This is a genomic window from Novosphingobium sp., assembly GCF_036803765.1.
Classification (GTDB): domain Bacteria; phylum Pseudomonadota; class Alphaproteobacteria; order Sphingomonadales; family Sphingomonadaceae; genus Novosphingobium.
On sequence record NZ_DAIRTS010000011.1, the window covers coordinates 57,529 to 113,383 of the forward strand.

Consider the following 55,855-nt stretch of genomic DNA (forward strand, 5'->3'; position numbering starts at 1 on the left):
AATGCCAGGCGCGGTCGCGCGGGCCGCGGCCGACACGGATCGAAAAGTGGTGGGCCAGACCTTTTCGCAGTTCGGCGCGCTGCTTGCGCGGCACCGCCAGAAACTGGGCCTCGTCGTCGGCGGCCAGCGCCATGACGAACCCGGCATGGCTGTCCTGCTTGACGTGCCAGCCGGCACCCTGCGGCATGACACCGCCGCGCAGCTCGATCCCGGGGCTGCGCGTCCTGGCGGCCAACCCTTGCGCGGCCGCCAGCAGCGCGGGCGCGGCATCGGCATTGCCAAGAATGCCGCCCCCCACGGCAAAACCGGTCGAGACCAGCGCCTTGCCAAACAGGACCGAGGACACCGCATGCAGCGGCAAGGCCGCGACGATCACCCCGGCCTGTTCGGCCAGCAGCAGGCGGCTGCGATGCCCGGTAGCGGCGCTGACCGCTTCGATCCATGCCGGTTCGTGGAAGGCGGTCGCATCGCCCTGATTCGCGAGGAAGCGCACGTAGGCGCCGCGATCATCGCGCCCGGCCTCGCGCACCACCGGCGGCGGCAGGCGGAACGGCGCGTTCACGCCGCGATCCGTGCGGGTGCCGGCGCCACGGCGTCGAGCCGGGCCGCCTCGCGCGCCGCGACGGCGTCCATGCGATCCCAGGCGAAGTCGCGTACCAGCCGCTCGAGCTTGCCGGCCATGACCGAGAGGTTGGTGTAGTGGCGCAGGCGCGAGCGCAGCGGGGCATCGGCGCGGCGCGGCTGGTCCGGGTCGATCTCCCACGGGTGGAAATAGAACGCGGCCGGATGCCCGCCGGCGTTGACCTGGCGGATCGCCCAGCGCGATACGGCATAGGGAAACAGGCGAAAGAATCCGCCACCCCCTGCCGCCATGCGCCGGCCGACGACTTCGGCGGTGGTCACCGGAATCTCGAGGATGGCCTGCCCTTCGACCGGGCGGAACGCGAAGCGCGGCGCCTCGCGCCAGCCATAGTGATCGTGGACGATCGGCGCGACGCTGGAGGAATAGGCATAGCCCGCCTCGGCCAGCACGCGATGCGCCCAGGGCGTGCGCGCGTCGATCGAGAAGCTCGGTGCGCGATAGCCCGTCACGGCCTGCCCGCTGGCCTGTTCGAGCGCGTCGCGCGCGCGGGCAAGATCGGCCGCGAAGCGCTGCGCATCGAGCATGAAGACCCGGTCATGCGCCCAGCCGTGGCTCGCGACCTCGTGCCCGGCCTCGGCGATGCGGCGAACCAGCGCCGGGTGGCGGGCCGCGATCCAGCCGAGCGTGAAGAACGTGCCGGTCACGCCGGCACGACCGAACATCTCGAGGATCGCCATGACGTTGCGCTCGACCCGCGATTCGAGGCCGTCCCACTCGGTGGGAGCGATGACCTTCTCGAACGCGCCGACCTGGAACCATTCCTCGACATCGACCGAAAGGCCGTTGCGAACCGGCGCGTTCATGGCGTCCCCCTCCCCCAGCGCTCAGGCCGCGCGCTTCGGGCGGTCGCTTTCGAACCACTCGATCAGCATGGTCAGGACGTGGCGGATCGCCTGCTCCTGCTCGGCCAGCCGCGCCTCGAGCGTGTCGATCCGTCCCAGCGCGTCGTCGAGCGCTTCCTCCATCGCCAGACGGTGCGTCGCCTCGGTTTCGGCAGCCGTCGCGGCTTCGGCATCGTGCGCGCTGCGCATATCGCCCAGCTCGATCACCGCCTGCTGCAGTTCGGCGATCTGCTCGTCGCGCTGTGCCAGCGCGTCCTCGATCACAGAGAAATCGAAGGCTTGTGCCGCGGGCACGTCGGAGGGCGCGGCTGCTGGCACCGTCACTGGCTGGGCCACGGGCTGGGCAAGCGGCTGCGCGGCAGGCGCAGGCGCGGCGCTGTCCTGCGCCATGTCGTCCAGCACCGAGCGCAGCAGGCCGGCATCGATCCGGTTGCGCTGCTCGATCGCCCCGGCCAGCAGCACGCGGCTGAGAATCTGGTTGATCCGGCGCGGCACCCCGCCACTGGCGCGGGCGAGGTCGGCGTAGAAGCGCGGCTCGAACACCGGATTGCCGTTCCACCCGGCGCGCACCATCCGGTGCTCGACATAGGGGCCGACTTCCTCGGCGCCCATCGGCGCCAGATGATGCGTCGCGATCACGCGCTGGCGCAGCTGTTCGAGTTCGGGCGAATGCTGCAGCAGCGTGCGGAATTCAGGCTGGCCGAGCAACAGGATCTGCAGCAGCGGATGTGCACCGAGCTGGAAGTTCGACAGCATGCGCAGCTCTTCGAGCGCGCCGACCGACAGGTTCTGCGCCTCGTCCACCACCAGCAGACAGCGCCGTCCCGCCCGCGCCTCGTCGTGCAGGAACGCCTCGATCCGCGCCAGTGCGCCCGCCTTGTCGTGCCCTGCCACATCGAGGCCGAAGGCGCGCGCGGCCATGTGCACCAGTTCCTGCCCGTCGAGGCGGCTGGTGACGATCTGCGCGGCCGTCAGCTGCTCGGGATCGATGCTGGCCAGCAGGTGCGCGGCCAGCGTCGACTTGCCCGCACCGACCTCGCCGGTGATGACCACGAAGCCCTCACCCTGCGCCAGGCCATAGCCGAGATACGACAGCGCCTTCTTGTGCGTCGCGCTTTCGAAGTAATAGTCCGGGTCGGGCGTCAGCTGGAACGGACGGGCCGAGAGGCGGTAGAATTCATCATACATGGGCGTGCCGCTCCTTCACCGTCACAGCGTATAGCGCAAGGCCAGCTGGCCCGTCACGTTGAGTTGATCCGGGGCCAGGTCGCGGCTGACCCCGTCGATCCCGACCGAGGCGGAACCGGTCAGGCGATCGGCCAGCCGCCGGAAATACGAGGCATAAGCGCCATAGGCGTTGCTGCGCCCCAGCACCTCGGTGCCGCTCTTGTACCAGGCATCGTAGACCGCGACGCTGAAGCTGGCATCGCGCCCGAGCGGGCCGGAAATGCCGGCATCGAGATAGAGGCTCTCGTCCACCGTGCCGTTGGCCTGTGCCAGCACCGTGCCCGGCGCGGCAATGAAGCGGCGGCGGACATAGCCTGCACCGACGCCCAGCCGCAGCCGGCCCATCGCGAAACCATACGTCGCGTTGACCCCGCGCGCGCGGAACACCGAGGACGAGACCGACGACAAGGCGCCGTTGACGCATCCCCCGCCCGTCGCGCCGATGCCGCAGCCCGACAGGCCGCCCCCGCCCAGCGCTGCACCGGCGGTGAAGTCGGTCGGCACCGATTGCAGCGCGCTGGTCACGCTCGACCCAAAGCCCGAGATGCCGTCGTAAACCGAGACGTTGAGCGAGCTGCGCGTGTTGGGCGCATAGGAAAAGCTGCCGAAATAGGTCGTGCTGTCGTAGCGGCGCCCGACGAAGGCCGACAGCGAGGTGCGCCGGCTTGGCCGCCACATCACGCCCACGTCCCAAAACAGCCCATCGCTGTCGTAGGCGATCTGGCGCGGGCGGGTCTTGTCCGTCACATAGCGGCCATCGCCGCCGATCACCGGGTTACCGGCCGTATCCCGCACGGCATCGCGCGACGAGACCTGGACATGCTGCCAGCCGATGTCGCCGACGAGTTCGGCCGAGCGCGTCACCGGCAGGCTGGCCTGCAGGCCGACGTGCTTGTCGTCGATCCGCTGATCGAGGTTGGAAATGTCCTCGCGGTTCCACCCTGCGCTGGCCACGAGACCGACCGGCAGGACCACGCCCGGCTTGACCCCGGCCGAGACCTGCGCCGACTGGCTGACCGAGTGGTCGAACAGGTCGACCCGCGGTTGGCCGGCGAGCGGCTGGTACGCGTTCTTCTGCGTCAGCTTGGTATAACCCGCCAGATAGTTGGCATTGACCGCCAGTTCGCCGACATGCGTGGTCAGCGCTGGTCCTGCATAGACCGAATAGACCTGGCTGACCGAATCGTTGAACGACAGCGGATTGAGCGAGGCCGACCCGTTGGCCTCGACCCGCGTGCGCGCCGCGAGCGCGCCTGCTTCGATGCTCAGCGTGCGCGGTACGAGCTGGTGCGAGACGCGCGCGAGGCCGGCGATCGTATCCGAATCCCCGATCCGGCCCTTCTCGACGAAGCGGCGTTCGTAGCGGACCGAGACCTGGCCCTGCGTGCGGCGCCCGCCCAGCGTCGCATCCACCCCAGCGGCGAGCGTCGTATACGTGACGAGGTCATTGCCGGGCGTAACCTGTGCGAGCAGGTTCTGCGCCACCTCGATATAGGGGCGGATCACGGTGCGAACGCCCGAGGACCCGGCGCGCGCGACATGGCCGCGCGGCTGGACGCCCCCGCCTTCGGACGCGGCAGCACCGTCGTCGTCGGTTGACTGGTACGACAGCGACTGCGCCAGCGCGCCCGGCGCGGCGGCCAGCGACAGGCCGGCCATCACCACCGGCAGGACAATGGAACGAGTTCGTTTCATTCCTTGTATCCATAGTAGGTGCCGAACCGGCGGCCGGTGGGCGAGAAGCGCGTGCCGTTGAGCAGCAGCTTGATATCGGCGCAACCCGACAGGATGCCGACCGCATCGCGCAGCGCCGCTTCGCTGGTGACGTTGGCGCGCACCACCATGACCGCCTGCCCGACATGCATCGCCAGTTCCGACGCCGGCGAGGCGGCGAGCGCGGGTGGGCTGTCGAAAATCACGATGCGATTGGGCGCCTGTTCGGTCAGCCGGTCGAGGATGGCGCGGGTGCGGGCGGACGCCAGGTATTCGGTGTCGGACCCCGTCTGGTTGCCAGCCGGCAGCACCGACAGCCCGGGAATGTCGGTTGGAATGATGCATTCCTCGACCATCACCTCTGGATCCGCCAGCGCGTCCATCAGGCCGGGGCCACCGGGCAGGCCGAGCGTCGACAGCACCGAAGGCTTGGCGAAGTCGGCATCGACCAGCAGCACCTCGTTGTCCTTTTCCGCGGCGATCGACAGCGCGAGATTGACCGCGCAGAAGGTCTTGCCCTCGCCCGGATGGGCCGAGCACACGAGAATGCGTTCGCCATGCCGCGCGGTGCGGCCGGCGCGCGAGTCCGCGGCGGTCAGCAGCAGGTGCCGCTTCACGATGCGGAATTCCTCGAGCAGCGCGCTGACCGGCCCTTCAGGCTCGATCAGGCATTGCTCGCGCAGCAGGCGCCGGTCGATCGGGAGCGCGGGCTTTTTGAACCTCTGGCGCGACGGAATGCCGTCGAGCGGCGCTGTTTCATCTGCCGACGCAGGGACGAACACCTGCGGCGCGGCGGGCGCGAACGGCGCCGGCGTTGCTACCAGGGCTTCCGACGCGGGCGCCGGTTCGACGGCAGGCGTGACCACCGCTGGTTCCACGGGGCTTTGCACCACCGGAGTTGGCGCGGGGGTTGGCGCAGGCGGCGTCGGGCGGGCGGGCACGACGGGCGCGCGCATGTGCTTGCGGAAATCGAACGATCCGGCCGCCCGCTCGATCAGCGATGGCGAGCCGGCGGCCGGCGTGGCCCGGTCTTCGGGCGTACCGTCCGCCGGGGTGTTGTCGGGCGTGTTATGGTCGGTCATGTCCTGTCCCTTCACGCCACCATCCGCCGCTTCATGAATTCCACGGCCATCAGCACCATCAGCACGAGGACGAGCCCCGCCGTGGCGCCGCCGAACAGCCGCAACTGCTTCCACTGCCGCGCCTTTTCAGCCGAAGTCTGGGTGAGCGAGACCGATCCCAGCACCATCATGCCGGTCGCGCGTTCGAGTTGCCCGGTTGTGGCATAGCTGGCGCGCAGCTGGGCCATGGCGAAGGCCCCGCCGCACCCGGCGGCAACGCCGGCGATCAGCACCATCAACAGCAGCAGCGGGCGATCGGGCGCCGACGGGCCGCGCGGCGTCGAGGGCGGATCGATCACCTCGAACTTGACCGAATTGTGCTCGTTCTCGACCTGGCCACGCAGACGCAGCTGTTCGCGATCGCGCAGCAGCTTGTCGTACTGGTCCTTGAGAACGTCGTAGTCACGGTTGATCCGCGCCGCCTCGGCCGCGACCGCCGGCTCGGTATATTGCTGGCCGGTCAGCTGCGCGATCTCGCCCTGCAGAGAACCCTTGCGGGATTGCAGCGAGACGAGGCTGGCCTCGCGATCGGCCTTGATCGACTGGAGCGAGGCGTAGGCCGGATTGGGCGTGCCGGCATGGGCGCCTTCGGCCGCGGCCTGGCGCTGCAGACTGGTGACCTGCGCCTTGGCGGCCAGCACGTCGGGATGGTTGTCGGTCAGCCCGCGCGCCTTCATCGCGGCCAGATCGGCCTGCGCCTGGGCCAGCGCACCACGCGCCCCGCCCGACTGGCCGGGAATGGTGATCGTCGGCGGCGTGCCCGAAAGCTGGCCGTTGATCGAGGCCAGCGCACTCTGCGCCGCGAGCAGGTCGGATTCGACGCCGCGCAGCTCGGTGCGGGCACCCTCGAGGCGCGCGGTCAGCGAACCGGTACCCGGCATCAGGGCGGCGTTCTTGGCCTCGAAGGCCTGGCGCTTCTGCTCGGCGGCTTCGAGGTCCTTCTGCCGGTCGGCCAGCTGCTGGTCCATGAAGGCCAGCGAGTCGGTCATCTCGCCCCGACCGCCGGCCAGGTTCGCCTCGCGGAAGATGTCGATCATCTTCTGGACGATGTCCTGCGCCAGCTTGGCGTTCTGCGCATCGGTGTAGGATCCGCGGCCCGAGGTCGCGCTGATCTCGAACAGGTTGTCCTGCTGGCTCACCACCTTGATCTGGGTGGCAAGGCCAGCAACTGCGGACTCCATCTGCTTGTCGTTGGCGACCTTGTCGCCCAGCCGCGTCGCGCGCACCACCTTGGCGAGGTTGAGCGACGAGGTCAGCGTCTGGCGGACGCGCTCGATATCCTGCTTGGCGTTGCCGTCGATGCCGATCTGGCTCGACAACACGTCGTCCGCCTGGATGAAGATACGCGCCTTGGATTCGTAGGTGTTGGGCACCATGGCCACGACCAGCCAGCCGAGCAGGCAGACCACCCAGGCAATGCCTAGCGCCAGCCAGCGCCGATGCCAGACGCCGTAGAGGGCGATCCGCACTTCATCGAGAAGGTTGCTCATGCCCCTGCCCCGCCGCCGCTCAGAACGCGCTCTCGGGGATGATGATCACGTCGCCGGGGCGCAGCATCACGTTGGCGCGCGTATCGCCCTTGCGCAACAGGTCGGCGATGCGCACCGCATATTCTGTCTGCTTGCCCGTGGTCTTGTCGAAGCGCACCAGCCGGGCCCGGTTGCCCGCGGCATATTCCGACAGCCCGCCTACCGCGATCATCGCGTCGAGCAGTGTCATGTTGGCACGATAGGGAATCGAGGCTGGCTTCTCGGTAGCGCCGACGATGCGCACCTGCTGGCTGAACGTGCCGGCAAACTTGTTGACGATGACCGAGACGATCGGCTCCTGGATATACTGCGACAGCTGCAGCTTGATGTCCTCGGCCAACATCGACGGCGTCTTGCCGACGGCCGGCATGTCGGTGATCAGCGGCGTGGTGATGCGCCCGTCGGGACGGACCTGCACTTGCGCGCCCAGCTCGGGATTGCGCCATACGAAGATCGTCAGCTCGTCCAGCGGCCCGATCACGTACTGGTCGCCCGGCCCTTCCTGCAACGCGACGAACGCCGCGGGCGGCAGCTGCGGGCCACGGCCGGTGCTCGCGCAGCCGGTGAGCGCCAAGGATGCCAGCGCGGTCCCGATGGCAAGGCGCGCCACGCGGCGGCTGCGCGGGCCTAGCGGGGTCGGGGCATGGCCGGAAAGAGGCGGCATCAACAAACGTCCTTTACAAGCGCGTGCGCAAGCTATCCGTATTGTCCCTTAACGGGACCGGAAGGCTCGCGTCCTTCATCCTCGGCTATCGACAAAAAGGGTGAAGATACGGTTAGTCTTGTTCGTCCGCCCCCGCCGGGGCAAGCCGCGCGCGGGCACGGTCCCAAATCAGGACAGGCGCCGCGGCAGAGGTTAAGCGTTCGAATCGACCAGAATTTCGGTCGCCGGACCGTGACCGAGGAAGGCCGACGGGCTCGCGGTGGCGCCATAGGCTCCGGCGCAGAACACCGCCACCAGGTCGCCTTCGTCCGCGCGCGGCAGGCCGGCTTTTTCCGCCAACCGGTCGAGCGGTGTGCACAGGCACCCGACGACGCTCGCCGCCTCGGCAACCGGCTCGGCCATGCGGTCGGCGATCGCGAGGGGATAGTTGCGGCGCACGACGGTGCCAAAATTGCCGCTGGCCGCAAGCTGGTGATGCATCCCGCCGTCGGTGACGAGGAAAACCTCGCCGCGGCTTTCCTTGCGCTCGATCACGCGGGTCAGATAGACCCCGGCCTCGCCCACGAGATAGCGGCCGAGTTCGACGGTCAGGGCGGTCTGCGCCATCACCGGCGGCAAATCCGCCAGACGCTCGGCCAGGGCGGCACCGACTTTGGCCAGATCCAGCGGCATGTCGCCCGGGAAATAGGGGATACCGAACCCGCCGCCGAGATTGAGCGCGGGAAGGTCGACGCCCGCCTCGCCCGCCAGCCGCGCGGCCAGTTCGAGCGTCGCGGCCTGCGTCGCAATGACGGCATCGGCGTCGAGCGCCTGGCTGCCGGCAAAGATGTGAAAGCCGCGCCACTCGGCCTCGCTGTGGGCAATGTGCCGCGCGAGTTCGGGCACGCGTTCGGCATCGAGGCCGAACTGGCGCGCACCGCCGCCCATCTTCATGCCCGAGCCGCGCAGATCGAAATCGGGATTGACCCGGATCGCCAGCCGCGCCCGCTTTCCTGCAGACGGCGCAACCGCCAGCGCGCGCTCGACCTCGCGCGCCGATTCGCAGTGTAGCGTCACGCCGGCCGCAATCGCCGCCGCCAGTTCGGAATCACGCTTCCCAGGGCCCGCAAAGCCCGCGCGCGCCGGGTCGATGCCTTGCGCCGCGATGATAGCCAGCTCGCCTGCCGAGGCGATGTCGAACCCGTCGACCAGTCCGTCGAGCAGGGCCAGCAGCGGCCCGAAGGGGTTGGCCTTGACCGCGTAATGCAGGCGGATCCGCGCCGGGAGTGCTGCGCGCAAGGCCGCCACGCGGGCGCGCACCGCACCGGCATCGTAGACGAACAGCGGCGTACCATGCGCCTCGGCCAGGCTTTGCGCGGTACGGCCGCCGATGAGCAGGTCGTTGCCGGCGCTGGCAAAATGCGGGGGGATCGGTCCAAGCGGTTTCATGTCGCCTGCCTTAGTCGTCTTGCGTCAAGGCAAGGTAAAGCCCGGCGCGATCGAGCTTGCCATTGGCCGACAGCGGCATGGTGTCGCGCCAATGGATCGCGCGGGGCAGCATGAAGGCGGGAAGATCGCGGGCCAGAGCGGCGCGCAAGGCATCGTCGTCCTGCGCCATGCCGGGGCTGGCGCGGCAGACGAGGTGAATCGCCTGCCCCAGCATCGGATCGGGCAGGCCCAGCGCGACGACTTCGGCGACCAGCCCCGTGGCCAGTGCCGCGTCCTCCAGTTCCTGCGGGCTGACCCGGTTTCCCGAGGTCTTGATCATGGCATCGCGCCGACCGACGAAGTGGAGCAGCCCTTGCGTGTCGCGGCGCACCCGGTCGCCCGACCAGACCGCCACGCCGCCGGCATGCACGAAGCCGGGCGCGGGGCGGAACCGCTCAGCGGTGCGCGCGGCGTCGCGCCAATAGCCTTGCGCCACCAGCGGCCCGGCATGGACCAGTTCGCCCTCTTCGTCAGGTCCGGCTTCGTCACCGGCATCGTTGACGACCACGACCTCGGCAAAAGGGATCGCCGTTCCGATCGAGGTGGGGTGCGCATCGACCAGCGCGGGATCGAGGTACGTCGAGCGGAACGCCTCGGTCAGCCCGTACATCGCGAAAAGCCGTGCGTCGGGCGCTATAGCGCGCAGGCGTCGGACAAGATCGGGCGTCAGCGCGCCGCCGCTGTTGGTCATGCGGCGCAGGCTGGCGGCCGCACCCTCGGGCCAGGCCTGCTCCACCAGCTGCAGCCAGAGCGGCGGTACCGCGGCCAGGGTGGTGATTGCCTGGCGCTGCACCGCCTTCACCACGTCGCGCGCCATGAGGTAATCGAGCGGTACCGCGCAGGCCCCGGCATACCAGGCGGACAGCAACTGATTCTGGCCATAGTCGAACGCCAGCGGCAGCACCGCCAGCACGCGATCGTCGTCCGCCAGCCCGAGATAATGCGCCACGCTGACCGCGCCGAGCCACAGGTTCGCCTGGCTCAGCATCACGCCCTTGGGCTTGCCCGTCGATCCGCTGGTGTAGAGAATGGCCGCGAGGCTGTCGGGCGCGGCGCTAGACGGCGGCAGCGGCTGCAGCGCATCGAGCGCGGCAATCACGGCACTGTCGTCGTGCACCGCGGCGTCGGCGGCATCGCCGTCTCCAAGCGTCTCGCGCCGGCCGGCATTGGCGATCAGCAGCACCGCGCCGCTGTCGGCCAGGATATGCGCGGCCTGTGCGCGGCGAAGCACGGGGTTGATCGGCACATGCACCAGACCGGCGCGTACCGCAGCCAGCGGCATGAGGCAGGCGACAAGGCCCTTGCCCAGCCAGGTCGCGACGCGCGCGCCCGACGCCGTGCCGGGCTGTGCGGCCAGCCATGCGGCGAGCTGTCCTACACGCCGATTTAACGTCTCGTGGCTAAGTACCTGATCCTTGAGCACCAGAGCCGGCGCTTCCCGCTTGCCGCGCAGGGCCAGATGGTCCAGCGGATGGACGGTCGGATCGGGCTGGTGGTTGGGTGAAACGGCGATCACGCGGCTCCTCGCGCGGGCTGGATGGACATGACGGGGGAAATGCGCCGCCGATGACAGTGCGGGTCTATCATGCCGAACTGGCCGAAGCGCAAGCCCATCCGCGCCTTGCCGCGCTGATGGGGCGCGGGCGCGCCGCCGGGCCGTTCGACCGGGCCGACTGGCTGGCGCTGCTGGCGCGCGAATGCCTGGCGCCCGCACGGCCGCTGCTGGCCGTGGCCGAAGACGATGAAGCGATCCTGGCGCTTCCACTGCTCGCCAGCCCCGGCGGGCTGTCGGCTTGCTCCAACTGGTACAGCTTCTGGGCGCGGCCGCTGACTGACGCGCCCCACCGCGCCGAGGCGCTGCTCGTGCCCCTGCTGCGCAGCCTTGCCGACCATGGCGCGCTCGATTTCGCGCCGCTGCCGCTGAGCGAGGCCGGCTGGATGGCGCGCGCGCTCGGCCAGGCCGGATGGATCTGTGGGGTGGAGCCGGCGCACGGCAACCGCTTCGTGGCGCTGAACGGACAGGATTTCGCCGGCTGGTGGAAGACCCGCCCCGGCACCCTGCGCGCCACCGTCAAGCGCAAGGGCGCCAAGGGGCTGGTTTACTGCCGCATCGCCACGCGTTTCGACGCCGCCGACTGGGCGGCCTACGAGGCGATCTACGCCGCCAGCTGGAAGCCGACCGAGGCCAGCCCGGCCTTCCTGCGCGCCTTTGCCGAGGCCGAAAGCGAGGCGGGCGCCTATCGCCTCGGCCTTGCGACGATGGGCGGAATGCCGGTCGCCGCGCAGTTCTGGACCGTCGAGGGCGGCACCGCCTTCATCCACAAGCTCGCGCACCGCGAGGACGCGCGCGAGGCATCGCCGGGCACGCTTCTGTCGGCTGAACTGTTCAGGCATGTGATCGACGTGGACCGGGTCACGGCCGTCGACTTCGGCACCGGCGACGATCGCTATAAAGCGGACTGGATGGACGATCTGCGCCAGCGCTGGCGCATCCGGGCGTATTGGCCTGGCGCGGCCCGGCATTGGTCCGGGCTGGCGCGGCTGCTTGTGCAACGGGCGCGGGGGCGCAGCCGGCTTGCCCCGTGGCACGGCGCCGACTAAGGGACTGTCCTCATGACCCTCCACAGCGCTTCCACTGATGCCGACCTGCGCGCCCTGCTGGGCGAGGTGCTCGGCCTGAGCGCGGCGCGTACCGCCGCCTTTACCGACGAGACCCCCCTGTTCGGCGCCCTGCCCGAGCTGGACTCGATGGCCGTGGCCGGCCTGTTCACCGCACTCGAGGATCGCTTCGGCTTCATCCTCGAGGATGACGAGATCGACGGCGACCTGCTGGAAACCTTCGGCGCACTGCGCCGCTTCGTCGCCGCCAAACGGGGCGATGACGGTGGCGACGGCGCCTGACGCGATCCGTCCGGTCCGCTGGCCCTGCCCCGGTGGCGGGGACCAGGGGGACTGGGCATTGGCGGCCGATCGGGGGCGCCCGCATCGCATCCTGATCGTCCCGCCGCTGTTCGACGAGATGAACCGCTGCCGGCACATGCTGGTCGACCTGATGCGCCGGCTCGACGCCGCCGGGATCGACAGCCTGCTGCCTGACCTGCCCGGCTGCGGCGAGAGCCTGCAGGATTTCGCCGACCAGAGCCTTGGCGCATGGCGCGGCGCGATGGCCGCCGCCGCGCGCCACTTCGCCGCAACCCATGCCTTGAGCCTGCGTGGCGGCGCGCTGGTGGTGCCGACCGTGCTGCCGGGCTGGACGCTCGAACCCTCGGGCGGCCATGCCATCCTGCGCACCATGCTGCGCGCCGCCAGCATGGCCGCGCGCGCTGCCGGCCAGCCGCAGACCACGGCACAATTGCTCGAAGCCGGGCGTGAACGCGGGCTGGAACTGGCCGGTTATCCCTGCAGCGCTGCCCTGATCGCCGGCCTTCACGGTGCCGAGCCGGCGAACGAAGGCCATGCCGTGCTGGCGCTGTCCGATCTCGGCCAGCCCGCGCCCTGGCTGCGCAGCGAGCCTGCCCCCGCGCCTGCCCTGGCCGAGGCGCTCGCGCGCACGCTGGCCGATCGGCTGGCGGCATGAACCGGCAGGTCGTGACGTTCCCCTGCGCGGGCGAAACGCTGCTTGGCACGCTCGACATGGATGGCGCCAGCGGCGCGACCGGGCTGCTGATCGTCTCGGGCGGGAACGAGATCCGCGCCGGCACCTGGGGCGGCCAGGCCCGGCTATCCCGCCAACTCGCCGAAGCCGGCGTGCCGGTATTCCGCTACGACCGCCGCGGCGTCGGCGACAGCACGGGCACCAATCAGGGCTTCGACGCCAGCGGGCCGGACATCGCCGCCGCCCTGGCCGCCTTTCGCAGCGCCGCCCCCCATGTGAAGCGGGTGGTGGCCTTCGGCAATTGCGATGCGGCGAGCGCGCTGATCCTCCACGCGACCAGCGGAATCGCATCACCCCCGGATGCGCTGGTGCTCGGCAATCCCTGGACCATCGACCAGGAAGGCGACGGTGGCGACGTGGCCGATGCACCGCCCGTCCATTCCGCCGCGGCCTTGCGCCGCCACTACGCACGTCGGCTGGCCGATCCACGGCAGTGGCTGCGATTGCTGGGCGGCAAGGTCGGCCTTAGCGGCCTGGCCCGCGGCTTGCGCACCGCGGCCTCGGCGCAGGCCCCCTCCACGCTGGCGGAGCGGATGCGGTCGGCGCTTGCCGCCTACACCGGCCCGGTCACGTTTCTGGTCGCCGAAGGGGACCGCACCGCGCAGCTGTTTCGCAGCCATTGGGGCGCGGATGCTCGCATCGTCGCGCATCCGGGTGCGAGCCATTCGTTCAGTGACGCGCGTGAATGGCTATGCGAACAACTCCTTGGCGCCTGCCGCTAAACCACCGCGATCCCGTCGCCCACGCGGATCAGGCCGGGCGCGTCGGGAATGGCATTGACCCCGAAGATCGGCTGACGCTCCCACACGCGGCCCATGGCGCGCAGGGTCCGCAGCGGCTCCGGCCCCAATGCCTCGCCGCTTTGCGGATCCTGCGTGGTCACGACGCAGCGCGTGCAGGGCTTGGCCAGCCGGAACGTGATCGCCCCGATGCGCAGGCGCGTCCAGCCATCTTCGGCAAAGGCCGCCGGCGCACCCCGGATCACAAGGTTGGGCCGAAACCGCGCCATGGTCACCGGCTCGGGCAGGTGCCCGTTCAGCGCATCGAGCGATTCCTCGGTCGTGACAAGCAGCGGAAACCCGTCGGCGAAGCTGACCTCGTCGCCCTGTGCGCCATAGGCGAGGTCGACCGGACGCCGCACGTTGTCGGGCATATGGACGAGCCGGACCGCGCGGCCCAGCCGCTCAGACAACCAGGCGTCCGCCTCGCCCCCAACGGTGGCGGCCGTGACGGGCTGGCGCCAGACCGTGACGTCGCGCCGCGGGCCGTCCTGCAAGGCGACCCCGATCCGCGCCCCGTCGGCATCGCTCAGCACCAGCCCGCCATCGTCGTCGACCCGCGCCTGCAGCCGCGCCATCGCCGGCACTTCGCGGCGAGTGACGAAGCGCCCATCGGGCGAAACCACCATCCAGCGCCGGTCGCCATTTAGCCCGCGCAGCGCGACCGGCGCGGGGTCGAGCGGCTCGCCGCCCAGCGACTTGACCGGATAGCGCATCAGCGCGGCCACCTGCATCGTCATGTCATTCCGCTCTCGTCCAGATCCACGTTCCGCTCAGCGCCATGACGCCCAGCGGGATCAGCACCCAAGGCCATCCTGCGGTCAGCGCGGTGACCGCGACGCTCACTGCCATCGTCGCCAGCGCGGCGATCTTGGCGCGGCGGGGAATGGCGCGACGTTCGCGCCATTCGCGTAAAGGCGGTCCCCATTTCGGGTGCGCCAGCAGTCGCGCCTCCCACGCCGGATTGCCGCGGGCGAAGCAGAACACCGCAAGCAGCAGGAAGGGCACGGTCGGCAGCAGGGGCAGGAACGCGCCCACGGTGCCGAGACCGACGAAGAACAGGCCCGCGCCGGTCCACAGGTGCCGGCGCATTGCCCCTCCTTCAGCCCGCCGCCGCGAGCCGCGCCGCGTGGTCGCGCACCAGCGCGATCATGTTGGGCAGGCCCTGCGTGCGGTTGGACGACAGTTGGTTCTTGAGATTGAACGGGGCGAGCCGTTCGGCAATGTCAGCTTGCGCGACCTCGTCGGCCGGCTGGTCCTGCACCGCGGCGAGCACCAACGCGATGATGCCCTTGGTGATCGCGGCGTTGCTGTCGGCCAGGAAATGCAGGCGGTTGCCCTCGCCTTCGGTGGGATAGACCCACACCGCCGCCGAACAGCCGCGCACCAGCGTGGCATCGGTCTTGAGCGCATCGGGCATGGGTTCGAGTTCGCGGCCGAGTTCGATGAGTAGGCGATACCGCTCGTCGCCATCAAGGAATTCGTACTCGTCGAGAATATCGGTCAAGGTGCGCATGGCCCGGCCTTAAAGCGCCGGACCGGCGCGCTCAACCCTCATGGTTCAACGATCACGCAGCGACTCGATCTCGCGCGCAAGGCCAACGGTTTCGCGGTTGTCGGTCAGGATGCGTTCGAGCACTTCGACGCGGGCCCGCAGCGCGGCGACCTCGCGGGTCAGGGCGGCGGTTTCGGCAGGGTCGGCGCCCGTCATGCCCTCGCCCGAGTGGCCCTGATAGCGCCGGTGGCGCAGGCTCGCCCATGCGAGGATGGCGACGATGGCAACGAGAGTAGCTCCAAAGCTCACGGTCGGGATCTTTCGTGAAAAATGTCGAGGACGGTCAGTGTGCCGGGCAATCGGCGTCGCGGCGCGCGGCGGCCAGCCCTTCGAGCACCCGCACGCGCTGTTCGAGGCGAGCGGTCTGCGCGGCATATTGGGCGGCCTGCTCGATCGTGGCCCTTGCGGTGACCTGCAGTTCGCGGTCGCGCTGGTCCATGCGCCGGCTCCACATCTGCAGGGTCACCGCCATGGTGCCCAGCGTGGTGACGGGCATCGCCAGGCCCACGACCATCAGCGTGCCGTCGGCGATCATTGCAGCGATCCGGGCAACGATCCGGGGACCGGTGCCGAAGCCCTCTGCGCACCGGCGTTCTCGACGCGCGCGGTATCGCGCAGCGCCTCGATCTGCAGCGCGACGTCGTAACCACCATCGGTCACGATCCGCTCCAGCACGCGCACCCGGTCTTCCAGTGCCTGGTTCTGCACCGCGTATTGCGCAGCCTTCTCGGCGGTGGCGCTGGCCTGGATTTCGGCGAGGCGACGACTGTGCCTGGTCCAGATCGCGAGCCCCGCGATCATGAACGGTGCCAGCGGTATCAGCAGTGCCAGAGATTGGTGGTCCATGATGTCATCCCCTTGTTGACGTCAGATCCTGACGTTGGCCTTTGCGGCCCTTCTCCCCTATGCGTTGACTGGGCGCGCCGGGCGGGCGCGCTGCCGGTCAGCGCAGGCTCTCGATTTCCTGGGCGAGGCGCGGATTGTTCGAGACGTAGAAGTGTTCCACTTCGGCGAGGCGACGGTCCATGTCGCGCAGCGAGGCGCGGACTTCGCGGGCCGAACGGGCCGGCGACTGGCGTACGCCTTGCCAGAACTTCTGCTCCTCGCGGTCGGTATAGAGCGCGGCGGGCTTCTTTTCCGACAGGAAGCCGAGCGCGAAGTAGACGATCGGCAGGAAGCCCAGGCCGCACAGCGTGCCGACGACCACGGCTAGGCGCACCCAGAGCACCTCCAGCCCGGTGTAGTCGGCAATTCCGGCGCAGACGCCCATGAACTTGCCGTTGGCCTTGTCGCGATAGAAACGGGTGCGGGCAGTGGTCATTTCACGGTCCCCTTGGTCTTGGCGATCAACCGGTCGAGCTCGGACAGATCGTCGTCGTGTGCGCTACGCTCGGCGGTCAGCGCGGCCGGGCGGAATTGCGGATGTTCGGCCGCGACCAGGCGCTCAACCGTATCCATGCGGTCTTCGAGCCGGCGGGCAACGCGGTAGAGTTCATCGAGCAGCTGCTCATCGCCGCTGGTCAGCGTCGCGGCGGTCTTCCACCGCGTGACGTAGTGCAGGATCACCCAGGGCAGGCCGACGAAAATTGCGCCGATCGCGAAAACGCCTTCGAGATCCATGGCTTCAGCCCTCCTTGCCCATGGCGCGCTTCATCGCGGCCAGTTCCTCGTCGATCTTGTCCTGGCCCGCCAGCGCGGCGATCTCGTCGGACAGGCTCGGCGTGCTGCTCTCAATGCCCAGGGCATCGGCACGGCCTTCGGCATAGTCGACGCGGCGCTCGAGCTGGTCGAAGCGCGACAGCGCCTCGTCGACCCGCTCGCTCGTCATCAGCGCGCGCAGGCGCACGCGGTTCTCGGCGCTTTCGAGGCGGGCGGCGATCGCGGTCTGGCGGCTGCGGGCTTCGCGCAGGCGGTTCTGCAGCTTGTCGATGTCCTGCTCGTACGCACGCATCGAATCGTCCAGCACGCCGATCTCGCTACGCAGCTGGTCGGCCATGTCGCCGGCCTTCTTCTTCTCGACGAGCGCGGCGCGGGCCAGGTCCTCGCGGTCCTTCGACAGCGCCAGGTTGGCCTTGTCGGCCCAGTCGGCCTGCAGGCGATCCAGCTTGGTCACGTGCCGCTGCATTTCCTTCTGGTCGGCGATGGTGCGCGCGGCAGAGGCGCGCACTTCGACCAGCGTTTCCTCCATCTCGAGGATGATCATGCGGATCATCTTCGCAGGATCGTCAGCCTTGTCCAACAGGTCGTTGAAGTTGGCGGCAATGATGTCGCGGGTCCGCGAAAATATGCCCATCAGGTTGGCTCCGTTGAAATAAGGCTTGGGGTCTGCCGCGGGCGCATCGCCAAACGTGCGATCGGCACGGGCGGCGCGCAATGCGGCGCTGAAGCGGGTGGATTCGCCGGCCGGCATGGTGTCGCGCATCGCGTTCATGCGATACCGCCGGTCACGGCCGAGACCGAGGCATTGATACCGGTTGCCGAGGAGGAAACGTGCGACATGCCCGGCAGTTCGGGCACGTGGCGCGCCAGCACCACCAGGTTCATCGCCAGCATCGCGGCAATGCTGACCAGGGCGGCGCGGCCGAGGCGGGTGGTGAAGAAAGGGGCGCTCGTCATCTTGGGTCTCCAGTGGGATTGTTCATAGCACAGCAAGCCGCGTGCCAATTGCCCAAAGTGGCCCAAACGCGACGCTTTTCCGGAAATCGTGGCGGCCCGGATGTAGGGCGCCTTGCCCAAGGTTGGGAAAATATGCCAAGTCTTGGGCATGGAACGCGACGTCCAGTTCATCGGCCAATCCGGCGCCTTTCTCGACGCGGTGGAACGCGCCAGCCGTGCCGCCCCGATGCGCCGCCCCGTGCTGGTGATCGGCGAGCGCGGCACCGGCAAGGAGTTGATCGCCGAACGCCTGCATCGCCTGTCGACGCGCTGGCAGGAACCGCTGGTGACGATGAACTGCGCGGCACTGCCCGAAACGCTGATCGAGGCCGAACTGTTCGGTCACGAGGCCGGCGCCTTCACCGGCGCGACGCGCGTGCGTGCCGGGCGGTTCGAGGAAGCGGACAAGGGCACGCTGTTTCTCGACGAGCTGGGCACGCTGTCGATGGGCGCGCAGGAACGCCTGCTGCGCGCGGTCGAATATGGCGAGGTCACGCGCATCGGCGCCAGCAAGCCGATCCGGGTCGACGTGCGCATCGTCGCGGCGACGAACGAGGACCTGCCGCGCATGGCCGAACAGGGCCGCTTCCGCGCCGACCTGCTCGACCGGCTGAGCTTCGAGGTCATCACCCTTCCCCCCTTGCGCGTCCGCGAGGGTGATATCCCGGTCCTGGCCGACTATTTCGGAAGGCGGATGGCCGCCGAGCTGCAATGGCCATCATGGCCGGGCTGGAGCGCACACTGCGCCGAACAGCTCGAGCGCTATGCCTGGCCCGGCAATGTGCGCGAGTTGCGCAACGTGGTGGAGCGCGCGGTCTATCGCTGGGACGATCCCGACCGCCCGATCGCGCACATCCAGTTCAATCCGTTCGAAAGCCCGTGGAAGCCTGCATCACCCTCGCAGCCGGCGCCGTCAAATACGGGCTCCCCAGCGGGCAACACGTCTGGCGGCGGGGACGTGTGCGCGACCGTGATGGAGCATGCGGCCTCCCCGGCGGCCTTCGATGCCATCGCGGATCTGCGCGCCGCGGTCGAATCGCACGAGCGCGCGATCCTCGAGCATCATCTCGGCCGCAATCGCTACAACCAGCGGCAGACCGCCAAGGCGCTGGGCGTCACTTACGACCAGTTGCGCCATTGCCTGAAAAAGCACGGGCTGCTCGAACGCGGTCAGGTCGAACGCGCCTGACGCGCGTCGAGCCAAGTCAGATCACCTGGCCCCGCGCCGCCAGGGCACGCGCGATCGCCCTGGCCTCGGCATCGCGGCCCGCGCGGCGCCATGACGCGGCCAGCAGACGCATCGCGACAAGGCTGGCGGGGTTCTGCGCCAGGTAGCGCGCGGTCATCGCATCGGCGGCCGCCCCCTGCCCCGTGGCGCGGAGCGCGGCGTCGAGCCGGCGCAGCACCGGCTCGTTGAAGCGGATCGCCGCGCCGCGCTGGTACTGTCCGAGCGCCGCGCGCGGATCGCCCGCCATCATCGCCGCATCACCCGCAAGGAGCCAGGCCTCGCTCGCGCCGGGATTGGCCGCGCGCAGACGATCGGCCACGCCCCGCGCCTCGCCCGGCTGGTTGGCCAGCAGCAGGCCGCGCACATAAGGCACCGCGGTCGCCGCAGAGTTGGGCGCGTCGCGGTAGCGTTGCGCCAGCACGGGCAGCGGCAGATCGGGTGGGATCGTCGCGATCGGCTGCATAGCGCCGGGTCGCGTGCGAAGCGCGGATGCCGTCAGCAGGCTGCGCGCGCGCTCGGGCTGGCCGAGCGTTTGCCATGCCCGCGCGACCGTGACTTGCAGGTAAGGTGGCGCAAACGGTTGGCGGGCGACGCTGTCCCACCGCCACGCCACCTGCCGCCGATCCCCTTCGCGCGCCAGGGCGCGCGCCAGCAATTGCTGGGCCTGAAGGTTGTCGGGCTGCAGCCGCACCAGCCGGTCGAACAGGCCGCTGGCGGCGTGGATGTTGCCGGCGCGAAATTCGAGCACGCCCGACAGCAGCATGGCCGCAGGCATGTCGCGCAGGGCGCTGCCGGTGCGCTGGAGGATCGCGCGCGCGAGGTCGTCCTTGCCCGCGCGCGCCGCGATCACCGCCTGCAGATAGCGCGCACGGATGTTGCCGGGATCGACCTCGACCAGCTTGCGCACGACGACCAGCGTCGCGCGATTGGCGCCGATGTCGCCCAGCGTGGCGGCATATTCCACCAGTAGGTCGGGATCGCCCGGATGGATACGCAGAGCCGCCTCGAACCACGGCAGCGCCGCGCGCAGGCCGAACTGCTCGCGCACCAGGGCACCGCGCAGCGCCAGCGCGCGCGGGTTGCGCGGTGCCAGCGCGACCGCACGATGCGCAGCCACGACCGCCTGCGCCTGTTCCCCGCCGGTAAAGCGCAGCCGCGCGATCGCGACCCACAGCTCGGCATCGTCGGGCGTCTGGCGCAGCGCTTGGTCAAAAGCCTTTCCGGCATCGCCGAGACGGCCGTCAGCCAACGCGAGTTCGCCACGCATGCGCCAGCCGAGCGCGGCGCTGTCGGGCGTGAACCCGCCGTCATCGAGCACAGCATGTGCCTCGCCGCGCGCGCCGCGGGCGAGCAGCGCGGCGCCAAGGTCCGCGCGCAGGGCATCGGCGGGCGCGCCCTGCCGCAAGGCGCTGCGCAAGGCGACTTCGGCACTGATCGGATCGCGCCGCGCCAGGGCCGCCCGCGCTTTGCCGCGCACGGCATCGAGCGCGGGCGCGTCGGCGAGCGCCGGCATGGCCCCTGCCAGCAACGCCAGCACGGCGAACGTAAAGCGGCGGCGGCGTTCAGCCATGCAGGTCGTACTGCTTGAGCAGATCGTACAGCGTCGGCCGGCTGATCCCCAGCAGGCGCGCCGTGTTCGAGATATTGCCTTCGCTGCGCGCCAGCGCGTGGCGGATGGCCTTGCGATCGGCCGCCTCGCGCGCAGCCTTGAGGTTGAGAAGATTGTCTTCCGCCTCCGCCGCGCTGCCCGGCAGGTCGAGGTCGGCGGCCGCGACGAGCCGGTCGTCGGCCATGATGACCGCACGCTTCACCCGGTTTTCCAGCTCGCGCACGTTGCCCGGCCAGGTCCAGCGATCGATCGCCGCCAGCGCATCGGCGGTGAAGCCCTTGACCGCCGGGTTCATCTGCGCGGCGAAGCGGCCGAGGAATGCCTTGGCCAGCAGCGTCGCATCGCCCGGTCGCTCGGCGAGGCCGGGAATGCGGATGACGATCTCGGCGAGGCGATACCACAAGTCCTCGCGAAAGCGGCCGTCGGCGATCATCGCCTCGAGGTTCTGGTGCGTGGCGCAGACGATGCGCGTATCGACCGCGATGGCGCGGCGGCCGCCGATCCGCTCGATCGTGCGCTCCTGCAGGAAGCGCAGCAACTTGACCTGCAATTGCAGCGGGATGTCGCCCACTTCGTCGAGGAACAGCGTGCCGCCGTCGGCCTGCTCGATCTTGCCCTCGGTCGTCTTGACCGCGCCGGTGAACGCGCCCTTTTCGTGGCCGAACAGCTCGCTTTCCAGCAGGTTTTCCGGGATGGCCGCGCAATTGATCGCCACGAACGCCCCGCGGGCGCGCGGCGAGGCTTCGTGCAATCCGCGTGCGAGCAGTTCCTTGCCGGTGCCGCTGGCGCCCAGCAACATGACGGAAACGCTGGTGTTGGCGACGCGCTCGATCGTGCGCGCCACCTTCACCATTTCGGGTGCTGCGGTGATCATCCCGCCCAGCACGCGGTTGTCGGCCGGCGCGCGCGCGGCCAGCGCCCGGTTCTCCGCCTCGATCCGGTGCAAGTGCAGCGCGCGGCGCACGATCAGGCCGAGGGCGTCGATGTCGACCGGCTTGGGATAGAAGTCGTAAGCCCCCTGCGCCACTGCCCGCAGCGCGGATTCGCGCGCGCCGTGCCCAGAGGCGACGATGACCTTGGTATCGGGCTTGAGCGTCATGATCGCATCGAGGACGGCGAAACCCTCGTCCACGCCGTCGGGATCGGGCGGCAGGCCGAGGTCGAGCGTCACCACCGCCGGCTCCTCCGCGCGTAGCAGGGTAAGCGCGCTGGCGCGATCGCCGGCGATGAACACCTCGAAATCCTCGAACGCCCACTTGAGCTGCGCCTGAAGGCCAGGATCATCCTCGATGATGAGCAGCTTGGGCAGGGCCGCAAGACGAGGTAGGGCCGCAGGGCGGGGTTCGGTCATCAGGCCACTTTCTGTCGCGTGTTCATGAGGGCGCCGGGCGCGGGATCGTTAGTCATGGCAGCCTCGCTGCCGGCGAGCGGGAGGCGGATGGCAAAGCGCGTGCCCGCGCCTTCGCGGCTCTCGACCTCGAGCCGGCCGCGCATCGCCTTGACCAGTTCGCGCGCCTCGAAGGCGCCGATGCCGAAGCCGCCGGGCTTGGTCGAGACGAAGGGTCGGAACAGGGCATTGCGCACAAATTCGGCCGACATGCCGCTGCCGGTGTCGCTGACGGTGATGCGCCCCTCGCCCGCCTCTGCGGACACCGCCAGCCGCACCACGGCATCGGCCGGGCTGGCATCGACCGCATTCTGCACGAGGTGCGTGAGCACTTGCTCGAGCGCCTCGCGCGGCGCGCGCACGGGGCATGGCGCGTGGCCGGCATCCACCGTGACGTGCGCCCTGCCGGCCACGCTCGGCCAGCGCGCCGCGAGGCCCTCGACCACGCCGCGCGCATCGAGCGGGGCCGCCGCGTCGCCCGACTTGTCGCCATGACCGGTACCGTAGCGCGAGAGGCGCGACAGCAGGGCGTTGAGCTTGTCAGCAGCGTTGCCCAGCGTCAGCAGCATGTCCTGGCGGAAGGCCGGGTTGTCAGCGTGCCGCTCGGCATTGCGCGCGAGCAGGCTAAGCTGGCTGGCGAGGTTCTTGATGTCGTGCATGACGAAGGCGATGCGGCGATTGAACTCGTCGAAGCGCGTCGCGTCCATCAGCGCCTGCTGGCCACTGGCCTCGGCGATGTAGCTGGCCAGCGTCTGCCCGACGACGCGCAGCAGATCGAAGTCTTCCCAATCGAGCTTGCGCGCCACGGGCGGGCGGCCGAGCACGACCAGCCCGACCAGCCGGTCGAAGTGCAGCAGCGGAACCAGCGCCCATATGGTTTCATCGGCGACCAGCCACGGCGGCGTCGCCAGCAGCTCGCCCTCGTGATCGACACCGGCGCGCAGTTCGTCGAGGTCGACGATGAAGCCCTGCCGTTCGAGAAAGGCCGCGCTCGCCGCCGGGATGCCGCCCGCCGGCACATCCAGCGTCGGCCATTGCCAGCGTGCAGCCAGGACGAGTTCGCCTGTGTCCCCCGGCACCAGCAGGGCACCGCGTGCACTGTCGGTGATATCCGCCACGGCCTGGACGACGCGGGTATGGAGCGGCAACTCACCCTCCCCGCTGCGGCCGATGGTGCGGGTGAAGCGCAGCCATTCGGCGCGATAGTCATACCGATGCTGGAAGAAATGCTTCGCGAGCATCACGTTGAGCCACCGCCGCAGCCGGGCCGACGGCATCAGCGCGAGCACCAGCATGGTCGTCGCCAGGGCGAATCCCAGCTGGACGACCACGCTGACGCTGCCGCCGAGCCAGGCGATCGACTTGGCGAGGCCGACCATCGCCAGCATGTACCCGCCGATCACCAGCAGCGACAGCGACTGGAACGCGACCGTGCGCGACGGGGAAAAGCGCGCACCCGTCTCCGCCCGGAGCGCGCCGGTGGCGACGAGAGCCAGCGCGAACAGCGCAACGACGCCGCGCATCGCCACGAGTTCGACCGGCCAGCCCTGCACGATGTAGGCGATGGTAAAGAAATTGAGGTCGTAGCCCCACAGCAGCGCGAGAGCGCCGCAGGTCCACCAGATGAGCGTGCGATGCCCCGCGATCGCCCCGGCATAGAGGTTGTGGACCAGCACCAGTGCGCCGGCGATCACCAGCAGCCGCTGCAGCACCGCAATGCGAAAAACCACGGCCTGCACCGCCATCATGCCCTCGCTGCGCAGGACCAGTACGAGCAGCACCACCTGCAAAGCCTCGACCAGGGCAAGGACGACCAACACCGGGCGCACCGGGCGAACGCTCTCGTGTCGGCCGTCGCGCGCGAAGAGGGCATGGACCACCGCCAGCCAGGCAAGGTTGCGCACCACATCGGCCAGTTGTGTCGGCACCGCGGGGGCGCCGAGCGCGGCCTCGAGCAGGGCCCATACGGCGCTGGCGAGGACGGCGACGATCACCGCGCGGCTGGTCGGGCGATGTCGGCGCCAGCGCTCGATCAGCCACATCGCCAGGACCACGGCGGCAAAGGCCGCCAGTCCAAAGGCCGTGTGCCCCACCCAGGTCCAGACGACGCCGGCTTGCGTCATGGCGCGATCAACGCGCGCCTTCGTGCCAGATGACCACGCGCAGCGTCTGCAGCAGGATCAGCAGGTCGAGGAAGGGCGAGTAGTTCTTGGCGTAGTAGAGATCGTATTCGAGCTTATGCCGCGCATCCTCGATCGAGGCGCCATAGGGGTAGTTGATCTGCGCCCAGCCGGTGATGCCCGGTTTCACCATGTGCCGCTCGGCGTAATAGGGCAGGTGCTGCTCGAGGTCCGAGACGAACTCGGGCCGCTCGGGGCGCGGGCCGACGAAGCTCATCGCGCCTTTCAGCACCGTCCAGGTCTGCGGCAGTTCGTCGATGCGCAGCTTGCGGATGATGCGGCCGACGCGGGTGACGCGCGGATCGTTCTGCGTTGCCCATTGCGCGCCGGCGGCCTCGGCATCGATGCGCATCGAGCGCAGCTTGATGACATCGAAGGCCTCGCCATAGAGCCCGACGCGGCGCTGGCGGAAGAACGCCGGCCCGCGGCTGTCGACTTTCACCAGGATCGCGAAGACCACGATCAACGGCAGGGTCAGCGTCAGCAGCAGCAGGCTGGCCACGATGTCGAACGCGCGCTTGACCGCGCCGCTGATCATCCGCCCCGACGAGAAACCGTCGGAAAAGATCAGCCAGCTGGGGTTTACGGTGTCGAGGTCAATGCGCCCGGTCTCGCGCTCGACGAAGGTCGAGAAATCGTTGACGTGAACGCCGGTGGTCTTGATCCGCAGCAGGTCTTTCAGCGGCAGCGCATTGCGCCGCTCCTCCAGCGCGAGCACGACTTCGGTGACGCCGAGGTTCTCGACGAACCGCGTGAGGTTGGGCAGCGCATCGCGGCTGATCGCTTCCTCGATCAGCGGCGGCTGGCCGCTCATCGCCACGTAGCCGACGATGACGAAGCCGGCCTCGGGCCGCTCGCCCAGGTTGCGCAGCCGGTTGGCACGATGCCCGGCGCCAAGCACCAGCACCCGCCGGCGAAACGCCGCCGTGCCAAGGAAACCGCCGAGGATCACGCGCGCCCCCACGAGCAGCACGAGCGTGAAAACCATCGCGTAGAATAGATTGGAGCGCCACAGCGTGCGCCCCGGCAGCAGGAAGTAGACCACCGACAAAGCGATGATGCCGAGGCTTACCGCCACCATCAGCCGCGCCGTCGCATAGCGCATCGAGCGCAGCGCGTCGGAGCCATAGACCCCGACCGAGACCATCGCCGTCTGCACCAGCACAGCATAGATCAGCAGCGCCGCGAGACGGCCATCGACCTGCCCCACGTCCATCCCGATCTGGTGCGCGCGGACCACCCAGCCCAGTTCGCCCGCGATGATGAGCAGCCAGAAGTCGATCATGCCCAGCAGGAAGACTGCGTTGGGGATGTAGTGTTTGAACAGTCGGATCATCGCACCACACGGTTCCTGCACGGCCCCATGCGGGCCTTCGATCGCAGCGATAAGGCTGGACGGGTAAATTGTCGGTGAATCTGACAGCCCTGGCGGGGGATTGTCGATCCCCTTTACAGGTTAGCCATCCGAGGGGAAGCGCCGTGCCACTGGCGAGGGCGGGCAAAGCCTGTCATGCTGCGCAGCATGCGGCACAAAGAACTGCGACTGGCTCTGGTTTCCACCGGCGGCATCAGCCTCGCGGTCTACATGCATGGCGTGACCAAGGAATTGTGGCACCTCGCGCGCGCCAGCCGGGCGTTCCATGCCGATGCCGCGCCCGCGCCGGCCGCGGATAGCGCATCCCCGATCGAGGCCGTCTGGCTCGGTCTGCTCGAGACGATCGCCAGAGAGCGCGGCCTGCGGCTGCGCGTGCTGATCGACATCCTGTCGGGCGCCAGCGCAGGCGGGATCAATGCGGTGTTCCTTGCCCAGGCCCTGACCACGGGCCAGAGCCTCGACCCGTTGACCCGGCTGTGGCTGGCGCGCGCCGACAGCGACGTGCTGCTCGATCCCGATGCCCGGCCCTGGGGCCGCTTCGCCAAGTTCTGGGCGCAGCCGCTGGTCTGGGCGGTGCTGCGCTGGCCGCTGCCCCGCACCAAGGGTAGCCGGCTGATGGCGGGCGTCGGGCGCGAGACGCGCGGCGAAGTGCGGGCCAAGGTCTCGCGCCTCATCCGCGCGCGCTGGTTCGCCCCGCCGTTCAGCGGCATCGGCTTTTCGCGGCTGCTGGCCGAGGCGCTGGACGCCATGGCACGGAGCGGCAACGGCCCGCCACTGCTGCCCCCTGGCCACCCGGTCGATCTGATGGTCACGGCGACCGATTTCACCGGCCACCCCGAGCCGTTGCGCCTGCACAACCCGCCGCTGGTCGAGGAAAACGAACATCGCCTCGCCATCGCCTTCGGTGCCGAGACGCGCAGCCATACCGGCGAATCATTGGCGCCCCTGCCCGAGCTGGTCATGGCCGCCCGTGCGACTGCGAGCTTTCCGGGCGCCTTCCCGCCGCTGACCGTAGCCGAGATCGACCTGTTGGTACACGAACGCGGAGAGGCCTGGCCGGGGCGCGCCACATTCCTTGAGCGCATCATGCCGCAGCGCTGGCGGCGCGGCACGGTGGCGGCGGCAGCGCTGGTCGATGGCGCCGTGCTGGTCAATCGCCCTTTCGCGCCGGCCATGGCGGCACTGACCAACCGCCCCTCGCGCCGCGAGGTCGATCGCCGGTTTCTCTATCTCGATCCTGCCCCCCATGCGCCGGACGATACGGCTCAGGCATCGGGCCCCGCCGCCCCGGTCGGGTTCCTGTCGGCGATCTTCGGCGCGCTGTCGACCATCCCGCGCGAGCAGCCGATCCGCGACAATCTCGAGGCGCTCGAGCGCCAGTCGCGCCAGCGCCTGCGGCTGCGCGCCATCGTCGATGCGCTCGAGGGCGAGATCGAGGAGACCGTGGCCCGGTTGTTTGGTCACACCTGGTTCTTCGATTCGCCAACGACCCGGCGGCTCATCGCGTGGCGCGCCCGCGCGCAGCAGGCCGCGGCCCAAGGGGCGGGTTTCGCGTTTCATGGCTATGCGCAGGTCAAGCTGGCGGGCATCGTCGAGGACCTCGCCGCGCTTATCGCCAGCGCGCTTCCCGGCGAGGAGGCGAGCATGGCGGAAGAGGTGCTGTGGCGCCATCTCCATGCACAGGGCCTCGACACCGTCGGCGCGCCGAGCGGCGGGGCAAGCGCGGCCGCGATCGCGTTCTTCCGCACCCACGACCTCGGTTTTCGCATCCGCCGGCTCAAGCTCCTCGCCCGGCGGCTGACCACCGACTGGGAAGAAGCCAGCGACATCGCGCCCGCGGCGCGCGAGGCGGCACGCGACGTGGTCTATCGCGCACAGGCGCTGTACCAGGCGCGCGGCACGTTGTCGGGCCTCGGCCCCGGCTTTGCCGCGAGTGCCGCGGTGCTGCGGGAAGACCCCGGCGCAGTGCTGGCGGCGATCGCCGCACGGCGCGATCTGGCGCGGCTGGACGACGAGGTCGACGCGATGTTCGTCCATGCGCTCGCCGCGATGGACAAACCGCTGCGGCGCCGCTTCCTCCACGCCTATCTCGGCTTCCCGTTCTACGATGTTGCCACGCTGCCGCTGTTCCAGGGCGACGGGCTGGGCGAATTCGATCCCGTCAAGGTCGACCGCATCTCGCCCGAGGATGCCACCGCGATCCGCACCGGCGGCACGCGCTCCTGTCTCAAGGGCATCGCCTTCACCTATTTCGGCGCCTTCTTCAGCCGCGCCTGGCGCGAGAACGACTATCTGTGGGGCCGCCTGAACGGCGCCGAACGGCTGATCGACATCGTGTGCTCGGCCCTCGATACCCCGCTCGATTCCACGCTCGTTGCCGCGTTCAAGCGCGACGCGTTCCAGGCGATCCTCGACGAGGAAGAGCCACGCCTGCGCGCCGAGCCGGACCTCGTGGCAGGCCTGCGCGCGGAAGTGGCGGCGCGCTTCGACCTGCAGCCCTGACCATTGCGCTCAAATCGGTGGCTTGCAGCGCCGGCGGCGCCTATGCGCCATCCATGGCTGAAAAATTCGAACGACACCGGCAACCGTGGAATGCGGCGGAACTCCAGAAGCTGCACACGCTGGCCAAGAAGGGCATGGGCCTCAAGGCCATTGCCAAGGCGCTTACCCGCACCGAGGAGTCGGTGAAGGACCGCGCCAAGGTCGACGGCCTGACGATCGCCAAGCTGCGCTGATCGTCGCGCGTGGCGGCGCGGCTCGGCAGGTCATCCCCTCGCCAATCCGCCGCCTTTGCCCTAACGCCCCGCCATGGCCCTGACCCGCCTCACCTTACGCGATTTTCGCAACCATGCGGCGACGCGGCTCGACGGCATGGCGCAGTTCAACGTGCTGGTCGGCGAGAACGGCGCGGGCAAGACCAACGTGCTCGAGGCGATCTCGCTGCTGGCGCCGGGGCGCGGCCTGCGCCGTGCCCAGCCCGCCGAGTTGGCCGCCCGCAGCGGTGACGGCAGCTTTGCCGTGGCGGCGGAGATGGAAGACGGCGCGCTGGTGCTGGCGACGCAGACCCAGCCGCAGGCGCCCGGCCGCCGGCTTGTGCGGATCAACGGCGCCGACGGTCCCGCCACGCGGCTGGCCGAATGGCTCTCGCTCACCTGGCTGACTCCGGCGATGGACCGGATCTTCGCCGAAAGCGCTGGCGGCCGGCGACGGTTCCTCGACCGCCTGGTGCTGGCGCGCCGGCCCGACCACGCGCGCACCAGCACCCGTTACGAAACCGCGCTCCGCGAACGCAACCGCCTGCTGGCCGACCTGCGCGAGCCGGACCCGACCTGGCTCGATGCGCTAGAGGTACAACTGGCCGAAACCGGCGCCGCCATTGCCGCCGCACGGCGCATGCTGGTGGAGGACCTGACCGCCGTGCTGGCCACGCTGCCCGAACAGCCCTTCGCGCGGCCCTCGCTGGCCTATGCCGGCGATACGCCGCCCGACGAAGACGCGCTGCGGCGTGGCTTGCGCGACAGCCGCCGCCGCGACCGCGCCGCCGGGCGCACGCTGGTCGGCCCGCACCGCGACGACCTCGCCGTCCACCTCGCGGCCAAGGACGCGCCGGCCGCCGAATGCTCGACCGGCGAGCAGAAGGCCATGCTCATCGCCATCGTCCTCGCCCATGCCCAGCTCACCGCCGGCGAACGCCCCCGCCTGCTGCTGCTCGACGAGATCGCCGCGCACCTCGACCCGCTGCGCCGCGCCGCGCTGTACGAGCGGCTGGAAGCATCGGGCGCGCAAGTGTGGATGACCGGCACGGAAGCAGCCCCCTTCGCCGAGATCGCCGGCCAGGCTGCGCTGTGGAACGTGGCTGACGGGGTGGCGATCAGGGCGGACTAGCCTGCCCGTCGCGCCGTCTCGTCACCCCGGGCGAAGACCCGACGAAACCTACCGCAGCGCCTTGGCCAGCGCCTGCGCCACGGCCGGCTCGGTCGCCGCGACGATTGTGTCCACGCCCTTGGCAGTGGGGTGGATATGGTCGGGCAACTGCAGGCCCGGCTGGCCCAGGATCGGTGCAAGGAAGAACGGGACCAGCGCCGCATCGTACTTCTTGGCGAGCGTCGGCCAGATCGGGTTGAATGCCCGGCCGTAGTCGGCGCCGAGGTTGGGCGCGGCTAACATGCCGGTCAGCATGGCGGGAATGCCGCGCCGCTTCAATTCGGCAAGGATCGCATCGAGGTTGGCGCGCGTCTCTTCGGGCGGCAGGCCGCGCAGCATATCGTTGCCGCCGAGCCCGACCATGACCAGCGCGGGCTTCGCCGGCTGGTTGTCGAGCGTGAAAGCCAGACGCTGGCGGGCGGCAGCCGTCGTGTCGCCCGAGACGCCGGCATTGACCACCCGCGCCTTGACCCCGGCCGCGTTCAGCGCGGCCTCGAGCCGGGCGGGATAGCCCTGTCCCGGATCGAGCTGGTAGCCGGCATAGAGGCTGTCGCCGAACGCGAGGATCACCGGTGCGTCGGCCGGCACCGGCGCCTGCGCGCCAGTTGCCGCCGAGGACCGGGTTTCGAGCGGCGCGGGCGCCTTCTCGGCCGAACAGGCCATGACGAACAACAGCGGCAAAAGGGCAAGAGTGCGCATGAAGGCTCCCCAAAGGGTGGTCGAGCCCTCATGTCGTTGGTGGAATGGGCAGTTGCAAGCCCAGGCATGGCTGTGCCACCCGTCATGGCGTGAACGCCCCCTCCCCGCTGATCCGCGCCCGCTCGCTCACCCTCTCCCTTGGCGACGGCACTGCCCGCGTCGACATCCTCAAGGGCATCGACCTCGATGTCATGCCCGGCGAGACCCTTGCGCTGCTGGGGCCATCCGGCTCGGGCAAGTCGTCGCTGCTCGCCGTGCTCGCCGGCCTCGAGCGCGCGAGCGGGGGATCGCTGTCGGTGGCGGGTGAGGATTTCGCCGCGCTCGACGAGAACGGTCTTGCCACCGCGCGGCGCGGGCGGATCGGCATCGTGCTCCAGGCCTTCCACCTGCTGCCGACGATGACCGCGCGCGAGAACGTCGCGACGCCGATGGAACTGGCCGGCATGGCTGGCGCCCTGCCGCGCGCGGAGACGGAACTGGCCGCGGTCGGCCTTGGCCATCGCCTCGATCACTACCCCGGCCAGCTTTCGGGCGGAGAGCAGCAGCGCGTGGCGATCGCCCGCGCGCTCGCGCCGCGCCCTTCGCTGCTGTTCGCCGACGAGCCGACCGGCAACCTCGACGCCGCGACCGGCGCCGCCGTCGCCGACCTGCTCTTCACCCGCGCCGCCGAGGCCGGGGCCACGCTCCTGATGGTGACGCACGACGAGGCGCTGGCACTGCGCTGTGGCCGCGTGTTGCGGCTGGCGGATGGCCGGATCGCCTCGGACGAGCGGCGATGAGCGAGCGAGGGGCAAGCTCGCTGGGCTGGCGCGGCGCCTGGCGGCTGGCGCGCCGGGGGCTGGACTGGAAATTCCGGGGCCTGCGTCTCCTGGTGGTGTGCCTTGTGCTCGGCACCGCCGCGCTTGCCGCGATCGGCACGCTCACGCATGCGGTCGGCGACGAGCTGGGCCAGCGCGGCCAGGCGATGCTGGGCGGCGATGTCGAGGTAGAGTTGGCCACGCGGCAGGCCTTCGCCGCCGAATTGGCTGCGTTCCGGCGCGCCGGCACGCTGTCGACCGGGGCCCGCTTGCGCGCCATGGCCGTAGTGCCCGGCGGTGACGGTCGCGCGGTGCCGGTCGAACTCAAGGCAGTCGACGGGGCCTGGCCGCTTTACGGCACGTTCACCCTCGCCGATGGCCGCCGCGCCGGTGCGCCGCCGGCCGACACCGCCTGGATCGCCTCGGGTGTGGCCGAGCGGCTGGGCGTCGCGCCGGGTGGGCGCCTGCACATCGGCAATGCCACGTTCCGGATCGGCGGCGTGATCGCCGACGAGCCCGACCGCCTCGGCGAAGGCTTCGCGCTGGGGCCGACGGTCATCATCGGCACCGCCGGCCTCGAGACCACCGGCCTCGTCCAGCCCGGCGCGATGGTGCGCTGGAAATATCGCCTGCGCCTGCCGCAGGCCGCGCAGCCACAGGCCGTGGCTGACGGCCTCAAGCGCGCCTTCCCCGAAGCTGGACTGGAACTGCGCACGCGCGACAAGGCCTCGCCCGGCCTCGATCGCTTCGTGTCGCGCATGGGCCAGTTCCTGGGGCTGGTCGCGCTCGCCGCGTTGCTGATCGCGGGGATCGGCATCGGCAATGGCGTGTCGTCGTACCTCGAGGCACGGCGCGGCTCGATCGCCACGCTCAAGATCCTCGGCGCCACGGGCGGCGACGTCGCGCGGGTGTTCCTCTTGCAACTCGCGGTCGCGGCCGTGCTGGCCATCGCTATCGGGTTGATGCTGGGCGTCGCCGCCACCCCGCTCGTCGCGATGGCCCTCGACGGGCTGTTGCCGGTGAAGCAAGGGCTCGCACTGGCGCCAGCTGCGCTGGCAATCGCGGCACTGCAGGGCCTGCTCATCGCCCTCACCTTTGCCGCGCCGCCGCTGCTGCGTGCACGCAGCGTTCCGGCGATGGCGCTGATGCGCGCCGGGCTCGTCGTACCGCGCGAAGGCTGGCGCCTGCGGGTCCTGGTCATGGCTGCGGGCCTGGCCGCGATTGCCGGGATCGCCATCGCCACGGCGCAGCAGCCGCTGCTGGCGGCAGAATTCCTGGGTGCTGCGGGCGCGGTCATGCTGCTGCTGGCTGGACTCGGCCGCGCACTGGTGTGGGTCGCCGCCCGCCTGCCACGCCCGCGCAGCCCGATCGCGCGCATGGCGCTGGGCAACCTGCACCGTCCCGGTGCGCAGACCGGCGCGCTGGTGACGGCGCTGGGCTTCGGCCTCTCCGCTTTCGTGCTGCTCGCCGGGATCGAGACCAGCCTCGATGCCAATATCGCCGCGCGCGTGCCCGATCGCGCGCCCGACTATTTCGTGCTCGACGTCCCACCCGCCGCGCTGCCCGCGTTCGAGCGGGTGGTCCATGGCGCGGCCCCGCAGGCACGCATCCGCAGCGTGCCGGCGATGCGCGGCGCGATCGTCGCGTTCGGCCCGTCGACGCACATGATCCGCGTGGCCGACCTGGTCAAGATCCCCGACGACGCTTGGGCGCTGCGCGGGGACCGCGGCCTGACCTTCTCGGCCGCCGTGCCCGAGGGCAACGTCGTCACTGCCGGCCGCTGGTGGCGTGCCGACTATGCCGGGGAGCCGCTGGTCTCGGTCGACGAGCAATTGGCCAAGGCCATCGGCCTGAAGCTGGGGGATCGGCTGAACGTCTCATTGCTGGGGGTGGAGCGCAGCGCGAGCGTTGCCTCGTTCCGGCGGATCGACTGGGACAGCTACGGCTTCAACTACGTGCTGGTGTTCAGCCCCCAGGCGCTGGACGGCGCGCCATACAACCTTGCTGCGACGATCGAGCTGGGCAAGGGCGAAAAGACCGAAGGCGTGGCGCGGCAGATCCTGTCAGGCCTGGTGCGCGCCATGCCGTCGAGCTCGGTGATCGAGGTCGGCCCGGTGCTGTCGCAGGCGCGGGCGATCCTGGGGCAGATGGCCATCGCGATCTTCGCCGCGGCCAGCGTCGCAATCCTCGCAGGGCTTGCTGTGCTCGCCGGCGCCATCGCCGCCGCGCGCGAACGGCGCCAGTACGATGCGGTGGTGCTGCGCGTGCTCGGCGCCGGCACGGGGCAGTTGCTGGCGCTGGTGCTGCTGGAACAGCTGTGGCTTGCAGGCCTGCTGGCAGGCGTCGCGCTGGCGCTGGGCACCGCAGGCGCCTGGGCGGTGGTGACGCAGTTGTTCGAATTCGCCTGGTTGCCCGGCTGGGGCACGATCCTGGCGGTGCTGGGCGGCGGGCTGGCAGTGGTGCTCGCCATGGCCCTGGGCGGATCGCTCGGCGTGCTCCGCACCCGGCCGGCACAGGCGCTGCGCGAATTGTGACAGTAACAGGCCGGTGCGCGAGGCTGTCCCCGCGCACCGGATCTATTGTCAGGCGAAGACGTCGACGTCCGCCGGGTTCTTGGGGTCAGATCCGAAGCGATTGGAGCCGCGCGTGCCGTCGAGGCAGTAGAACACCAGCAACGTGAACCAGCCGATGATCGGCAGGAAGATCAGCAGCAGCCACCAGCCCGAGCGGTCGATGTCGTGCAGGCGCCGCACCGCGACGGTGACACTGGGAACCAGGCTGAAGAGTCCGAACAGGCCCGACACGATATCACCGGTCGTATTGAGCTGGGTCGATACCCCGGCGTACCATCCCATGGCGGTATAGGCCGTCCGCCCGAACATCACGGTGATGGCGGCGTTGACCAGCATGCCGAACAGCGTGAACATCCAGAATTCCATGCGGCGCGAGCGTCCGGCGATCTCGAAATATCGGCGGTATGGCAACAACATCCAGTTCATCGGCAGCCCTCCTGTTACCTCAGTTGAAACAGAGAGCCAGAAAGCCGGGCGCAAGACAAGCAAAAGCCGGACAAGAAAAAGGGGGCCTGGAAGGCCCCCTTGAAGTCATGCGCCGGCAGTCCGGGTCAGGCCTGCGGCGCGACCTGCACCCATGGTGCGCGGTTCGCGAAACTCGTGGTGGCGATGGTCCGGCAAAAGCATCGTCGTTGCATCATCAGGTAGCGTGATTGGTGCCGTGCACAATTGGTAATACGGCCAAGAGTGGACGCGACCCGACCAACGACTGGGTATTTTTGCCGCACTGTGGTGCACGGGCAACAAATAGCGCGGCCAGATGCGATTTTCGCACCGGACTTGTGGCAACACACAATGTCGAGTAAGCGCGCGGCCAAGAGCGGTCCGACCGGGAAAACGGGATTTTCCCCAAACGTGGCTGCCGCCCAGCTGAATCCCGGTTTTTTCGAGAAAGCTTTTCATGCCTCTGCCCTTGCGCAACATCGCGATCATCGCCCACGTCGACCACGGCAAGACCACGCTCGTCGACCAGCTTTTCCGCCAGTCCGGCACGTTCCGTGACAACCAGCGCGTCGAAGAGCGTGCGATGGATTCCAACGACCTCGAAAAGGAACGCGGGATCACCATTCTGGCCAAGTGCACCTCGGTCGAATGGACGAGCCCGGCCACTGGCGAGACCACGCGAATCAATATTGTCGACACCCCGGGCCACGCCGACTTCGGCGCCGAGGTGGAACGCATCCTCTCGATGGTCGACGGCGTGATCCTGCTGGTCGACAGCTCGGAAGGCGCGATGCCGCAGACCAAGTTCGTCACCGGCAAGGCGCTGGCGCTCGGCCTCAAGCCGATCGTCGTGGTTAACAAGATCGACCGTCCCGACGGCCGCCCGCAGGAAGTGCTCGACGAAGTTTTCGACCTCTTCGTCAGCCTCGACGCCAATGACGAGCAGCTCGAATTCCCCGTGCTCTACGCCTCGGGCCGCAACGGCTACTCGGGCACCGACGAGACCGTGCGCGAAGGCACGCTCGAGCCGCTGTTCGAGAAGATCGTCGCGCATGTTCCGGCGCCGTCGCTCGACGTCGACGGTCCGTTCAGCTTCCTCGCGACGCTGCTCGACCGCGACAACTTCATGGGCCGCGTGCTGACCGGCCGTGTCCAGTCGGGCACGATCAAGATCAACCAGCCGATCCACGCGCTCGACCGCGACGGCAAGGTGCTCGAAGTCGGCCGCGCCTCGAAGATCCTCTCGTTCCGTGGCCTCGAGCGCGTGCCCGTCGAGGAAGCCCGCGCCGGTGACATCATCGCGCTGGCCGGTCTCGAAAAGGCAACCGTCGCCAACACCGTCGCCGATCCTTCGGTGACCGTGCCGATCGAGGCGCAGCCGATCGACCCGCCGACGCTGGCGATGCGCTTTGCCGTCAACGACAGCCCGTTTGCCGGCCGCGAAGGCGACAAGGTGACGAGCCGCATGATCCGCGACCGCCTGCTGCGCGAAGCGGAAACCAACGTCGCCATCCGCGTCACCGAAAGCGCCGACAAGGACAGCTTCGAAGTTGCCGGCCGCGGCGAACTTCAGCTCGGGGTGCTGATCGAGACGATGCGCCGCGAAGGCTTCGAGCTCGGCATCAGCCGTCCGCGGGTGTTGTTCGGCACCGACGAGAAGGGTGGCCGCACCGAGCCGTACGAAACCGTCGTGATCGACGTGGACGACGAATTCTCGGGCACGGTCGTCGAGAAGATGCAGCGCCGCAAGGCCGAGCTGACCGACATGCGTCCCTCGGGCGCCGGCAAGACGCGCATCACCTTCTCGGCCCCGTCGCGCGGCCTGATCGGCTACCATGGCGAGTTCCTGTCGGACACGCGTGGCACCGGCATCATGAACCGCCTGTTCGAGAAGTATGCCGCCCACAAGGGTCCGATCGAGGGCCGCCAGAACGGCGTGCTGATCTCGAACGCGACCGGCGAGGCCGTGGCCTATGCACTCAACAGCCTCGAGGACCGCGGCGTGCTGTTCGTGCGCCCGCAGGACAAGGTCTATGAGGGCATGATCATCGGCGAGAACGCCAAGCCCGACGACCTCGAAGTCAACCCGATGAAGTCGAAGCAGCTGACCAACTTCCGCTCGACGGGCAAGGACGACGCGATCCGCCTGACCCCGCCGCGGATCATGACGCTGGAACAGGCCATCGCCTACATCGACGACGATGAAATGGTCGAAGTGACCCCGCAGACCGTACGTCTGCGCAAGGCGATCCTCGATCCGAACGAACGCAAGAAGGCCAGCCGCAAGAAGGAAATGGCCTGATCGCAGCGCCCTTTGCGGGCGATCGGACAGAAGGGCGCTCCCTCGCGGGGGCGCCCTTTTTTGTATGTCAGGTCGGAAGGCCCCTCCACCGCCGCTTCGCGGCGGTCCCGCTCCCCGCCTGCGGCAGGGAGGATCTTTTCGGTTCCTCCCCATCGACGGGAGGCAGCCACACCGGAAATTCCCTGTATCAACTCCATTCGTCGCAAATCCTGCCCGCCCCTGCTGCCTGAACGAAGGTTTCATCCACCGTTCAGAGCGTGTTGCATAAGGTTTCCCCAATGGATCCGCCGCGAGGATGAGAACTCGGGACAAGTGGGCGGGTTTGGAGACGAGCCATGAAGCTGTTGAACAAGGTTATGCTGGCCGGCGCCCTCGGCGCCACTGCCCTCGCTGCTGCTGCGCCCGCCGAGGCGCATGGCTGGTATCGTGGTGGACGCGGCAATGGTGCCGCTGTCGCCGTCGGTGCGGGCATCCTCGGTCTTGCGGTCGGCGCTGCCATCGCCTCGGACCGTCCGCGCGGGTATGTGGTGGAACGCGACTACGTCGCTCCGCCGCCGCCCCCGCCGACCTATTATTACGAAACGCCGGGTTATTACCCGTCGTATGACGGCTATTACGCCCAGCCGGTCTATCCGCGCGGCTACGTCTATCGTGACGTCTACCGCGGCTACCGCCCGGCCCCCGGCTACTACCACTACCGTCGCGGCTGGTAAGCCGAAGCCCCGAACCCTTCGGGCAGCTCGATCGGGGCACGCAAGTCCAGGCGACTTGCGTGCCCCGATGCGTTTGCGCGACCCCTCCGTCGGCTCTCGCCTTTGGCCGGCGCGCTCGCTATGGCCCGGGCCATGAACAATTCGCCCCTGCAGCACCCGCAGGACGGTGCGCCGCAACTCCGCCTCGACGGGCTGCGGATCGCGCTGTTCAGCGGCAACTACAATTACGTTCGCGACGGCGCCAACCAGGCGCTCAACCGCCTGGTCGATTACCTGCTGCGCCAGGGGGCACAGGTCCGCGTCTATTCGCCCAAGGTCGCCCGCCCGGCGTTCGAGCCGACCGGCACGCTCATCGGCCTGCCCGCACTCGCGGTTCCCGGCCGCGGCGAATACCGCGTGCCGCTGGCGTTGTCGCCGCAGGTGCGCCGCGATCTCAAGGCCTTTGCGCCCGATGTCGTGCATGTTTCGTCGCCCGATCCGGCCTCGCACCGCGCGGTCTCCTGGGCCCGGCGCCGCCGCATTCCCGTGCTGGCCTCGGTCCACACGCGCTTCGAGACCTATTTGCGCTATTACAACATGGCCTGGCTCGAGCCCGCGATGGTGGCGGTGCTGCGCCGTTTCTACCGGCGTTGCGACGCGCTGGTGGCACCATCCGAATCGATGGCACAGGTGCTGCGCGAGCAGCGCATGAACTACGACATCGGCATCTGGTCGCGCGGGGTCGACCGCGAAATCTTCACCCCCGAGCGGCGCAGCATGGAATGGCGCCGCAGCCTCGGCATCGGTGACGACGAGGTGGTGTTGGGCATCTTCAGCCGTCTCGTCATGGAAAAGGGTCTCGATGTCTTTTCCGACGCGATCGACGAACTCAAGCGCAAGGGATCGCGCTTCCGGGTCCTTGTGGTGGGCGAAGGTCCGGCGCGCGAGTGGCTCGAGAACCGCCTGCCCGACGCGGTCTTCGCCGGGTTCCTGTCCGGGCCCGACCTTGGCAAGGGCGTGGCCAGCATGGACGTGCTGTTCTTCCCCTCGGTCACCGAGACGTTCGGCAACGTCACGCTCGAGGCCATGGCCTGCGGCCTGCCCGTCGTGGCATCGGCGGCGACCGGCAGCCAGAGCTTGGTGGATGACCACGTCTCGGGCCGGCTGATCACGCCCGGCGCGGTCCACCAGTTTGCCGAGGCGCTTCGGGCCTATGTCGAGAACGCTGATCTGCGCGCGGCCCATGGCAAGGCGGGCGAAACGCGGGCGCAGGAATTCGGCTGGGACAAGATCAACCAGGCCGTGGCCGATACCTATGTTCGCCTCGTCCGGCAGCGCCAGAAGCGCGGCCAGAAGCGCGCCGGCTGACCCTCAGCCGGCGATGGCGACCAGCGCCGTGCGATCGAGGATCGCGACATCGCGCCGCGCCGGCAGGTCGATCACGCCCTCGGCCTTGAGCTTGGTGAACTGGCGGCTGACGGTCTCGATCGTGAGGCCGAGCACGTCGGCGACCTGCTGACGCGAGAACGGCAGCGTGAAGTGCTTGGCCGGCCCTTGCGTGAGCGGCTTGCAGCCCTGCTCCGCCAGTCTCTCGGACATTTCGAGCAGGAAGGTCGCGATCTTCTCGGGCGCGGTCTTGCGCCCCAGCAGCATCATCCACGAGCGCGTACGGTCGAGCTCGGCCAGCGTGCGCTCGAGCAGCTTGTGCTCCAGCTCAGGATGAGTGCGGGCGAAGCGGTCGAAATCGTTGCGCGAGAACACGCAGACCCGCGCATCGGTCAGGGCGACGACGCTGGCCTTGCTGGTCTGGCCGAAGGGGCGCCCGATGAAGTCGGACGGATAGGCCACGCCGACGATCTGCTCGCGACCGTCCTCGGTGCTGGTGGTGAGCTTGAGCACGCCGTCGATCACGTTGGCGACGAGCAGCGAATCGTCGTCTTCCCAGATCAGCGGTTCGCCGGCCGAGACGCTGCGTCGGCGGCCGATCGCGTTGAGCGCGGTGAGTTCCCGATCATCAAGGCCGGCGCAGATGGCGCGGTTGCGGACGACGCATGTTTCGCAAGTGGACATAGGTGCATGAATTATCACCAAGTCGTTGCCAAGACAACGCGGTGACGTACCGGGATCAGCCTAAAGTATGACGGGGCCTCCCACAAAAAAGGGGGGCGGCCAGCAAAGCAAGCCGCCCGAGTTGGGGAGAAATCACACGAAACGAACCGACCTTCCGGGTTGGAGCGGTCTGTCCCCTTCGGCAATTACGGTTCTATCCCCAGGCCGGGCGACATGCTTTGACCAAAGTCAAACCCGCACGATTTAGGCAATTGTGCAGGTCAGACGCCTTGTGCGATCTCGACCGCGTCGTGGTACTGGCCGCGGAAGAACAGCAGCGGCGTACCTTCGGCCCGCGCGTCGAGCGCTTCGACCGCGCCGACGACCAGCCAGTGATCGCCGATGTCCTCGACACGTTCGATCCGGCAATCGATCCACGCCAAGGCATCGTCGAGCAGCGGCAGCCCGGCCGGGCTGTGTCCATGGGCCAGTTCGGCGAACTTGTCATCGGCGCGCGAGGCGAAGCGGCGACACAGGTCGAGTTGGTCGGCACCGAGCACGTTGACGCAGAAGCGGCCGGTCTCGGCGATGCGCGGCCACGAGCTCGACCGCTTGTCGGGGAAGAAGCCGACGAGCGGCGGATCGAGCGAGATCGACGTGAACGAGCCGATCACCAGCCCGGTGCGCAGGCCTGCGGCATCGACCGAGGTAATGACGCAGACGCCGGTCGGATAGGCACCGAGCACGGTGCGGAAATGCTTGGGATCGATCATCAAGGCCCTCGGATCAACAGGTGTCAGCCTCCATTGCCGATCCCGGCGGCAGGCTCAAGCGCCCGTTTGGCCCGTCACGCCATCCTGGCAAGCTGCGGGTCAGTCGAAGAAGGCGATGCAGCGCACCTCGATCGAGTGGCGCGTCCTGGTATCCGGCAGGCTGGTGTCGTGAAACGCGGTATGCGGGCAGCGCCAGGTCACGCTCTCGTCGCTGTCGTTGAACTTGAACAGCAGCACGTCTTGCGCCGTCATGTTAGCAAAATACCACCAGCGATGGTCGGGCCGGTACCGGAAGATCGTGGCGGCAATCATGTCCGCCTCGCCCTCGACGGGTGCAGTCAGCGCCTCGCCTTCCGGGAATTCGTCGACCACGAACAGCGTGTTGGATGCCGTCTCCGCCTCGCCCACGCTGCGCCCGTCGCAGACCGCCAGCGGCCAGTCCTGCGGCCCCGGCGAGAAGGTGCGCCATAGCGAAAAACAGATGGCGCGGCTGTAGCCCGCGTGGTCCCCAAAGCGCTGGGCGTGGATGCGGGCTGCCGCCCGGCGCGCGGTGGGGCGGTTGTAGTCGACATGCGCTTCGCCGGCGGGGGGCTGGATGCCGCCGTTGTGCTGGTAATTGGCGACCTTCTCCTGCGCGCGCTGCGACAGGTCGGCGGAGGTACGGATCATCCACCCTTGCGCGGCGACCCGATCCGCACCCGAGAGCTGCGCGACGAGCGCCTCCACCTCGGCCAGATAGCCTCCATCCACCGCGGAGCGATCGGTGAAGTCGGCAATTGCCGAGTGGTGGCGACCCAGCATGAACCCATGCGTGTCCAGCGCGAAGTGGTCGCGGATCGGCATGCCGTCGCGGACCACCACGGCGTGGTCGGTATACGTCCCGGTGTTGATCTCCGCGCCCTGGCTGACATAGCGCCGGGTGACGAAGTCCCCCTCGCTAAGGTAGCGGATGATGGCCGGGGCTGCCCGTGCCGTCGCTTCTAGCGGGTCCAGCGGGACGGTGAGCGTGTCGGGCGCCGACGCGGCGGGCATCGTGACTGCGGACATGGGCGATCCTCTCGAAACCTCGAGTCCGCGCGCGGCCCGAGTTGATTAGCCATGCTAACAATTGTGATCGTGCCTGTCGAGATGCAGACATGATACCCGGAGCAGGGCCGCCCTTCCCCGCCCTCGGCCAAGCCCCTATCTCAGTATGATGACGGACCCAGCATCGCCCACCGCCCCTTCCGGCCCCTCCAGCGACCGCGCCCGGCTCGCCGAGATCGGCGCGATCCTTGCGCGCCATGGCCTTGGCTGGCTGGCGGCGCGGTTCCTGCCGGGCAGCGGCGCGCGGGGCGATGACGAGGCGCAGCCCGACCTGCCGCGACGCGTGCGCCTGGCGCTCGAGGACCTCGGGCCAACCTGGATCAAGCTGGGCCAGATCCTGGCGACGCGCGCCGACCTCCTGCCGCCGCCGTGGATCGCCGAACTCGAACAGTTGCAGAGCGCCGCGCCGACGCTGCCCTTCACGGACCTGCGCGACGAAGTCGAACGGGCGCTGGGCGCTGGGGTCGCGGAGTGCTTTGCATCGTTCGACGAGATACCTCTTGCCGCCGCCTCGATGGCGCAGGTCCATCGCGCCACGCTGCCCGACGGGCGGCCGGTAGCGGTCAAGATCCGCCGCCCTGGCATCGCGCCGCGCATGCTCGCCGACCTGCGGCTGATCGCGGGTGCCGCCGCGCTTGCCGAGCGCACGCATTCCGAAGCGCGCCGCTTGCGTGCCGGCGCCATGGCGCGCGAACTGGCCGACAACCTGCGCCAGGAACTGGACTTCACGGTCGAAGGCCGCAACGCCGATCGCATGCGCGCGGACTTTGCCGGCAATCGCCGCGTGATCGTCCCCGAAATCCATTGGCCGCTGAGCAGCGAGACACTGCTGGTGATGGATTACATCGACGGCATCGCCCCGCTCGATCCCATGATCCTGCGCGCGGCAGGGATAGACCCGGCGAAAATTGCCGCGCTGGGCGCCGACGTGGTGCTCGACATGGTGCTCATCAACGGGCGCTTCCACGGCGATCCGCATCCCGGCAACCTGCGCTGCCTGCCGGGCGACCGCATCGCGCTGCTCGACCTCGGGCTGATGGGACAGGTCTCGCCGCGCCGGCGCGAGGAATTCATCCGCTTCACCCAGGCGCTGATCGCCTCCGATGCCGAGGCGATGGGTGCCGTGCTGGCGACCTGGGACGAAAGCGCCGGCGCGCCGCGCACCGCAATCGACGCCGCGGCGGCCAAACTCATCGCACGGCACGGCGGCACGGCGCTCGACCTGTCAGCCATGGTCGCCGACTTCCTGCCGCTGCTGCGCGAGACCGGCATGATCATGCCGTCCGACTTGCTACTGATCTTCAAGGCGCTGGTGACGATCGACGGCGTACTGGCGCGCATCGAGCCCGGCTTCGACCTCGCCGCCGCGCTGCGTCGCTCGACGCTGCGGCTGGTGGCGGCCCGATTGGCGCCCGACCATTGGCAGCCGATCGCCAAGGCGCTGGCGCTGGAACTGGCGCATCTGGGCGACGACGCACCGCGGCTGGTGCGTGCCCTGACGGCGAAGCTGACCGAGCCGGCGGCGGTGACCGACTGGGCCGCGGTTGTGCGGCCGATCACGCGCGCGGTGTGGGGTGCGGGCGTGCTGGTGGCGGCGGCGGTGGTCGTGGGGTGGTTCGTTTGATGGGGGTTTTTGGGGCCCCTCCACCAGCCTTTGGCTGGTCCCCCTCCCCATTGAATGGGGAGGATCTGGGTTGTGCCAGGATCCTCCCCACACCGTGGGGAGGGGCACCGCCCGCGCAGCGGGTGGTGGAGGGACCGCGCCCCAAACCCTACTCCGTCGGCTGCTCGACCCCCGGAAAGCCGCCCTGCACCACCACCGAGCGAGTCGGCAGGGCGATGGCGATGCCCGCGGCCTCGAAGCGCTCCATGATGGTCAACAGGATCTCCTGCCGCGCCTCCATCGCCTTGTTGTAGTCCGGACCAGCGAGATAGGACCACACGTCGATGGTCAGCGCATTCTCGCCGAAGTTGGTGAACGTGGCGCGCACGCCGTCGTTCAGGATCATGTCGTGCGACAGCAGCGTATCGCGAACGATATCGACCGCCTCGCGCATCTTCTGCGCATTGAGGCCATAGCCGACGCCGATCGTCGGGTTGAACAGGAAGCGGTCGCGGGTCGCGAAGTTCTCGATCTGGCGCGCGGCGAAATCGCCATTGGGGATGGTCACCAGCGTGCGGTCGTTGGTGCGGATGCGGGTGGAGCGAATGCCGACGTCCTCGACCGTGCCCGATACGTCGCCCACCTTGCAGAAATCGCCTACCTGTACCGGCTGGTCGGCGATGACGGTCACGCTGCCCACGAGATTCTCGACCGTCTTCTGCGCGCCGAGCGCCAGGGCAATACCGCCGATGCCCAACGCGGCGATGCCCGTGGTCACGTTGATGCCGAAGGTATCGAGCACGCCGACGACGGTGAAGGCCAGCAGGAGGAGTTTCGCCGCGCGGCGCAGCAGGTTGACCACCGAGATGACCTGGCGGCGCTGGTGATGGCGCAGGCGGCGCGTCGCAACCTCGGCGATGGCGTCGATCAGGCGCAGCGCGAACCACACCAGCGCCACCAGGGCCACGGTGCCGCCATAGCGCAGCAGCGTTTGCCGCGCGACGATCGCCACCGGCAGGCGATTGGCCCAGATGAAGAAGATCATGATCGAGAGGAACAGGCTGAGCGGCGGCAGCGCGGCCTGCAGGAAGCGATAGACCGGGCTGGTCTGGCACTGGGGTATGGCCTTGCGCACCGCCAGCAGGATCAGCGCCGCAAGAACGCGGAACAGGGCAAAGCTGATCGCGGCGAGGCCGAACAGCAGCATCCAGTCGCTGACCGGCGCACCACCGATGATCCAGCCATCGGGCGTGGTGCTCGCCGCCGGCTCGTCGCGCGGGACGCTGGTCGCGGCCAGGACCTGCAGCGTCTCGGGCGCCACGCGCCAGACCACGACATTGCCCTGCTGGCTGCGCGCGAGGGTCACCGGAACCTTGTTGTCGCCCACGCGCATCGTGCCGACGACTTCGCGATCGAACGGCAGGTCGTCGTTGAGCACGCCGACCGGATCGTTCGACAAGGCGCCGAACGCGCGCAGGGTGCCGCCCTTGTCGAGCAGCACCTGCAGGCGCCGCGCCAGTTCTTCCGACCCGTTCACCAGCCGCGGATTGTCCATGCGCACGGCCATGTAGTGCGCGGCGCGCTCGTAATCGCGTCCGGCCAATGCCTGGATCAGGCCCGCCACGGCGGAGCGCGGCGTTTCACGGCCGTAGGGGTCGGTCGGCGCGGCAGGGGTCGATGGCGCCGCAGGCGTCAGCTGGGCATGGGCCGCGGGCGCTGCGCAGAGCGCGAGGGCAATCAACAGCGAGCGAAACAGGCGCAGGATCGGCAAGTGGCCTCCGGTAGGACTGAGGTTTGCTGCAGGCGCGAAAATGCGCCTGTTCCCTCAACCGGACGACTTGCGGTTAGGTTCCCCGGACGGTCCTGCCAACAGCGCGCCGTGCGGAAACGGTTCGCGCAGAGGCGCAAAGGCGCAAAGGGCCTTGCCCGATCATTGCGCCCCCGATCATTGCGCCTTCGCGCCTTTGCGTGAACCGAACGCTGAAAAAAGGGGGCAGTACGCCCCCTCTCCTCTTATTCCTCGCCCATCCGCAGCGCGGCGATGAAGGCTTCCTGCGGGATCTGCACGTTGCCGTACTCGCGCATCCGCTTCTTGCCTTCCTTCTGCTTTTCCAGAAGCTTCTTCTTGCGGCTGATGTCGCCGCCATAGCACTTGGCGGTCACGTCCTTGCGCATCGCCGCGATGGTTTCGCGCGCGATCACCTTGGCGCCGATCGCGGCCTGGATCGGAATCTTGAACAGGTGGCGCGGGATCAGGTCCTTGAGCCGCTCGCACAGCGCACGGCCGCGTGCCTCGGCCTGGCTCCGGTGGACGATCATGCTCAGCGCGTCGACCGGCTCGTTGTTGACGAGGATGTTCATCGTGACGAGGTCGCCCTCGCGCAGACCGATCTGCTCGTAGTCGAAGCTGGCATAGCCGCGGCTGATCGACTTCAGGCGATCGTAGAAATCGAACACCACTTCATTGAGCGGCAGCTCGTAATTCACCTGGGCGCGGCCGCCGACATAGGTCAGCCCGGTCTGGATGCCGCGACGATCCTGGCACAGCTTGAGGATCGAGCCGAGATACTCATCCGGCGTGTAGATCGTGGCCTTGATCCACGGCTCTTCCATCGTGTCGATCTTAACCACGTCGGGCATGTCGGCCGGGTTGTGCAGCTCCTGCGTGGAGCCGTCGGTCATGGTCAGGCGATAGACCACCGACGGCGCGGTGGTGATGAGATCGAGATCGTATTCGCGGCTGAGGCGCTCCTGGATGATTTCCAGGTGTAGCAGACCGAGGAATCCGCAGCGGAAGCCGAAGCCCAGCGCCGCGCTCGATTCCATCTCGAAGCTGAACGACGCGTCGTTGAGGCGCAGCTTGCCGATCGAGTCGCGCAGCTTCTCGAAGTCTGCCGCATCGGTCGGGAAGAGGCCGCAGAACACCACCGGCTGCACTTCCTTGAAGCCTGCCAGCGGCTCGGCTGCGCCGCCCTTGACCGTGGTGATGGTGTCACCGACGCGGGCCTGCGCCACTTCCTTGATCTGCGCGGTGATGAACCCGATCTCGCCCGGCCCGAGTTCGGCCAGTTGCTCGATCTTGGGACGCATGCAGCCGACGCGGTCGATCAGGTGGTCGGTGCCGCCCGCCATGAACCGAACCTGCAGGCCCTTCTTGATGACGCCGTCGATCACGCGCACGAGAATGACTACGCCGAGGTAGGGATCGTACCACGAGTCCACCAGCATGGCTTTCAGCGGTGCATTGCGATCGCCGCCCGGCGCGGGGATGCGCTCGACGACCGCGTCGAGCACTTCCTCGATGCCGATGCCCGACTTTGCGCTGGCCAGCACGGCGTGGCTCACGTCGATGCCGATCACTTCCTCGATCTCGGTCTTGACCTTTTCCGGCTCGGCGGCGGGCAGGTCGATCTTGTTGATGACGGGCACGATCTCGTGGTCGTGCTCGATCGACTGATAGACGTTGGCGAGCGTCTGCGCCTCGACGCCCTGCGCCGCGTCGACCACCAGCAGCGCGCCCTCGCACGCCGCCAGGCTGCGGCTGACCTCGTAGGCGAAGTCGACGTGGCCGGGCGTGTCCATCAGGTTGAGCTGATAGGTCTTGCCGTCCTTGGCCTTGTAGTCGAGCCGGACGGTCTGCGCCTTGATGGTAATGCCGCGCTCGCGCTCGATGTCCATATTGTCGAGCACCTGCGCGGTCATCTCGCGCTCGGCGAGGCCGCCCGTGTACTGGATCAGGCGGTCGGCCAGCGTGGACTTGCCGTGATCGATATGGGCAATGATGGAGAAATTGCGGATCAGCGCGAGGTCGGTCATGCGCGCCCGTTAGCAGCGAGCGGGCGCGCTGTCATCCCGTGGTAATCGACGCAGCGCCTCGGCCATCGGGGCAGGTGCGCCGCCCCGGCCAGGTCGTGACCCGGGCCGGGGCGGCGCGCGCCTCGTCTTACTTCGACAGGTCGGTCAGCAGGCTGGTGAAATAGACCACGCCCGGCTTGATGTTCGAGAGCGGCACGCGCTCGTTGAGGCCATGCGCAAATTCCTCGCTGCCCTTGATGAGCACCGGGCTGGCGCCATAGGCGTCGACGCCGTTGACGCGGTACCACATCGAATCCGACGCGCCCGAGGACTGGGCCGGGATCACCATGATGCCCGGATAGGCCTGGTGGATCGCCTTGTCGGCAGCCTTGAGAAAGTCGGCGCGCATCGGGCTGGCGGGCGACGCGGTCGAGCCTTCGGTCACGTCCGAGAACTTGACCACCGGCGCATCCGCGACCTTGACCAGCTCGGCCATGATGTCCTCGCGCTTGTGCCCGGGGAAGATGCGGCAGTTGATGTTGGCCGTGGCGCGCTGAGGCAACGCGTTGAGCGCATGGCCACCGCTGAGCATGGTCGGCACGCAGGTCGTCTCGATGCGGCCGATCGTTTCGGGATGGGCGCGCAGCGTCGCGATGGCAGAGGCGTCGGTCGGGTCGGCCGCAAAGGCCCGCATCGCGCCGGCAATGTCGGGCTCGGGCGTGATCTTGGCCGCGCTTTCGAGGAAGGCCTTGGTCAGCGGGCTGACTTCGGGGGTGAAGTGATAGGCGCCGATCCGCACCAGCGCCTGCGACAGCTGGACGATGGCGTTCTCGGGACGCGGGGCCGAGCTGTGCCCGCCGGCGTTGGTCACTTCGAGCTTGAAGTCGGCGTAATTCTTTTCCGCGCCTTCCCAGGTCCAGGCCAGCGGCTTGGCGCCTTCTTCCGACAGCATGCCGCCGCCGCCGTCGACGTTGATGACGATATCGGCACCCTTGAGCCGCTCGGCCAGGATCTGGCTGGTCTTCATCGTCGTTTCCTCGTCACCCGAGAAGGCGATGACGATCGTGCGCTTGGGCTTGTAGCCGGCCTGGCGCATGTCGATCAGCGAGGACACGGCGAGCGCTGCGTTGAACTTCATGTCGAGCGCACCGCGCCCGTAGAGGTTGCCGTTCTCGACCACGGGCACGAAGGGATCACGCTCCCAGTCGGCGCGCTTGGCCTCGACCACGTCCATGTGCCCCGAGACCACCAGCGGCTTGAGCGAGGCGTCGCTGCCCTTCCACGTGGCGACCATGTAGGCGGTGTCGCCCACCGGCACGATCTCGATGTCGCTGGCGGCCCAGCCGCCCTTGACCAGCGCGTCGCGGAACACGCCCGCAACCTTGTCGGTCTCGTTGCCCGGTCCCTGCACCGAGCGCAGCGCGATGACCTGCTTCGACAGCTCGAGCGTCTGCGCCTCTGCGGCGGCGTGGCCCTTGCCGGCCGCAAGAGCAGGCGCTGCGGCAAGAGCCGTGCCGCCGGCCAGGGCAAGCGCAAGCGCGGTGGCGCGCATCAGGGGCGAAGTGGTGGGCTTGGGCATGGTCGTCAGGCTCCCTTGGAATCCGCGCGGACCGTGACCCCTATTGGTTTCCGAAACAACCGGTTTTTTTGCTATCTACGCAGGATCATTGCGCAGCTTGGGGCCCCAAGGTCGGATCGAGGTCGCGCGGGCGCGTCAGCTCGACCAGCCGGGCGCAGCCATTGGCGATATCGTCCCAGCGGTCGATCGCCAGTTCCATGACCGCGTACGTCGCGGTGGGAAACTTGGCCTCTACCACGTCGCGCAAGGGACTGGTGCCGTCATCGGGCACGAGATCGAAGATCAGGTCCTCAAGTCCGGGATTGTGTCCGATCATCAGCACGCTGGCCGGATCGCCGGCCAGCTCGCGCAGCAGGTCGATCAGCGTGGCCGAGCTGGCGAGATAGATGCGCCGGTCCCACTCGACCGGGAACGAGCGGCCCCAGGCGGTGCTGGCATATTCGATCGTCTCGGCCACGCGCACTGCGGGCGAGGCGATCACCCGCTCGAACATGCGGCCCGTGTCGCGCACGTGTTCGCCCATGGCCACCGCGCCTCGCTGGCCACGCGCATTCAGCGGCCGATCGAAATCGCGCGCGCGCGCGTCGCTCCAGTCGGACTTGGCATGGCGGAACAAGGCGAGCGTTTTCACACGTGATTCTCGGGAAAGGGGCTGGCGTGATGCGGGGCCTGTGCCGATTCCTCAACACGCGCCGACAGCGATTGTAAAGCCTGATCGAGCGTGACGCGCCGCACCGGGGTTCCGGCCGGGAAGGCACTGAGCAGGCGCGAGGGAAAGGCCGAGGACAACACCACGAAGTGCCCGCGGTCGTCGGCCGAGCGGATCAGCCGTCCGAACGCCTGCGCCAGGCGCGCCCGGATGATGCGGTCGTCATGGCCCTGCGCCCCGCCCTCCTCGCGCGGCGTGGCGAGCCGGCGCGCGCGGTGCAGGATCGAGGGCTTGGGCCAGGGCACCTGCTCCATCACCACCAGCCGCAGCGATTGGCCGGGCACGTCCACCCCGTCGCGCAAGGCGTCCGTGCCCAGCAGCGAGGCGCGCGGATCGTCGCGGAAGATGTCGACCAGCGTGCCGGTGTCGATCGGATCGACATGCTGGGCATAGAGCGGCAGCCCTGCCCGCGCGAGCCGGTCGGCGATGCGTCCGTGCACCGCGCGCAGCCGGCGAATCGCGGTGAACAACCCGAGCGCGCCGCCCCCGCTCGCCTCGATCAGCCGGGCATAGGCACCCGCCAGCGCGGCAATGTCGCCCTTGGGCACGTCGGTGACGATCAGCACTTCGGCCTGGTTGGGATAGTCGAACGGGCTGGGCGTCGCGAAGACATGCGGCTTTACCGCGAGCCGGGCGGCGCCGCTGCGCGTGATCGCGCCCTGCCAGTCGCCGCCATCGGTCAGCGTGGCCGAGGTCATCAGCACCCCGTGCGCCGGGGCCAGCACCGCATCGGCGAAGGGCTTCATCGGATCGAGGTGGTGGCGGTGCAGCCCCATGTCCCACTCGCGCCCATCCGAACGATCGAGCGCCAGCCAGTCGACGTAATCCGGGTCCGCCGGTCCGCCGAGGCGCCCGAGCAGCGCGATCCAGCCGGCCAGCAGGTCGGTACGCCAGCCGATCGCGCTGCGAGCGCCCTCGATGCGCGCGCGCGCCTGCCCGTCGAGCCAGTCCGGCCCTTCCTCGATGATCGCTTCCAGTCGCAGCCCGAGCCGCAGCAGCGGCTGGCGCAGGTCTTCCAGCCCCTCCAGCGCCCCCGCCACGGCTTCGAGCAGAGGCCCGTCGAGCTGTGCGGCCTCGGTCTCGAGGCCATAGCCGGCCTCGGTCCCACCGCTTTCATCGCGCGCCAGCACCGTGGCCCGCACCGCCGCCAGCAGCCGTTCCAGCGGGCCATCGGGCGTGCCCTCGCCGATCCGCGCGAGCCAGCCCTCGGCGGGCAGCAGCTCGGCCGCCTCGCGCGCCTGGGTGATCGCGACCGCGCCCTCGTCGTCGTAGCTGGCGACATCGGCCAGCCGTGCGGCCAGCCCCCGCCGCCGCCCGCGCGACTTGCCTTCAGGGCCGATCACCCAGCGGCGCAGCTCGATCGCCTCCATCCCGGTCAGCGCGGCGGCAAAGGTGCTGTCGGCGGCATCGAAAACGTGATGGCCTTCGTCGAAGACGATGCGCGTCGGCCGCTGCGCCACGTCGCGGCCGCGGGCGGCGTTGACCATGACCAGCGCGTGATTGGCGATGACCAGTTCCGCCTCGGCACTGGCCCGCGCGGCACGTTCGATGAAGCATTTGCGGTAATGCGGGCAGCCGGCATAGACGCATTCGCCGCGCTGGTCAGTCAGTGCCGCGATGCCGCGCTTGCGGAACAGCGTGCCCAGCCAGCCCGGCAGGTCGCCGCCGATCATGTCGCCGTCCTGGCTATAGGCGGCCCAGCGCGCGACCAGCTGCGCCATGATCGCCGGCCGTCCGGTAAAGCCGCCCTGCAAGGCGTCTTCGAGGTTGAGCAGGCACAGGTAATTCTCGCGCCCCTTGCGCACCACGACCGCCGCGGGCGCCTTGCTGCCCGGTGGGGGCGGCGCAAAGGCGCGCGCGCTTTCGCGGCGCAATTGGCGTTGCAGCGCCTTGGTGTACGTCGAAACCCAGACCGTCCCGCCCGAACGCTCGCTCCACAACGAGGCCGGCGCCAAATAGCCCAGCGTCTTGCCCGTGCCCGTGCCGGCCTGCGCGAGGACGACATGCGGCTGGCGCTGCCCGCGACGCGGTGCGAACATCTGCGCCGCGGCGCTGGCAAAGGCGCGCTGGCCCGGCCGGTCCTCGGCCCCGGCACCGGTCAGCTGCTCCAGCTGCCAGCGCACCGCGGCGTCGTCGAGCGTCACTTGCGCGGGCTGCGGGCGCTCGCCGGTCTCCTCCCACTCGGGCAGGCGCGTGAACAGCCAGCGCTCGGCCCGCTCGGGCCGCGCGATGCGGCCGCTGAGCAGCGTCGCCCAGGGCCAGCGCAGCTTGATCATCGACTGCAACGCGCTCCACGCGCCTTCGCGCTCGGGCCAGTCCGGCGCCGCAGCCGTCGCCAGCAAGGCCTCCGCCGCCTGCTGCAACAGCAGGGGCACATCCGCATCGCCGGTCGGCGCCGCCAGGCCCAGCGCCACCGCCAACCCGCGCGGCGTCGGCACGACGAAACGCGCGGGATGGATGAAGGCATAAAGCTCGAGCAGGTCGAGGCCCGAGAGGTCGGGATAGCCCAGCCGGCTCGCCACCAGCGGGGCATTGAGCATCAGCAGCGGGGTATCGGCCGCCGCGACGATCGCCTCGCCCTTCCCTACCGCGCGCGTGGAGGAAAACATGTCCATCCCGCGCAGCCAGCATCCGCCGTGGCTGGCGTGAATCGCGGGCAGGTTCAGCACCGGCGGCACCCCGTCGGAGCCGGGAAACGAAGCAGGATCGGCGGGGTCGGCCATCCCGATGCTGTGAACGGAAATGGAACAAAGGGCAAGCCGGTCGTACCTTTGGGGGTTGTGTGTTGCGTTGGCGGAAGCCCTGGCCCCTCCGTCAGCCCTGCGGGCTGCCACCTCCCCCCGATGTGGAGAGGATCATGGCTCCTCCCTGCCCGCAAGGGTGGGGAGGAGGACCGCCGCGAAGCGGTGGTGGAGGGGTCATCGCAACACCCCTGCCCCGCCCTTAAACAATCCCCCGCACGGCCGTCTTTGCATCCGAACCGGTGAGACATGTGCCCCGGATCGTCACGCAACCCATAGTGGAGAATGGGAAAATGGCCGTCATCAACACTAATATCTCGGCAATCCGCGCCGCCAATGCCTCGATCAGCGCCTCGCAGATGGCAGGCGTCGCCATGCAGCGCCTGTCCACCGGCAAGCGCCTCAACAGCGCCAAGGACGATGCGGCAGGGCTTGCGATCACCACCACCATGACCTCGCAGATCCAGGGCATGCAGCAGGGCGTGCGCAATGCCAACGACGGCATATCGATGGCGCAGACCGCCGACGGGGCGCTCAACGAACTCACCAACATGCTCCAGCGCATTCGCGAGCTGGCGGTGCAGTCGAAGTCGGAAACCTACCAGACCTCGGATCGCGTCGCGATGCAGTCGGAAGTGTCGAACCTGGCCGCCCAGGTGTCCGACGTGCTCAACAACATGAAGTTCAACGGCAACAACGTGTTCAAGGTGTCGGCCAACGATCCCGCCTCGACCACGCCGGGCAGCATGGTGTCGGACGACAACGTCAGCCTGGTCATCCAGACCGGCGCCGAGACGACCGACACCGTCACGCTGGTCAGCACCGCGTTTGCGGGGGCCTATCTGTTCGGCACGGACTCGGGTGGCAACAACCTGACCAGCTATTCGACCGATCCCACTGCCACCCAGGCGCTCGATGTCTCGGACCCCAGCAAGGCTTCGACGACGATGGATAACATCGACGCCGCGCTCAAGGCGGTTTCGGCGACGCGTGCCTCGCTCGGTGCCGGGCAGAACCGGCTGCAGTCGGTGGTCAACAACCTCAACGACAACGTGACCAACCTGTCGGACGCGCGCAGCCGCATCCTCGACACCGATTATTCTGCCGAGACCACCGCGATGGCCAAGGCGCAGATCCTCGCCCAGGCATCGACCGCGATGATCTCGCAGGCCAACCAGAACCAGCAGAATGTCCTCTCGCTCCTGAAGTAACCCCACCACCACGCTTCAGGAGCCTCCACGGAAATGCGGTGCGGTCCTTTGCAGGAACGTGCCGCATTTTCGCTTTTTCTTGCACTCGCCCGGCGGAATCGCGAAAGGGCGAAGCATCATGACCCAGACCGACAGCACCGCCGCCGCCCCGACCGCTGACTCTGCCGCTGACCCTGCCGCCGCCGCGCTTTCCGCCGAGGCCCTCGCCAGCGCCGCGCAGGCGTCCAAAGCCTGGCCGTTCGAGGAAGCCCGCAAGCTGGTCAAGCGCTTCCCCGGCGGCAAGCGCGACGCCGCGGGCGAACTGGTGCCCGTGCTGTTCGAGACCGGATACGGTCCCTCGGGCCTGCCGCATATCGGCACGTTCCAGGAAGTGCTGCGCACCACGCTGGTGCGCCGGGCCTACGAAGTCCTGACCGGCGGCCACCCGACGCGCCTCGTCGCCTTTTCCGACGATATGGACGGGCTGCGCAAGGTGCCCGACAACGTCCCCAACAAGGACATGCTCACCGCCCACCTGCAGGAGCCGCTGAGCCGCATTCCCGACCCGTTCGGCAAGTACGAGAGCTTCGCGCACCACAACAACGCGATGCTGCGCGAATTTCTCGACCGCTTCGGGTTCGACTACGAATTCGTCTCGGGCGCGGATCGCTACAATGCCGGCGAATTCGACGAGGCGCTGAAGGGCGTGCTGCGCAACTTCGACGCGATCATGGCGATCATGCTGCCGACGCTGCGCGAGGAACGGCGCAAGACCTACTCGCCGGTGCTGCCGATCTCTCCCAGCAACGGCCAGGTGCTGCAGGTGCCCATCGAGGTGGTCGATGCCGAGGCCGGCACGATCCGCTTCACCGACGTGACCGGCGAGACGGTCGAGCAATCGGTGTTGGGCGGCAAGTCCAAGCTGCAGTGGAAGGTCGACTGGGCGATGCGCTGGGTCGCGCTCGGCGTCGACTACGAGATGTGCGGCAAGGACCTGACCGACAGCCTGACGCAATCAGGCCGCATTGCACAGGTCCTCGGCGGCCGCCGCCCGGAAGGCCTGATCTACGAGCTGTTCCTCGATGAGAAGGGCGAGAAGATCTCGAAGTCGAAGGGCAACGGCCTGACGATCGAGCAGTGGCTCGATTACGGCAGCGAGGAAAGCCTCAGCTTCTACCTGTTCCGCGAGCCCAAGAGCGCCAAGTCGCTGCACGTCGGGATCATTCCGCGCGCGGTGGACGAATACTGGCAGTTCCGCGAAAAGCTGCCGACGCAGCCGATCGAGCAGCAGCTTGGCAATCCCGCATGGCACCTGCTGCGCACCAATGGCTATGCCGGCGGCGCGGGGGATTCCCTGCCGGTGACCTATGGTCTGCTGCTCAATCTCGTGGGCGTGCTGGGCGCCCGTGCCACGCGCGAACAGGTGTGGTCGTACCTCGCCAACTACGTCAGCGACGCCGATCCCGCGGCACACCCGGCGCTCGATGCGCTCGTCACGCGCGCGCTGGCCTACAACCGCGACTTCATCGCCCCGACCCTGCAGCGCCGCAAGCCCGAAGCCGGCGAAGCGGCGGCTCTGGCCGCGCTCGACGAGGAACTGGCCGCAACCAGCGAGGACGCGACGGCCGAAGAGCTGCAGAACATGGTCTACGAAATCGGCAAGGACCCGCATTACGGGTTCGAAAGCCTGCGCGACTGGTTCAAGGCGCTATACGAAACCCTGCTGGGTTCGTCGCAAGGCCCGCGCATGGGCAGCTTCATCGCGCTCTATGGCGTGGCCAATACGCGCCGGCTGATCGCCGAGGCGCTGGAGGGATAAGCCGAGCTTTCCCATACCTCCCACTCCCGCGGGCGGGAGGGGTCGGGGGCGAGCCTGATAAGAGCCCACCCCCAACCAATCTCATTACGGCATCAGAACCGCGTCGACGACGTGGACGACACCGTTCGACTGCGGCACGTCCGCGATCGTGACGGTCGACTTGCCGCCCTTGGCGTCGGTCAGCACGACCTTGCCGTCGACGATGCTAGCCGTCAGCGGTTCGCCTTCGACGGTGGTCAGCGTGGCGGTGCCGCCACCGGCCTTGATCTTGGCCATCAGCTGCGCCGCGGTCACCTTGCCCGCCACGACGTGGTAGGTCAGGATCTGGGTCAGCTGCGCCTTGTTCTCGGGCTTGAGCAGGGTGTCGACGGTGCCGGCCGGCAGCGCTGCGAACGCCGCGTTGGTCGGCGCGAAGACGGTGAACGGACCCGCGCTGTTCAGCGTGTCGACGAGGCCGGCGGCCTTGACGGCTGCGACCAGCGTGGTGTGGTCAGCCGACTGCGACGCATTGGCGACGATCGTCTTGGTGCCGACCATGGCTGCACCGCCGACCATCTTCGACGCGGCGGCCTGAGCCGCGGGCACGAGGACAGGGCTGGCGGACAGAACGAGGCCGGCGACGGCCATCACTGCGGTAAACTTGCCTTTGAGCATGGAAACTCTCCACTCGGCTGCATTGCCGCCGCTTGAATGAGGGCGCCTGCGAGTGGTTCCATGGCGATTCGATGGCATCTGCACCGAAAAGGCAGGTATCACGCTGAAACGAAACGTGAAATTCAGCTGGAAGTAAAGTCGTGCCCTTTTGGACATGACCCGGTGGGCAGGCAATTCACGCCGCCCTCCCCGCCCCTGAACGGCAACTCCGGTGGATCAGGTTTCCGGCTCGTCGCTCAGGGCATAGGCCAAGTTGCCGCGTATCGCCTCGAGATGCACGCGCAGCCGCGCGATGGCGGCAACGAGTTCGCCTTCCAGCCCGGGCACCGAATGGCGTTCCGCGCTCGGATCGGCGACCGCCTGCGTCATCACGCCACCCTCGCCCACAGCAGGCGCCGGCGGCGCCATGCCGCCGCGGTCGAAGCTGACGCTCGCCCCGCTTTCGATCGCCTGGCGCGCGCCGCGCACGGTGTAGCCCTCGCGATTTAGCAGGCGATCGATGGTCGCCAGCAGCGCCACGTCGGCGGCGCGGTAATAGCGCCGGTTACCCGCACGCGTCAGCGGACGAAGCATCGGGAAATGCTCTTCCCAATAGCGCAGGACGTGAGGCTTCACTCCCAGGATGCGGGCCACTTCGCCGATGGTGCGCAAGGCATCGGGTGCCTTCCCGTCACCATATGGGCCGTCGTCATAACGACCTTCGGCGTATGGGCTGTGGCCGTTATCCGTCATGTAACATGGCTATCAGGCTTCTTCGCAAATGCGGTCCTTGAGCATCTGGCTGGCCCGGAAGGTCA

52 protein-coding genes (2 of these 52 running past the window's edge) are annotated in these 55,855 nt (G+C 68.8%); 16 read left to right on the forward strand and 36 right to left on the reverse strand.

Going from position 1 to position 55,855, the window contains the following annotated elements:
* From V7Q48_RS09295 to V7Q48_RS09335, 9 genes are all read right to left on the reverse strand, one after another.
* A protein-coding gene (locus V7Q48_RS09295; protein ID WP_442947114.1) for a FemAB family XrtA/PEP-CTERM system-associated protein crosses the window boundary here: on the reverse strand, positions 1-562 show its 5' portion. The gene continues 500 nt to the left of window position 1, outside the view; the window shows 562 of its 1,062 coding nt (coding positions 1-562); the start codon lies at positions 560-562; the stop codon falls past the left edge of the window.
* Positions 559-1,446: an XrtA system polysaccharide deacetylase gene (locus V7Q48_RS09300; RefSeq protein WP_333837741.1), complete on the reverse strand. Its 888-nt coding sequence runs from the start codon at positions 1,444-1,446 to the stop codon at positions 559-561. Before V7Q48_RS09300 ends, V7Q48_RS09295 begins: the two co-directional genes overlap by 4 nt.
* 21 nt (positions 1,447-1,467) lie before the next feature.
* Positions 1,468-2,673 (reverse strand): XrtA/PEP-CTERM system-associated ATPase, encoded by a 1,206-nt coding sequence (locus V7Q48_RS09305; RefSeq protein WP_333837742.1) that lies wholly within the window; start codon positions 2,671-2,673, stop codon positions 1,468-1,470.
* A gap of 21 nt (positions 2,674-2,694) precedes the next feature.
* Complete coding sequence (locus tag V7Q48_RS09310) at positions 2,695-4,407, reverse strand: preprotein translocase subunit YajC (protein WP_333837743.1); 1,713 nt, start codon at positions 4,405-4,407, stop codon at positions 2,695-2,697.
* A complete protein-coding gene (locus V7Q48_RS09315) occupies positions 4,404-5,507 on the reverse strand; it encodes an AAA family ATPase (protein WP_333837744.1) in 1,104 nt (367 codons plus the stop codon). Before V7Q48_RS09315 ends, V7Q48_RS09310 begins: the two co-directional genes overlap by 4 nt.
* A gap of 11 nt (positions 5,508-5,518) precedes the next feature.
* Positions 5,519-7,036, reverse strand: a complete 1,518-nt coding sequence (locus tag V7Q48_RS09320; protein ID WP_333837745.1) for an XrtA system polysaccharide chain length determinant — start codon at positions 7,034-7,036, stop codon at positions 5,519-5,521.
* Between the two features lie 19 nt (positions 7,037-7,055).
* Positions 7,056-7,739, reverse strand: coding sequence for an XrtA/PEP-CTERM system exopolysaccharide export protein (locus V7Q48_RS09325; RefSeq protein WP_333837746.1), 684 nt, complete (start codon positions 7,737-7,739; stop codon positions 7,056-7,058).
* Positions 7,740-7,931: 192 nt separating this feature from the next.
* Positions 7,932-9,167: a pyridoxal-dependent decarboxylase, exosortase A system-associated gene (locus V7Q48_RS09330; RefSeq protein ID WP_333837747.1), complete on the reverse strand. Its 1,236-nt coding sequence runs from the start codon at positions 9,165-9,167 to the stop codon at positions 7,932-7,934.
* Between the two features lie 10 nt (positions 9,168-9,177).
* Positions 9,178-10,722, reverse strand: a complete 1,545-nt coding sequence (locus V7Q48_RS09335) for an acyl-CoA ligase (AMP-forming), exosortase A system-associated (RefSeq protein ID WP_333837748.1) — start codon at positions 10,720-10,722, stop codon at positions 9,178-9,180.
* Between the two features lie 50 nt (positions 10,723-10,772).
* On the opposite strand from V7Q48_RS09335, the gene V7Q48_RS09340 reads away from it, so the two are divergent.
* The 4 genes from V7Q48_RS09340 to V7Q48_RS09355 are packed head-to-tail and all read left to right on the forward strand — an operon-like array spanning position 10,773 to position 13,583.
* The gene (locus tag V7Q48_RS09340) at positions 10,773-11,807 is read left to right on the forward strand and encodes a GNAT family N-acetyltransferase (RefSeq protein WP_333837749.1); all 1,035 of its coding nucleotides are present in this window, start codon (positions 10,773-10,775) and stop codon (positions 11,805-11,807) included.
* A 12-nt stretch (positions 11,808-11,819) separates the two neighbouring features.
* Positions 11,820-12,107, forward strand: coding sequence for an acyl carrier protein (locus V7Q48_RS09345; RefSeq protein ID WP_333837750.1), 288 nt, complete (start codon positions 11,820-11,822; stop codon positions 12,105-12,107).
* Positions 12,091-12,783: a hypothetical protein gene (locus tag V7Q48_RS09350; RefSeq protein WP_333837751.1), complete on the forward strand. Its 693-nt coding sequence runs from the start codon at positions 12,091-12,093 to the stop codon at positions 12,781-12,783. Before V7Q48_RS09345 ends, V7Q48_RS09350 begins: the two co-directional genes overlap by 17 nt.
* Positions 12,780-13,583, forward strand: a complete 804-nt coding sequence (locus V7Q48_RS09355) for a hydrolase 1, exosortase A system-associated (protein WP_333837752.1) — start codon at positions 12,780-12,782, stop codon at positions 13,581-13,583. The genes V7Q48_RS09350 and V7Q48_RS09355 overlap by 4 nt, the downstream gene beginning before the upstream one ends.
* On the opposite strand, the gene V7Q48_RS09360 is transcribed toward V7Q48_RS09355, so the two are convergent.
* From V7Q48_RS09360 to V7Q48_RS09405, 10 genes are all read right to left on the reverse strand, one after another.
* The gene (locus V7Q48_RS09360; protein ID WP_333837753.1) at positions 13,580-14,380 is read right to left on the reverse strand and encodes an MOSC domain-containing protein; all 801 of its coding nucleotides are present in this window, start codon (positions 14,378-14,380) and stop codon (positions 13,580-13,582) included. The two genes, V7Q48_RS09355 and V7Q48_RS09360, sit on opposite strands and share 4 nt — an antisense overlap.
* Before the next feature lies 1 nt (position 14,381).
* Positions 14,382-14,732, reverse strand: coding sequence for a YbaN family protein (locus tag V7Q48_RS09365; RefSeq protein WP_333837754.1), 351 nt, complete (start codon positions 14,730-14,732; stop codon positions 14,382-14,384).
* A gap of 10 nt (positions 14,733-14,742) precedes the next feature.
* Entirely contained in the window at positions 14,743-15,156 is a 414-nt protein-coding gene (locus V7Q48_RS09370) for a SufE family protein (RefSeq protein ID WP_333837755.1), read from the reverse strand.
* A gap of 45 nt (positions 15,157-15,201) precedes the next feature.
* On the reverse strand, positions 15,202-15,444 hold the full coding sequence (locus V7Q48_RS09375; RefSeq protein ID WP_333837756.1) for a hypothetical protein: 243 nt from the start codon (positions 15,442-15,444) through the stop codon (positions 15,202-15,204).
* Positions 15,445-15,478: 34 nt separating this feature from the next.
* Positions 15,479-15,730, reverse strand: coding sequence for a hypothetical protein (locus V7Q48_RS09380; RefSeq protein ID WP_333837757.1), 252 nt, complete (start codon positions 15,728-15,730; stop codon positions 15,479-15,481).
* Entirely contained in the window at positions 15,727-16,041 is a 315-nt protein-coding gene (locus V7Q48_RS09385; protein WP_333837758.1) for a hypothetical protein, read from the reverse strand. Before V7Q48_RS09385 ends, V7Q48_RS09380 begins: the two co-directional genes overlap by 4 nt.
* Positions 16,042-16,138: 97 nt before the next feature.
* Complete coding sequence (gene pspC / locus V7Q48_RS09390) at positions 16,139-16,516, reverse strand: envelope stress response membrane protein PspC (RefSeq protein WP_333837759.1); 378 nt, start codon at positions 16,514-16,516, stop codon at positions 16,139-16,141.
* Positions 16,513-16,815, reverse strand: a complete 303-nt coding sequence (gene pspB, locus V7Q48_RS09395) for an envelope stress response membrane protein PspB (RefSeq protein ID WP_333837760.1) — start codon at positions 16,813-16,815, stop codon at positions 16,513-16,515. The genes pspC and pspB overlap by 4 nt, the downstream gene beginning before the upstream one ends.
* A gap of 4 nt (positions 16,816-16,819) precedes the next feature.
* Complete coding sequence (gene pspA, locus V7Q48_RS09400; protein ID WP_442947115.1) at positions 16,820-17,626, reverse strand: phage shock protein PspA; 807 nt, start codon at positions 17,624-17,626, stop codon at positions 16,820-16,822.
* The gene (locus tag V7Q48_RS09405) at positions 17,623-17,811 is read right to left on the reverse strand and encodes a hypothetical protein (RefSeq protein WP_333837761.1); all 189 of its coding nucleotides are present in this window, start codon (positions 17,809-17,811) and stop codon (positions 17,623-17,625) included. Before V7Q48_RS09405 ends, pspA begins: the two co-directional genes overlap by 4 nt.
* Before the next feature lie 148 nt (positions 17,812-17,959).
* Here V7Q48_RS09405 and pspF point away from each other — a divergent pair, with 148 nt between their 5' ends.
* Complete coding sequence (gene pspF / locus V7Q48_RS09410; protein WP_333837762.1) at positions 17,960-19,039, forward strand: phage shock protein operon transcriptional activator; 1,080 nt, start codon at positions 17,960-17,962, stop codon at positions 19,037-19,039.
* A 16-nt stretch (positions 19,040-19,055) separates the two neighbouring features.
* Here pspF and V7Q48_RS09415 read toward each other — a convergent pair whose 3' ends face one another.
* The 4 genes from V7Q48_RS09415 to V7Q48_RS09430 are packed head-to-tail and all read right to left on the reverse strand — an operon-like array spanning position 19,056 to position 25,590.
* On the reverse strand, positions 19,056-20,648 hold the full coding sequence (locus V7Q48_RS09415) for a tetratricopeptide repeat protein (protein ID WP_333837763.1): 1,593 nt from the start codon (positions 20,646-20,648) through the stop codon (positions 19,056-19,058).
* The gene (gene prsR, locus V7Q48_RS09420; RefSeq protein WP_333837764.1) at positions 20,641-22,038 is read right to left on the reverse strand and encodes a PEP-CTERM-box response regulator transcription factor; all 1,398 of its coding nucleotides are present in this window, start codon (positions 22,036-22,038) and stop codon (positions 20,641-20,643) included. Before prsR ends, V7Q48_RS09415 begins: the two co-directional genes overlap by 8 nt.
* Positions 22,038-24,197 carry an XrtA/PEP-CTERM system histidine kinase PrsK gene (gene prsK / locus V7Q48_RS09425; protein WP_333837765.1) on the reverse strand — a complete coding sequence of 720 codons (2,160 nt, stop codon included), beginning with the start codon at positions 24,195-24,197 and terminating at the stop codon, positions 22,038-22,040. The genes prsR and prsK overlap by 1 nt, the downstream gene beginning before the upstream one ends.
* Before the next feature lie 7 nt (positions 24,198-24,204).
* Positions 24,205-25,590: a TIGR03013 family XrtA/PEP-CTERM system glycosyltransferase gene (locus tag V7Q48_RS09430; RefSeq protein WP_333837766.1), complete on the reverse strand. Its 1,386-nt coding sequence runs from the start codon at positions 25,588-25,590 to the stop codon at positions 24,205-24,207.
* 186 nt (positions 25,591-25,776) lie between these two features.
* Between V7Q48_RS09430 and V7Q48_RS09435 the strand changes: the two genes are divergently transcribed.
* The 3 genes from V7Q48_RS09435 to recF all read left to right on the forward strand — a co-directional run bounded on the left by V7Q48_RS09435 (position 25,777) and on the right by recF (position 29,514).
* Positions 25,777-28,131 carry a patatin-like protein gene (locus V7Q48_RS09435; protein WP_333837767.1) on the forward strand — a complete coding sequence of 785 codons (2,355 nt, stop codon included), beginning with the start codon at positions 25,777-25,779 and terminating at the stop codon, positions 28,129-28,131.
* Between the two features lie 53 nt (positions 28,132-28,184).
* Positions 28,185-28,364, forward strand: coding sequence for a hypothetical protein (locus V7Q48_RS09440; RefSeq protein ID WP_333837768.1), 180 nt, complete (start codon positions 28,185-28,187; stop codon positions 28,362-28,364).
* A gap of 73 nt (positions 28,365-28,437) precedes the next feature.
* Positions 28,438-29,514, forward strand: a complete 1,077-nt coding sequence (gene recF, locus V7Q48_RS09445; protein ID WP_333837769.1) for a DNA replication/repair protein RecF — start codon at positions 28,438-28,440, stop codon at positions 29,512-29,514.
* 48 nt (positions 29,515-29,562) lie between these two features.
* Here recF and V7Q48_RS09450 read toward each other — a convergent pair whose 3' ends face one another.
* A complete protein-coding gene (locus V7Q48_RS09450; protein ID WP_333837770.1) occupies positions 29,563-30,252 on the reverse strand; it encodes an arylesterase in 690 nt (229 codons plus the stop codon).
* 44 nt (positions 30,253-30,296) lie between these two features.
* Between V7Q48_RS09450 and V7Q48_RS09455 the strand changes: the two genes are divergently transcribed.
* Both V7Q48_RS09455 and V7Q48_RS09460 read left to right on the forward strand, forming a co-directional pair.
* Positions 30,297-31,031, forward strand: a complete 735-nt coding sequence (locus V7Q48_RS09455; protein WP_442947116.1) for an ABC transporter ATP-binding protein — start codon at positions 30,297-30,299, stop codon at positions 31,029-31,031.
* The gene (locus tag V7Q48_RS09460) at positions 31,028-33,583 is read left to right on the forward strand and encodes an ABC transporter permease (RefSeq protein WP_333837772.1); all 2,556 of its coding nucleotides are present in this window, start codon (positions 31,028-31,030) and stop codon (positions 33,581-33,583) included. Before V7Q48_RS09455 ends, V7Q48_RS09460 begins: the two co-directional genes overlap by 4 nt.
* Before the next feature lie 48 nt (positions 33,584-33,631).
* Here the strand turns inward: V7Q48_RS09460 and V7Q48_RS09465 are convergent, their stop codons facing one another.
* On the reverse strand, positions 33,632-34,048 hold the full coding sequence (locus V7Q48_RS09465) for a DUF805 domain-containing protein (RefSeq protein ID WP_333837773.1): 417 nt from the start codon (positions 34,046-34,048) through the stop codon (positions 33,632-33,634).
* A 475-nt stretch (positions 34,049-34,523) separates the two neighbouring features.
* Here V7Q48_RS09465 and typA point away from each other — a divergent pair, with 475 nt between their 5' ends.
* From typA to V7Q48_RS09480, 3 genes are all read left to right on the forward strand, one after another.
* Positions 34,524-36,368: a translational GTPase TypA gene (gene typA / locus V7Q48_RS09470; protein ID WP_333837774.1), complete on the forward strand. Its 1,845-nt coding sequence runs from the start codon at positions 34,524-34,526 to the stop codon at positions 36,366-36,368.
* Between the two features lie 335 nt (positions 36,369-36,703).
* A complete protein-coding gene (locus tag V7Q48_RS09475) occupies positions 36,704-37,081 on the forward strand; it encodes a hypothetical protein (protein WP_333837775.1) in 378 nt (125 codons plus the stop codon).
* Between the two features lie 132 nt (positions 37,082-37,213).
* Positions 37,214-38,428, forward strand: a complete 1,215-nt coding sequence (locus tag V7Q48_RS09480; RefSeq protein ID WP_333837776.1) for a glycosyltransferase family 4 protein — start codon at positions 37,214-37,216, stop codon at positions 38,426-38,428.
* Between the two features lie 3 nt (positions 38,429-38,431).
* Here V7Q48_RS09480 and V7Q48_RS09485 read toward each other — a convergent pair whose 3' ends face one another.
* From V7Q48_RS09485 to V7Q48_RS09495, 3 genes are all read right to left on the reverse strand, one after another.
* Positions 38,432-39,130, reverse strand: a complete 699-nt coding sequence (locus V7Q48_RS09485) for a Crp/Fnr family transcriptional regulator (protein WP_333837777.1) — start codon at positions 39,128-39,130, stop codon at positions 38,432-38,434.
* Between the two features lie 260 nt (positions 39,131-39,390).
* Positions 39,391-39,882, reverse strand: coding sequence for a flavin reductase family protein (locus V7Q48_RS09490; protein WP_333837778.1), 492 nt, complete (start codon positions 39,880-39,882; stop codon positions 39,391-39,393).
* A gap of 99 nt (positions 39,883-39,981) precedes the next feature.
* Complete coding sequence (locus V7Q48_RS09495) at positions 39,982-40,929, reverse strand: CmcJ/NvfI family oxidoreductase (protein WP_333837779.1); 948 nt, start codon at positions 40,927-40,929, stop codon at positions 39,982-39,984.
* Positions 40,930-41,077: 148 nt separating this feature from the next.
* Between V7Q48_RS09495 and V7Q48_RS09500 the strand changes: the two genes are divergently transcribed.
* Positions 41,078-42,592, forward strand: coding sequence for an ABC1 kinase family protein (locus tag V7Q48_RS09500; protein ID WP_333837780.1), 1,515 nt, complete (start codon positions 41,078-41,080; stop codon positions 42,590-42,592).
* A 148-nt stretch (positions 42,593-42,740) separates the two neighbouring features.
* Here V7Q48_RS09500 and V7Q48_RS09505 read toward each other — a convergent pair whose 3' ends face one another.
* The 5 genes from V7Q48_RS09505 to V7Q48_RS09525 form a co-directional block, all read right to left on the reverse strand.
* A complete protein-coding gene (locus V7Q48_RS09505) occupies positions 42,741-44,342 on the reverse strand; it encodes a mechanosensitive ion channel family protein (protein ID WP_333837781.1) in 1,602 nt (533 codons plus the stop codon).
* Between the two features lie 242 nt (positions 44,343-44,584).
* A complete protein-coding gene (gene lepA, locus V7Q48_RS09510; protein WP_333837782.1) occupies positions 44,585-46,387 on the reverse strand; it encodes a translation elongation factor 4 in 1,803 nt (600 codons plus the stop codon).
* A gap of 127 nt (positions 46,388-46,514) precedes the next feature.
* Positions 46,515-47,945, reverse strand: coding sequence for a M20/M25/M40 family metallo-hydrolase (locus V7Q48_RS09515; protein ID WP_333837783.1), 1,431 nt, complete (start codon positions 47,943-47,945; stop codon positions 46,515-46,517).
* Between the two features lie 85 nt (positions 47,946-48,030).
* Complete coding sequence (locus V7Q48_RS09520; RefSeq protein ID WP_333837784.1) at positions 48,031-48,576, reverse strand: SixA phosphatase family protein; 546 nt, start codon at positions 48,574-48,576, stop codon at positions 48,031-48,033.
* The gene (locus V7Q48_RS09525) at positions 48,573-51,377 is read right to left on the reverse strand and encodes an ATP-dependent DNA helicase (protein WP_333837785.1); all 2,805 of its coding nucleotides are present in this window, start codon (positions 51,375-51,377) and stop codon (positions 48,573-48,575) included. The genes V7Q48_RS09520 and V7Q48_RS09525 overlap by 4 nt, the downstream gene beginning before the upstream one ends.
* 311 nt (positions 51,378-51,688) lie before the next feature.
* Here V7Q48_RS09525 and V7Q48_RS09530 point away from each other — a divergent pair, with 311 nt between their 5' ends.
* On the forward strand, positions 51,689-52,606 hold the full coding sequence (locus V7Q48_RS09530) for a flagellin N-terminal helical domain-containing protein (RefSeq protein WP_333837786.1): 918 nt from the start codon (positions 51,689-51,691) through the stop codon (positions 52,604-52,606).
* 118 nt (positions 52,607-52,724) lie between these two features.
* Positions 52,725-54,404, forward strand: coding sequence for a lysine--tRNA ligase (locus tag V7Q48_RS09535; RefSeq protein WP_333837787.1), 1,680 nt, complete (start codon positions 52,725-52,727; stop codon positions 54,402-54,404).
* Between the two features lie 84 nt (positions 54,405-54,488).
* Here V7Q48_RS09535 and V7Q48_RS09540 read toward each other — a convergent pair whose 3' ends face one another.
* From V7Q48_RS09540 to V7Q48_RS09550, 3 genes are all read right to left on the reverse strand, one after another.
* Positions 54,489-55,058 (reverse strand): fasciclin domain-containing protein, encoded by a 570-nt coding sequence (locus V7Q48_RS09540; protein ID WP_333837788.1) that lies wholly within the window; start codon positions 55,056-55,058, stop codon positions 54,489-54,491.
* Between the two features lie 216 nt (positions 55,059-55,274).
* Positions 55,275-55,790, reverse strand: a complete 516-nt coding sequence (locus tag V7Q48_RS09545) for a MerR family transcriptional regulator (RefSeq protein ID WP_333837789.1) — start codon at positions 55,788-55,790, stop codon at positions 55,275-55,277.
* Positions 55,791-55,802: 12 nt separating this feature from the next.
* A protein-coding gene (locus tag V7Q48_RS09550; RefSeq protein WP_333837790.1) for an integration host factor subunit alpha crosses the window boundary here: on the reverse strand, positions 55,803-55,855 show its 3' end. It continues 247 nt past the right edge of the window; 53 of the gene's 300 nt are visible here — the last part of the coding sequence; its start codon lies off the right edge, out of view — the gene reads right to left on this strand; its stop codon occupies positions 55,803-55,805.

What these genes read in the sequence shown, in the direction of transcription:
- V7Q48_RS09515 (WP_333837783.1), bottom strand. Translation starts at nt 47,945, where the DNA reads ATGCCCAAGCCCACCACTTCGCCCCTGATGCGCGCCACCGCGCTTGCG.
- V7Q48_RS09365 (WP_333837754.1), bottom strand. Translation starts at nt 14,732, where the DNA reads ATGCGCCGGCACCTGTGGACCGGCGCGGGCCTGTTCTTCGTCGGTCTC.
- V7Q48_RS09305 (WP_333837742.1), bottom strand. Translation starts at nt 2,673, where the DNA reads ATGTATGATGAATTCTACCGCCTCTCGGCCCGTCCGTTCCAGCTGACG.
- pspC (WP_333837759.1), bottom strand. Translation starts at nt 16,516, where the DNA reads ATGACCACTGCCCGCACCCGTTTCTATCGCGACAAGGCCAACGGCAAG.
- V7Q48_RS09325 (WP_333837746.1), bottom strand. Translation starts at nt 7,739, where the DNA reads ATGCCGCCTCTTTCCGGCCATGCCCCGACCCCGCTAGGCCCGCGCAGC.
- V7Q48_RS09340 (WP_333837749.1), top strand. Translation starts at nt 10,773, where the DNA reads ATGACAGTGCGGGTCTATCATGCCGAACTGGCCGAAGCGCAAGCCCAT.
- V7Q48_RS09315 (WP_333837744.1), bottom strand. Translation starts at nt 5,507, where the DNA reads ATGACCGACCATAACACGCCCGACAACACCCCGGCGGACGGTACGCCC.
- V7Q48_RS09525 (WP_333837785.1), bottom strand. Translation starts at nt 51,377, where the DNA reads ATGGCCGACCCCGCCGATCCTGCTTCGTTTCCCGGCTCCGACGGGGTG.
- pspF (WP_333837762.1), top strand. Translation starts at nt 17,960, where the DNA reads ATGGAACGCGACGTCCAGTTCATCGGCCAATCCGGCGCCTTTCTCGAC.
- pspA (WP_442947115.1), bottom strand. Translation starts at nt 17,626, where the DNA reads ATGAACGCGATGCGCGACACCATGCCGGCCGGCGAATCCACCCGCTTC.
- V7Q48_RS09310 (WP_333837743.1), bottom strand. Translation starts at nt 4,407, where the DNA reads ATGAAACGAACTCGTTCCATTGTCCTGCCGGTGGTGATGGCCGGCCTG.
- V7Q48_RS09450 (WP_333837770.1), bottom strand. Translation starts at nt 30,252, where the DNA reads ATGCGCACTCTTGCCCTTTTGCCGCTGTTGTTCGTCATGGCCTGTTCG.
- lepA (WP_333837782.1), bottom strand. Translation starts at nt 46,387, where the DNA reads ATGACCGACCTCGCGCTGATCCGCAATTTCTCCATCATTGCCCATATC.
- V7Q48_RS09355 (WP_333837752.1), top strand. Translation starts at nt 12,780, where the DNA reads ATGAACCGGCAGGTCGTGACGTTCCCCTGCGCGGGCGAAACGCTGCTT.
- V7Q48_RS09405 (WP_333837761.1), bottom strand. Translation starts at nt 17,811, where the DNA reads ATGACGAGCGCCCCTTTCTTCACCACCCGCCTCGGCCGCGCCGCCCTG.
- V7Q48_RS09435 (WP_333837767.1), top strand. Translation starts at nt 25,777, where the DNA reads ATGCGGCACAAAGAACTGCGACTGGCTCTGGTTTCCACCGGCGGCATC.
- recF (WP_333837769.1), top strand. Translation starts at nt 28,438, where the DNA reads ATGGCCCTGACCCGCCTCACCTTACGCGATTTTCGCAACCATGCGGCG.
- typA (WP_333837774.1), top strand. Translation starts at nt 34,524, where the DNA reads ATGCCTCTGCCCTTGCGCAACATCGCGATCATCGCCCACGTCGACCAC.
- V7Q48_RS09540 (WP_333837788.1), bottom strand. Translation starts at nt 55,058, where the DNA reads ATGCTCAAAGGCAAGTTTACCGCAGTGATGGCCGTCGCCGGCCTCGTT.
- V7Q48_RS09485 (WP_333837777.1), bottom strand. Translation starts at nt 39,130, where the DNA reads ATGTCCACTTGCGAAACATGCGTCGTCCGCAACCGCGCCATCTGCGCC.
- V7Q48_RS09455 (WP_442947116.1), top strand. Translation starts at nt 30,297, where the DNA reads ATGGGCAGTTGCAAGCCCAGGCATGGCTGTGCCACCCGTCATGGCGTG.
- V7Q48_RS09490 (WP_333837778.1), bottom strand. Translation starts at nt 39,882, where the DNA reads ATGATCGATCCCAAGCATTTCCGCACCGTGCTCGGTGCCTATCCGACC.
- V7Q48_RS09460 (WP_333837772.1), top strand. Translation starts at nt 31,028, where the DNA reads ATGAGCGAGCGAGGGGCAAGCTCGCTGGGCTGGCGCGGCGCCTGGCGG.
- V7Q48_RS09475 (WP_333837775.1), top strand. Translation starts at nt 36,704, where the DNA reads ATGAAGCTGTTGAACAAGGTTATGCTGGCCGGCGCCCTCGGCGCCACT.
- prsK (WP_333837765.1), bottom strand. Translation starts at nt 24,197, where the DNA reads ATGACGCAAGCCGGCGTCGTCTGGACCTGGGTGGGGCACACGGCCTTT.
- V7Q48_RS09440 (WP_333837768.1), top strand. Translation starts at nt 28,185, where the DNA reads ATGGCTGAAAAATTCGAACGACACCGGCAACCGTGGAATGCGGCGGAA.
- V7Q48_RS09330 (WP_333837747.1), bottom strand. Translation starts at nt 9,167, where the DNA reads ATGAAACCGCTTGGACCGATCCCCCCGCATTTTGCCAGCGCCGGCAAC.
- V7Q48_RS09535 (WP_333837787.1), top strand. Translation starts at nt 52,725, where the DNA reads ATGACCCAGACCGACAGCACCGCCGCCGCCCCGACCGCTGACTCTGCC.
- V7Q48_RS09495 (WP_333837779.1), bottom strand. Translation starts at nt 40,929, where the DNA reads ATGTCCGCAGTCACGATGCCCGCCGCGTCGGCGCCCGACACGCTCACC.
- prsR (WP_333837764.1), bottom strand. Translation starts at nt 22,038, where the DNA reads ATGACCGAACCCCGCCCTGCGGCCCTACCTCGTCTTGCGGCCCTGCCC.
- pspB (WP_333837760.1), bottom strand. Translation starts at nt 16,815, where the DNA reads ATGGATCTCGAAGGCGTTTTCGCGATCGGCGCAATTTTCGTCGGCCTG.
- V7Q48_RS09300 (WP_333837741.1), bottom strand. Translation starts at nt 1,446, where the DNA reads ATGAACGCGCCGGTTCGCAACGGCCTTTCGGTCGATGTCGAGGAATGG.
- V7Q48_RS09385 (WP_333837758.1), bottom strand. Translation starts at nt 16,041, where the DNA reads ATGGACCACCAATCTCTGGCACTGCTGATACCGCTGGCACCGTTCATG.
- V7Q48_RS09415 (WP_333837763.1), bottom strand. Translation starts at nt 20,648, where the DNA reads ATGGCTGAACGCCGCCGCCGCTTTACGTTCGCCGTGCTGGCGTTGCTG.
- V7Q48_RS09465 (WP_333837773.1), bottom strand. Translation starts at nt 34,048, where the DNA reads ATGAACTGGATGTTGTTGCCATACCGCCGATATTTCGAGATCGCCGGA.
- V7Q48_RS09430 (WP_333837766.1), bottom strand. Translation starts at nt 25,590, where the DNA reads ATGATCCGACTGTTCAAACACTACATCCCCAACGCAGTCTTCCTGCTG.
- V7Q48_RS09345 (WP_333837750.1), top strand. Translation starts at nt 11,820, where the DNA reads ATGACCCTCCACAGCGCTTCCACTGATGCCGACCTGCGCGCCCTGCTG.
- V7Q48_RS09530 (WP_333837786.1), top strand. Translation starts at nt 51,689, where the DNA reads ATGGCCGTCATCAACACTAATATCTCGGCAATCCGCGCCGCCAATGCC.
- V7Q48_RS09380 (WP_333837757.1), bottom strand. Translation starts at nt 15,730, where the DNA reads ATGATCGCCGACGGCACGCTGATGGTCGTGGGCCTGGCGATGCCCGTC.
- V7Q48_RS09545 (WP_333837789.1), bottom strand. Translation starts at nt 55,790, where the DNA reads ATGACGGATAACGGCCACAGCCCATACGCCGAAGGTCGTTATGACGAC.
- V7Q48_RS09370 (WP_333837755.1), bottom strand. Translation starts at nt 15,156, where the DNA reads ATGCGCACCTTGACCGATATTCTCGACGAGTACGAATTCCTTGATGGC.
- V7Q48_RS09320 (WP_333837745.1), bottom strand. Translation starts at nt 7,036, where the DNA reads ATGAGCAACCTTCTCGATGAAGTGCGGATCGCCCTCTACGGCGTCTGG.
- V7Q48_RS09360 (WP_333837753.1), bottom strand. Translation starts at nt 14,380, where the DNA reads ATGACGATGCAGGTGGCCGCGCTGATGCGCTATCCGGTCAAGTCGCTG.
- V7Q48_RS09500 (WP_333837780.1), top strand. Translation starts at nt 41,078, where the DNA reads ATGACGGACCCAGCATCGCCCACCGCCCCTTCCGGCCCCTCCAGCGAC.
- V7Q48_RS09480 (WP_333837776.1), top strand. Translation starts at nt 37,214, where the DNA reads ATGAACAATTCGCCCCTGCAGCACCCGCAGGACGGTGCGCCGCAACTC.